The following is a 56,029-nucleotide window of genomic DNA, read 5'->3' on the forward strand; positions in this document are numbered from 1 at the left end:
CGGAGTTATAAACAATTGGCACTGGCTTATCAAGCACCCTGTTGAGTTCTCAAAGAACAACCACACACCATCCGGAACCCCGCATCAGCAGGACCCCGTCCGGGGCAACCTCTCTAACTTACCCGGTTCGTTCCTCGCTGTCAACCTCGTGTTCGAGGTGATCAACTTGGTTCGCTCCGCCCACGCCCGAACCGCACCGTCGACCGGTGCTGGCTACTGTCGTGGGAAACCGCAGACCGGCCGATGCCGCTTCGCGGCCATCCGCCCGGCTCCTGCCGGCTTCAGAACTCTACCCGGTCGGCTTCGCGATCGCAACCCCGTTACCGGAGTTCATCGCACCGCCCGATCCTCAGTCTCGCTCGGCGTTCCCGCCACGAGCCTGGCGCCCGCTCTCCGCCAGTTTATCCGGCGTCCCGCGTGCAGAGAGAAAGTTACGCGGATGGCCCGCCGAAGGCAAATCAGCGTTCGTCGCTGGGTTGTCCGAGCCTGGTCGGCCGCCCGGGCCGAGCACGGATCCGATCGGACCGGCCGCGCGGGATCCGTAACCGCGCCGCGCGTGTCAGAGTTGCTGGCATGGACGACCTGCCGCGCTCCCCGACGACGGTGCTCGCCGAAGATGCCCTGCTCGGACTGCTGCTGCCGATCTGGCAGCTGGTCATCGGGGCGCTCGTACTCGTCGCCGTCCTGGCGTCGGTACGCCGGCTGGCGCGTCGGGGGCCCTCGCGGATGACCACCGCACTCCTGGTCACCGCAGCGGCGATTGCCGGCTTCGCCGTGGTGGGTGTCCTGCTGCAGGGCTGATTCGGCCAGAACCGGACGCTCCGGCAGGCCGGGCGATCAGAGCCGGCGGTTCGCCAGGCTGGGCACCTCGGCGCGGATCGTGCGCAGGCGGTCCAGGTCGAGCTCGGCAACGGCCACGCCCGGACCGTCCGGCACCTGGGTGAGCACGGTCCCCCACGGGTCGACCACCATGCTGCGTCCGAAGCAGGTCCGCGCCGGCTCGTGGTCGCCGGTCTGGCCCGCCGCGGCGACGAAGCACTGGTTCTCGATCGCTCGGGCGCGCAGCAGAACCTCCCAGTGGTCGCGGCCCGTGTGCATCATGAACGCCGCCGGTACCACGAGGAGTTGCGCGCCGCCCTCGGTGGCGAGTCGGCGGTACAGCTCGGGGAAGCGCAGGTCGTAGCAGATCGACAACCCGACCCGGAGCCCCTCGACGTCGACCACCACCGGCTCGTCGCCGGGCGCCACCGTGGCGGACTCCAGGTAGGACACCCGACCGGGAATCTCCACGTCGTACAGGTGGATCTTGCGGTAGCTGGCAGCGAGCGCGCCGGACCGGTCGAAGACCAACGACGTGTTCCAGGTGTGCTCGGGATCCGGCCCGCGTTCGTGGAACGACCCGGCGATCACCCACATGCCCAGCCGCCGCGCGACACCGGCGAAGAACTGCCCGACCTCGCCGTCGACCGCCTCCGGCTCGGGAAGCCCGGCGGCGGGGCCGAGGTAGTCCACGTACTCGGGGAGGACCGCGAGGTCCGCGCCGCCGGCGGCCGCGCGCTCCAGCAGGCCCTCCGCGGCCTCCAGATTGACCTTGCGGTCGTCCCGCGCGTTCAGCTGACAGACGGCGACCCGCATGGACCTCAGCGTACGGGCGGCGAGCCCCCGGCGACAGGGGCGCGACCGGCGCCGGCGGGCCGCCGTCGCCGGCCCGCCGGTCGACGGGCCCGCCCCCGGCGCGTCAGGCCGACTTCTCCTCGCGGTCCCGGCGGGCCCGGCGGCCGGTGAACTCGCGCGGCACGATGGTCGGGTTGACGTTCTCGAGGACGACCTCGCGGGTGATCAGCACGCGGGCGGCGTCCGGGTTGCTCGGCACCTCGTACATCGCGGAGAGCAGCACCTCTTCGATGATCGCCCGCAGGCCGCGGGCGCCGGTGCCCCGGAGCATGGCCTGGTCGGCGATCGCCTCCAACGCCGGCTGGTCGAACTCCAACTCGACACCGTCGAGCTCGAAGAGCCGCTGGTACTGCCGGACCAGGGCATTGCGCGGCTCGGTGAGGATCCGTACCAGTGCGGAGCGGTCCAGGCTGCGCACGTTGGTGATCACCGGGAGCCGACCCACGAACTCGGGGATCAGCCCGAACTTCAGCATGTCCTCCGGCATCACCTGGCTGAAGATGTCGTCGGTCGACCGCTCGGAGACCGACCGGAGCCGGGCGCCGAACCCGGTGCCACCCTGCCCGGTGCGGGACTCGATGATCTGATCCAGGCCGGCGAAGGCGCCACCGCAGATGAACAGCACGTTCGTCGTGTCGATCTGGATGAACTCCTGGTGCGGATGCTTGCGGCCCCCCTGCGGCGGCACGTTGGCCACCGTGCCTTCCAGCATCTTCAGCAGCGCCTGCTGGACGCCCTCGCCGGAGACGTCGCGCGTGATCGACGGGTTCTCCGACTTGCGGGCGATCTTGTCGACCTCGTCGATGTAGATGATGCCGGTCTCGGCGCGCTTGATGTCGTAGTCCGCGGCCTGGATCAGCTTGAGGAGGATGTTCTCCACGTCCTCGCCCACGTAGCCCGCCTCGGTCAAGGCGGTGGCGTCGGCAATCGCGAATGGGACGTTGAGCATCCGGGCGAGGGTCTGGGCCAGGTGGGTCTTGCCACACCCGGTGGGACCCAGGAGGAGGATGTTGGACTTGGCCAACTCGACGGCGTCGCTGCCGGAACCCGGCGCGCCGGCCGCCTCGGCCTGGATCCGCTTGTAGTGGTTGTAGACCGCCACGGCGAGCGCCTTCTTGGCCTGGTCCTGACCCACCACGTAGTTGTCGAGGAACTGGCAGATCTCCATCGGCTTGGGAAGCTCTTCCCACTTCACCTCGCCGGACTCGGCCAGCTCCTCCTCGATGATCTCGTTACAGAGGTCGATGCACTCGTCGCAGATGTAGACCCCAGGGCCCGCGATGAGTTTCTTGACCTGCTTCTGCGACTTGCCACAGAAGGAGCACTTCAGTAGGTCGCCGCCGTCACCGATCCGTGCCACCTACGTTCTCCCTGCACTCATCGGCCGGAGCCCCGGCCCTGACCTGCGGACGCTGCGCTCCGTCCGTCTTCTCAACCCCGCCGACTCCGACCGGCGAAGCGGTACGGACCCGACGTTACCCGCTGGCGGGAGTTTCTCCGACCCCCAAAACGGGTGTGTCAGAGGTCGGCCGGGAACGAACCCGGCCGACCTCCGACCCGAGCAGCTCAGCTGGCGGCGTTGGCGGCCAGCAGACCCTTCTTGCGGCTGGTGAGGATCGTGTCCACCAGCCCGTACTCCTTGGACTCCTCGGCCGTCATGATCTTGTCACGGTCGATGTCCTTGCGGACCTGCTCGATGGGGCGGTTGCAGTGCCGGGAGAGCATGTCCTCCAGCTGCGTCCGCATCCGCAGGATCTCGCGGGCCTGGATCTCGATGTCCGAGCCCTGCCCGTAGCCACCCTCGGTGGCCGGCTGGTGGATGATGATCCGCGAGTTCGGCAGAGCCATCCGCTTGCCCGGGGTGCCGGCGGACAGCAGCACGGCGGCGGCGCTGGCCGCCTGGCCCAGGCAGACCGTCTGGATGTCCGGGCGGACGTACTGCATGGTGTCGTAGATCGCCGTCATGGCGGTGAACGAGCCGCCGGGCGAGTTGATGTACATGATGATGTCGCGGTCCGGGTCGGTGCCCTCGAGCGTCAGCAGCTGCGCCATCACGTCGTTGGCCGACGCGTCGTCGACCTGGACGCCGAGGAAGATGATCCGGTCCTCGAAGAGCTTGTTGTACGGGTTGGACTCCTTGACCCCGTACGACGTGCGCTCGACGAACGACGGAAGGACGTAGCGGTTGTGCACGGCCGCGAACTGGGGCGGCAGGCTCAGGTCGGTCATCGTCAGCTCCTCGCTCAGCTCAGGGTCCCGGCGCCATCCGGAACCTGCGCGGCCCCGATGATCACCTTGTCGATGAAGCCGTAGTCCATGGCCTCCTGGGCGGTGAACCAGCGGTCCCGGTCCGAGTCCGCCTCGATCTGCGCCTGGCTCTGGCCGGTGTGGTGCGCGACCCGCTCCTGGAACATCCGCTTCGTGTAGAGCATCTGCTCCGCCTGGATCGCGATGTCCGACGCGGTACCGCCCAGACCACCGGACGGCTGGTGCATCATGATCCGGGCGTGCGGCAGGGCGTAGCGCTTACCCTTGGTGCCCGCGCACAGGAGGAGCTGGCCCATCGAGGCGGCCATGCCCATCGCCACGGTCGACACGTCGTTGTCGATGAACTGCATGGTGTCGTAGATCGCCATGCCGGAGTAGACCGAGCCACCCGGCGAGTTGATCCAGAGGTTGATGTCGCGGTCCGGGTCCTCCGCGGCGAGCAGCAGGAGCTGCGCGCAGATGCGGTTGGCGACCTGGTCGGTCACCTCGCTGCCCAGGAAGATGATCCGCTCCTTGAGCAACCGGTTGTAGACCGAGTCGTCGAGGTTGCCAATGGTGTCGCCACCTCGGGCCTCGATCGCCCGGAGCGGCTTCGCTGGGATGTGCATGTCGGTCATGGCAGCCCTTCGCTCTCCGTACCGTCTTCTCCGACACTAACCGCTTGATCGGGCGGCGCACTCCCGGTCGGGACACTGTTCGCTGACAGCGCAGCCCCGTGCGGGGCGTACCCGAAAAGGGCTTCGGCCGCCGCCCCACCGCGAGGGAGGGACGGCGGCCGCGCCCGACGATCAGTGCTCGTGGTTGTGCTCGTGGTTGTGCTCGGCCTCGCCCTCGGCGCGCAGCGCGTCGAGAGTCACCTCGTTGCCGGCGGTGTCCTTGATCTTGATGCGCTCCATCACCGAGGCCAGCGCCTTGCCCCGACGCACGTCGCCGAAGACGGCGCTCGCGGCGCCGGAGCGCACCAGCTGGTCGTAGTACTGCTGCGGGGCCATCCCGGCGCGCTGGGCCCGGTGCACGATCTCGTGACCGAACTCGTCGTCGGAGACCTGGACCTCCTCGGCGTCGGCCAGCGTGTCCAGCAGGAGCTGGATCTTGACGCCCTCGGTGGCCGCCTCGGCCAGCTCGGCGTCGATCTGCTCCTCGGTCTTCTCCTCGGCCGCCAGGTACTCCTCCAGGGAGGCGCCGATCCGCTCCAGCTGGTCGATCATCGCCGCCTTGCGGCTCTCGACCTCCTCGCGGACGACACCCTCCGGCGCCGGCACCTCGGCCGCGGCGACGAGCTGCTCCAGGGCATTGTCCCGGGCGGCGTAGATCTGCTCGACCCGCTTGCCCCGGGCGACCCGCTCGCGCAGGTCGTCGCGCAGCTCGTCGATCGTGTCGAACTCGCTCGCCATCTGGGCGAACTCGTCGTTCAGCTCGGGCAGCTCCTTCTCCTTGACCGTACGCACGGTCACCGCCACCTCGGCGTCCCGGCCGGCGAAGTCGCCGCCGACGAGCTGGGTGGTGAAGGTGGTGCTCTCACCGGCGGACAGGCCGACGACCGCCTCGTCCAGGCCCGGCAGGAGCTGCTTGCTGCCCACCTCGTGGGAGATGTTGCTCGCCGAACCGCCCGGCACGTCCTCGCCGTCGACGGTGGCGTTCAGGTCGATCTGGACGAAGTCGCCCTCGGCGGCGGCGCGCTCGACGGTCTTGAGGGTGGCGAACCGATCGCGCAGGCTCTTCACCTGCTCGTCGATCTCGGTGTCGTCGATCTGGAGCTCGTCCACGGTCACCTCGACGGTGGCCGGGTCCGGCAGGGTGATCTCGGGCCGGACGTCCACCTCGGCGGTGAAGTTGAGCGTGTCACCGTCGTTGAACTCGGTGATGTCGACCTCGGGACGACCGAGGGTCTTCAGGTCGTGCTCACGGACCGCGGCGAGGATGTTCTGCGGGATCGCTTCCTGGATCGCCTCGTTGAGGACGGTGCCCCGGCCGACCCGCTGGTCGATCACGGCGGTCGGAACCTTGCCCCGGCGGAACCCGGGAACCTGCACCTGCGAACCGATCTCCCGGTACGCCTTCTTGAGGCTCGGCTCGAGCTCGACGAACGGCACCTCGATGGCGAGCCGCACGCGCGTCGGGCTCAGAGTCTCGACGGTGCTCTTCACAGGCGTACTCCTTGACGGATCTCGGTTTTGATTCTGGGCGTTCGATCAGCCCATCGAGTGTAGGCGAGCCGGTGCAGCCTCCCGGCAGCGCCCGGGGGCCGCGCGGGATCGGCGGCACCCGGGGCGACCCGGTCGCGGACGACAGTCGGGGTGGCGGGATTTGAACCCACGGCCCCTCGCTCCCAAAGCGAGTGCGCTACCAAGCTGCGCCACACCCCGTGGCGGGAAGCAGTCTATGCCGTCGCCGCACGTACGAGGGGCCGGGGCGGCAGCCAACGCGCCGAACCACCCCAAAGCGGGTGCGCGGGTGGTGTCGGGCGACGCGCCCGGGATACGGATGGGCGGGCGGCGGAGGCATTCGGTACGCTGTCGGCGCGCCTCGCACGTCGAGGCGGACGCGGGCGTAGCTCAATGGTAGAGCTTCAGTCTTCCAAACTGACGGTGCGGGTTCGATTCCCGTCGCCCGCTCCAACGGCCTCCGGCCCAGGTCAGAGGTTGCATACCTCGACCCTGGGCCGGTCGACCGCTTCCCCGCTCCGATCATGCGGGCCATCCGTGGGCCATTAGCTGCTCTCGCCGCCCATGCGTCGGGATTGCCGGACGATCCGCCGGTCCATGGCCGAGGCGATCTCGCGGTCCCGCTCGCTGGTCGCGTGCTGATGGATCAACGCGGCCTGCAAGGTCGCGTGGCCCATTCGTTGCATCAGCCCCCGAGTGCTCGCCCCGGAGGCAGCGGCGAGCGGGTTTCCGGTGTGCCGCAGATCGTGCAATGAGGCTGACGACGGGCCGAGGAGCCGGGTCAGAGGCTTATGGTGCAACTCGATGCAGCCCCGCAGCAGAAACGTGCCATCGGGGTCAGGGGCTCCCCAGTCGATCTGCTGGATCCGCCCCATAGTTGTCCCCGACCGACCGAGGCTGCGCCTTTACAACGAGGGCTAGGCGCCCGCGGCGCTGGTCCCACCACCTTCATCGCAGGCCAGGTCGCGCGCAAGTTCACCGACCAGCACCTTGGGCCGGCGCCGCAGCCACCATCGGTCAGTCACGCCGAATGGACGCAGGGCCGCACCGTCGTCATCGACGGTCACCTGGCGGAACTCCTCGTCCAGCTGATCTACGATGCCTTGCCAGTTCACCCGCACGGACTCGGTGAGCAAGGGCAGCGCCTGCTCGATCCATTCGCGGCAAGACAGGTCATTCTTGTACTCGTCCACACACCAGTCATAGCCTTTCCGGATTTCCTCGATCAGTCCCGACCACCCTTCCACCGTCTGCGGAAGGGTGCGGGCCGTTCGCCAACCCCGTTCGCGCAAGGCTTCCCCTACGCGTAAGGCAGATTGGTAATCCTCGCGGCCGAGATTCTGGCTCTCCATCGTCCCATCATGCATCCGCGGTCACCTGACCCCAGCGGCACGCGCAGCGGCCCTCCCTACCCGTTCAAGCTGACCAGTCGTCCGCAATCTTCTTTGATCCGATGCCGGCATGGGCCATCCGTGGGCCAGTAACCGTGGCGCACAGCGGGCACGAGCGTGCACGGGATTCCCGTCGCCCGCTCCACCGCTCCCGGCCCAGGTCCGCGGCGTGTCCGCGGCGAAACACCAGTCGGTGCCGCTCGCCGGCCCTGACGGGACCACCTGCCTCACCGAGGACCTGACGCTGCCGCTTCCCGTCCCTACAGCGTGATCCAGTAACGGCGCACGGCCCCGTGCCCGGTGTCCTGGACCTCGTCCAGGACACCGCCGTGCCGCTCGATGGTCTTCGCCGAGGCGGCGTTGTCCTCCTCGCAGACGACCAGCACGCGGTCCAGGCCGAGTCGCCGCGCCTCATCGAGCATCTCGCCAGAGCCCAGGTCGCCAGCCCCCGCCGACGCGCCGACGGCCGGATGCCGTAGCCGACGTGGCCGACGCGCCGCACGACGTCGTCGGGGCCGTGCCGCAGTGCGATGCGGCGACCATAGCGGTCCCGTCCCGAGGGGCACCGGGTCGAGCGGCGGTCGATGCCCGCACCTGCCTCGGCCCCGCGGAATCCGCCCGCGCCGACGGCCGATCAGTCCGTGAGGTCGGTGATGGCCTCGTCGACGGTGGAGGCCAGCAGGTCCGGCAGGAAGCCGATCAGGTCGAGGGTGAACCGGACCGGGCCACCCTCCGGAGCGACCACCCGTACCGGGGCCTGGCGGTTGACGAAGGCGGTGACCAGTCGGTCCAGACACCGCAGCCCGGCGCTGTCGAGGAAGGTCACCCCGGACAGGTCGATGACCACACCGGCGGCCGCGCGGATGGCGGTCAGCACGCCGCGCTCCACGTCATCGGCGTTCGCGTGGTCGACGTCGCCGTACAGTCGCACGACCTCGCAGCCGCGCTCGCCGACCACCGCCATCCGGTCCCGGGTCATGTCGCCCTCCTGCCGACCTGTCGTCGCATCAACACGTTCGTGCCTTCACCCCGGTCGACGACGAGGTCGTCCATCAGCCGCCCCATGAGCGCCATGCCCCGTCCCCGGTGCAGGCTGGCGCGCGGCGGCAGCCAGCGGCCGGAGTCGGAGACCCGCAGGTCGAGGAGTTCCCCGTCCAGGGTGGCGGTCACGGTGACCCGTCCGGCGGGGTCGCCGCCGCAGCCGTGCTCGATCGCGTTCGCCACCGCCTCGGAGGTGGCGAGGACGATGCCGTACCGCTCGGACTCCGGTAGATCGAAACCGGCCAGCCACTCGTCCAGCGCTGCCCGCAGCGGAGCCAGCTCGGCCATCCCCGCCGGCACGACCCGCCGGAACAGGGGAGCGCCGTCGAACGCGAGCGCGAGCAGGCACGTGTCGTCGTGGCCGTCCTCGCCCTCCAGCATCGCGTCGCTGACCTCCTCGGCGAGCGCCGCCAGTGGGGCGTCGCGCCGCTTCCCCAACACGTCCACCAGCCGTTCGAGCCCCTGGTCGATCCGCTCACCGCGCCGCTCCACCAGACCGTCGGTGTAGAGCAGCAGCCGCGAGCCCCGGGTCAGGGTCAGCTCCGCCTCCCCGCGTGTCCGGCTCGCCGCACGTGTGCCGAGCGGGCCGGACCGGCCGTCCCACAGGTAGCGCGGCTCGGTCCCCGGCGGCAGCAGCAGGGGCGGTGGGTGGCCGGCGCACGCGTACCGCAGGACGCCGGTGTCCAGCGACAGCTCGGCGTACGCCAGGGTCGTCATCTGCCCGGCCTCCAGGGTGGCGACGAAGTCGTCCATGTGCCGCAGGACGGCGGCAGGGCTGCACCGGGCCTTGCCCAGGGCCCGTACCGCGCTGCGGAGCTGGCCCATCGCGCTGGCCGCCCGGATCCCCCGGCCGACCACGTCGCCGACGACCACCCCGATGCTGCCGCTGGAGGTGGTGAAGGCGTCGTACCAGTCGCCGCCGACCTCCAGGGTCTCCCCCGCCGGCCGGTAGACGGTGACCACGTGGAAGCGGCTGTCGGTGGGGCGTTCACCGGCGAGCAGGCTGCGCTGGAGCGTGCGCGCCACCTCGCGGTCCTGCTCGGCGAGGCGGGCGTTGTCGAGCGCCAGACCCGCCCGGTCGGCCAGGTCGAGCAGGAAGTCGGGGTCGGCCCGACCGGCGGCGTCGGGTGCCTGCACGAGCAGGAGCGTGCCGATCACCACGGTCCGGGCCCGCAGTGGCAGCACCACACCCCGGCGGCCGTCGGGTGCCGTCAGCGGAAGGGCGCGACCGGACCGGGCGGCCTCCCGCACCGCACGGCGGACGTCGTCGCCGAGCGGCCACGGCCCCGAGGTCCCGCCGGCGATCAGCTGGCCGTCGGGACGGTTCGGCGGAGCGGGCCACCCGGCCTGGTCGGTGGTCGTCAGGTCCACCTGCGCGTACTCGGCCAGGTCCGCAACCAGCAGGTCGACCAGCCGGCGGGCCCGGTCGGCCGAACCGACCGGCTCGTCGAGGTCCCGGCCCAGCCGGGCCAGGAAGGCCGACTGCCAGGCGCGGCGGGCCGTCTCCTCGTAGAGCCGGACCCGCTCCAGCGCCTGCCCGGCCTGCTGGCCGAGTGTCCGCATCAGGTCCACCTCTTCGGCGGCCAGCGCCCGCGCCTCGGGGAGGTCGACGGACACCGCTCCGAGCACCCGGTCGTCGGCGACCAACGGGGTCACCACCCGCCGGTCGGAGACCACGACGTCACCGGTGCGGACGGCCCGCGCCTCCCACTCGGGGCCGTCCAGGGCGATCGGTCCGGCGCGGACGGCCGCCGAGCCGTCGGTGCCGCCGGCGACGGTCAGCACCGCCTCCTCCGGATCGACCAGCCAGACCGTGGTGGCGGTCGCCTCGAACGCCTCGGTGGCCGCGACCACGACCGGAGCGACGATCTCCCCGGCCCGCTCGACCGCGGCGCAGCGGGCCACCATCTCCTGCAGCACACGCAGCCGGGCGGCGACCAGCTCGGCGCGGCGGCGCTCGTCGAGCAGTTCCCGCTCGTACGCGCGGCGGTCGGTCGCGTCGAACACCGTCAGCCGCAGGACGGTCGACCCGCTGCCCGGGTTCCGCCGCAGGACGGCGTTGACCAGGGTGTCCAGCCGGCTGCCGTCGGCGCGGCGGAACTCCATCGCGACCTCGCGCACCTCGCCCTGCATGTGCAGCAGCGGACGCAGGTGCGTCTCGTGGAAGATCCGGCTGCCGACGGTGAGCAGCGCCTGGACCCGGCTTCCCACCAGGTCCTCCCGCCGGCGCCCGGTCCAGTCCAGGAAGGTCTGGTTGACCCGGGCGATCGTGCCGTCGGGCAGCACCGAGAGGTAGCCGCAGGTGGCGCGCTCGTACAGGTCCTCCGCGCTCTCCTCGAGCAGCGGGGCGAACCAGTCGGATGACGGGACCGGGTCGGCCACGTCAATCGGTCCGCATGTACGCGCTGATGGCCGCCGCCGTCTCCTCGGGAGCGCTCAGGTTGGGGCAGTGCCCCGACGCCGCGAGCGTCACCAGGGTGCTGCCGGGGAGGTGCCGGTGGACGTACTCGCCGACCTCCGACGGGGCGATCACGTCGTTGGTGCACTGGAGGATCAGGGCGGGCACGGTGACCTTCGGCAGGTCGGTCCGATTGTCGGACAGGAAGGTGACGCGGGCGAACTGCCGGGCGATGGCCGGGTCGGTGCGGCAGAAGCTGTTGGCCAGCTCGGCACCGAGCTGGGGCCGGTCCGGGTTACCCATGATCGCCGGTGCCATCGCCATGGACCAGCCGAGGTAGTTGCTGTCCAGCGAGTCCAGCAGCTCGTCGATGTCGGCCCGGCTGAAGCCACCGTGGTAGCCCTCGTCGTCGACGTAGCGCGGAGACGGGCCGACCAGCACCAGACGGGAGAAGCGGTCGGGCTCGGCGATCGCCGCGAGCACACCGATCATCGCGCTGACCGAGTGGCCGACGAAGACGACGTCCCGCAGATCCAGCTCGGCGAGGATCTCGAGTACGTCCTCGGCGTAGCCGCGCAGATCCTTGTACCGCTGCGGACGGTAGGCGGACAGGTCCGAACCGCCGGCGCCGACGTGGTCGAAGAGCACGACCCGGTGGTCGTCGACGAAGTGGGGGACCACGGAACGCCACATGTGCTGGTCGCAGCCGAACCCGTGGGCGAAGAGCAGTGTCCTGCCGCCGTCCTGACCCGTCACCGTCACGTTGTTGCGAGTCAGAGCGCTCACGGGCGGTGACACTACCTGCGAACACCCCACCTCGCCAGCGGAGCGACGTGGCACCGGGGCGCCACCCCTGCACGGCTCCCGATCGACGACCGTCACGGTGATTCGTCCCACACGCGCGCCACCTCGGGGGCGAGCGTCGCGGCCTGCGCGGCGCCGGCGGCGAGCGCCGGGCCACGTCGCCCCGGGTCCAGGACGTTCGACCCGATCGCGGCACGGGCGGCGTCGTCGGGGGCGAGGAGCACCGTCCGGGCGGCACCCAGCCTCGCCAGTTCCTGCCGGGGCGAGGCGCGGAAGACCCCGACGGTCGGCGCCAGCACCACGACGGCATCCGCCCCGGCGGCGAGATCGGCGTTGGTCACCGACCGGACCCCGCCGTCCATGAAATGTCCGGTGCCACCCACCGGCACCGGTGGGAAGACACCCGGCACCGCGCAGCTCGCAGCGACCGCCTCCGCCAGCGGCACGGCCGCTGTGGCGTCCCAGGCCACCAGCTTTCCGTCGGACGTGTCGACGGCGGTGACGACGAGCCGTGGACGGGTCGGCCACTCCCGCACCGGCAGATTCTGCGTGAACCGTCCGACGTGCTCACCGGGGTCGCCCACGGGTGCGCGGCGGGCCAGGGCGCCGAGCCGCGCGCGGGCCTGCTCCGGCGACAGGGAGCGGTCGGTGAGGACCGCGAACCCCTGCGCAAGCAGGGTCACGTCGATTCTCGGTGACAGCTCCACCTCGATCCGTGCGGCGTCGGCGACGGCGGTGGGCAGGTCCACGCCGGTCGCGACGAGGGCCCCGACGTACGCCCCCGCGGACGTGCCCACGATCAGATCGGCGGTGGTCAGGTCGACGCCGTGGTCGCGCAGGCCGGCGAGGACACCCAACTCCCACGCGATGCCGGTGACGCCACCGCCGCCCAGTACCAGTGCCCGCATGAGGTCCTCCGCATCCCCGTACCCCCGGTCAGCCACTACCCGAGGAACCGCACACGACACACGTACCGGCACAGGTCGCCCGGGCCTGCCCGTTTTGCGCCGACAGTGTCCGGGTAGGGCATCGGTCATGGACACGAACACGAAGGCACACCTGGTGGGCGGCCCCCGCGACGGCAGCACCGTCGATGCGGGTAACGCGCTGGTGGAGGTCGAGATCGAGGGCATGATGCACCGCTACATCCGGACCACGAAGCAGAGTGGCGAGGGTGCGACGGTCTACAACTACGACGGGATGGTGGACCCGGACGGTGGCGAGCCGGGCGTCGAGGATCCGGCGGCCCGGGTCGCCTCGCCGAAGGCGGACGCCGAGGGGCACGGCGGGAAGCACTGACCTACGGCCGGGTGCGGATGATCCGGCTGCGGCCGGGTATGAAGCGCCGACCTGGTGGAGGACGACGGGGTCGCGGCACACCGCGACCGACCGTCCGGGCGGGCCGCGGGACGCCGGCCCGCCCGGGCGTACCGTCAGTTGTTGGTGATCCAGTTCCAGGCCGAGACGACCCACTCGGTCTGCTGGAGCCACGCGACACCGAGGCCGGTGAGGAACACCGCCGTCACCAGGTGCGCGCCCCGGGCGCTGTGTCGTACCCGGCCCATCTGCCGTTCCAGCACCAGCCGACCCACCAACCGGGCCAGTCCGAACAGACCGCCGGCCACCAGCAGGCTCAACACGAAGATCAGCAGGGGCGCGGCCAGGTCGCCGCCGCCGGAGATCGCCCAGATGCCCCAGCAGACGAACGCGAAGAGGGCTCCCGCGGCGCTCCACTCCCCACCCCGCTTGAGCTGCGCGACATGCCAGCTCAGCGGCCGGCGCGGCGCGTCCGACCAGCCGGTGCCGTGCGACTCCTCCTCGACGACGGGGAACGGCTCGGTGCGCGGCGTCCGGCGCTGGCCCACCGACGCGACACCCCGCCGGTACGGATCCCGCTGCTGCGGCACCCCGGCCTGCGGCGGCACCGCGGCCTGCGGCGGCACCTCGACGGTCCGCTCCGCCCACGGCTGCGTCTGGTCTGCCATCTCGTCCCTCCCCTGGACCGACGGCGGCCCCCGGCCACCGTCCGCCTCCGAGGGTATCCAGCCCGCAAATCGCTCGCCGACGACGCACCGGTCGGCTAGACAAGGCGACGTGACCAATCCCCCACCGGACTTCACCACGGCCAGCCCCGCCGACCTCGACGACCTGCACGATCTGCTCAACGGACTCTTCCTCGGCGGCTTCGACGCCGAGTCGTGGGCGATCGAGCGCACCCTCCTCGAACCCGAGCGCACCCTGCTTGCCCGTGACGGCGGGGACCTGGTGGCGAGCGCCACCGCGTACACCCGGGAGCTGACCGTGCCGGGTGCCCGCGTGCCCGCCGCGCACGTCAGCATGGTCGGGGTCGCGCCGACCCACCGCCGGCAGGGCCTCCTCACCCGGATGATGGGCCGGCAGCTGCGGGACGTCCGCGACGCGGCCCGGGAGCCGGTGGCGGTGCTGTGGGCCAGCGAGGGACGGATCTACCCCCGCTTCGGCTACGGCCTCGCCGCCCAGCGGCTGACCGTCGACTGCGAGACCACCGAGCTGCGCCTGCCGGATCCGACGCCCGCCGAGGGCCGGCTGCGCGTGACCCGCCCGGCCGCCTGCCGCGCCGACCTGGAGCGGGTGTACGACCAGGTACGCCCCGAGCGGCCCGGCTGGTCCGGCCGTGACGAGCGGTGGTGGGGGTACGTGCTGGGTGACCCGGCGTCCCAGCGGGGTGGGGCGACGGAACTGCGGGCCGTGCTGCACCACGGTCCCGACGGGGTCGACGGGTACGCCCTCTTCCGCACCCGCAGCGACTGGAGCGAGGCCGGACCGCAGGGCCAGGTCACCGTCAACGAGGTGGTCGCCGCGACGCCGGCCGGGTACCGGGCGCTGTGGCGGATGCTGCTCTCCGTCGACCTGACCCGGCGGCTCGCCTGGCGCGGGGCGGCGCTGGACGAGCCGCTGCTGCGACTGGTCAACGAGCCGCGACGACTCGGCACCCGCCTGGTCGACGGGCTGTGGCTGCGGGTGGTGGACGTGCCGGCCGCGCTGGCCGCCCGTCGGTACGCGACCACGGTCGACGTGGTCCTCGACATCGCCGACGACCTGCTGCCGGAGAACACCGGCCGGTGGCGCCTCACCGGCGGGCCCGACGACGCCCGCTGCGTACCGACCGACGCTCCCGCCGACCTGGCCTGCGACGTGCGCAGCCTCGGGGAGCTCTACCTGGGCGGGACGGGGCTCGTCGCGCTCGCCGCGACCGGGCGGGTCGAGGAGCGGCGCCCGGGCGCCCTGGCCGCAGCCGGGCCGGCCTTCGGCTGGCACCGGGCCCCGGCCGGCATGGAGATCTTCTGACCCGCGACGACGTCCCGTCGGGTCGGCGAGCGGCCGGTGGAGGCGGTACGGTCGGCTGATGGGCGACGTGGAGCGGCGGCGACGCCGGCACCGCCATCACGGCGAAGCCGGTCCGGCGGAGGAGCCGAGCGCGGCCACGGCCGGCGTGCACGACGGGCCCGAGCCACCACGGCACCGGCGGGGTGGCTCGGGCGACGAGGGTGAGCGGGGGCTGCGCGGCCTCGTCGGCTCCGGCTCCTCGCAGGTCAGCGTGACGGCCGCGATGCGGGCGCGCGACGCGGCCCGGCCCGGCGACGAGGACCTGGCCGAGGCCGAGGCCCGCGTGCAGATCGTCCGCCGCAACTGGACCCCCCGCGAGGACCTCCCCCGCCGCTGACCGCCCGCGGCCCGCTGACCGTCCGATGATCGGCGGTCCGACACGCCGGACCGCCGACCGCTCACCGGCGAACGATCACTGCGAGGGCAGGGTGGGAAGTTCCCGGGTGCGCTCGAAGTCGGCCACCTGGGCGATACGGCGCGCGTGCCGCTCGTTGCCGGAGAACGGCGTGCCGAGGAACGCCTCCACGATGGCGGTCGCCTCGTCCAGGGTGTGCTGCCGGGCGCCGACCGCCACGATGTTGGCGTCGTTGTGCTCACGGGACAGTTGGGCGGTGTCCGTGTTCCAGGCCAGCGCCGCCCGCACTCCGGCGATCTTGTTCGCGGCGATCTGCTCGCCGTTGCCCGAGCCGCCGATGACGACACCGAGGCTGCCCGCGTCGGTCACCACCCGGTGACCGGTGTGCAGGCAGAAGGCCGGGTAGTCGTCGTCCGGGTCGTAGGCGTGCGGACCGACGTCGACCACGTCGTATCCCTGCTTGGCCAGGTGGTTGGCCAGGTGCACCTTCAACTCGAAACCGGCGTGGTCGGATCCCAGGTAGACGCGCATGACCGCAGTCTGTCAGGCCGTGCTCCGGGACGCCGCGCGGGCGGCGCCCCGGAGTGGATTCGTCACAACCGCTCAGCGGGACAGCTCGGCGAGCACGAGACCGCCGCGTGCCTTCGGGGTGAACCAGGTGCTCTTGCGGGGCATCTTCTCCCGGGCGAGGTTCACCGCGACGAAGTCGTCCACGGTCACCGGGGCGATGAGGACCGCCAGCTCCGCACGGCCGGCGTCCACCTCACCGGCCAGCCAGGCCGCCGGGTAGTCGCCGCCCACGTACGTGATCCGCTTGTCGCCCGGGTCCAGGCCGAGAGCGTCGCGCAGCAGCAGCCGCTCGACCAGCGCGTGGTCCAGGTTCTCCAGGCGGGACCCGCCGGCGTGCGGCAGGCGTACCGCGTACGCCCCGGTGGCGAGCCGGAGCACGACGGTGCCGCCGGCCGCCGGAACCTCGACCGGGCCGTCGATCGGGATGATCTCCGCGCCGGCGGCCCGGAGGCGGTCGAGCAGGTCCTCCGGTGTGGTGGTCAGCTCGCTGACCAGCCGGTTGTACGGCTGGATGGCCACCGACGCCGGCGTGGTGACCACGGACAGGAAGCGCGGCAGGCCGCCGGTCTGGGCGGCCAGGCTGCGGTGGTTGCCGTCGGCGACGACCAGCTCGCCGCCGCCGGCCAGGGCGGTCAGCGCGTCCTGCTCGGGGCCCGGACCGAGCAGCCAGATGGCGTGCGTCCGCCCGGCCTGGTCGGTGTCGGTCGCGGCCGGCGCGCCCGCCGACTCGGTCGCCGCCGCGAGTGCGGCGTGCAGCTCGTCACCGCGACCGGTCTGGAGCAGGAGTACGGGCGAGAGCAGGTGTCCCAGCGCCTCGGCCAGCGCCACCCGCTCCCGCACCTTGGCGATGAAGACGTCCTCGTTGCGGATGACCAGCCCCGGCTCGTCGGCCCGGGTGGAGATCTGGCCGGTGTCGACCATGGCGAAGAGCCCGTACGCGGAGTCCTCACCCGGCGCGCTGATCCGGTACAGCACGACCACCTGCTCGGCGGGGGTGTAGCTGCCGTCGGCCTTCGCCTCGGCGAGGCGGGACACCGCGTCGGGCAGCGCGTCGAGGAAGGACTTCCCGAGACTGTCCGGCGCCCGGTGCGGCATCTCGATGCCGAGGGCACTGTGCGGGTTCGCCTCGATGATCGCGGTAATCTCCGCGTCGTCGGCGAACTCGTCGTAGTTCTGCGCGCCGGTGCCGCCAGTGGTGATCCAGGCCCGGGCGATCGGATGCACGACCGTCATGACGACGACGCTACCGGTGCCGGCCGCCGCGTCCGGCGCGGACCCGGTCCCCGCCCACCAGGTGAAAGCCGAGGTGTAAGGAAGGGCCCCCTCTTAACGCATTCTGCATAGGAGGGGGCCTCTGTTAACTCTGGCGGTCGAGTGCCCGGCGATGCCGGCCGGCGGTCGGGGTCGGCGCCACCGGGCGGCTCGGGGAGGCGTTCGGCCGCTCCGGCCCCTTCTTCGCGCCGGGCGGAGTGAGCCGGAACGCGGCCGGTACGCGGGCCACGCCGACCACGATCGGCGGGGCGAGCAGGTCCGCCATGTCCGCGGGAAGGTCGGGGCGTACGGCGGGCCAGCGGGAGTCGTCGACCGACCAGTACGCGGCGTCCGGGCTGTCCGTCACCTCCTCCTCGCGGATCGGGTCGTCACCGGACACACGGTGCTTGGCCATCGGGAATGCCTCCACGAAGCTGCGGGGTACGGCCCTGCGGGGTCGCTGCGGCGGACATGGAGGCCAACGAATCCTCCCGCCACCCGGTGACGGGGGCGGCGCGCGGTGGGGCGGTTGTTAAAAAGGGCCCCCTCTACAACGCGAGGCGTTAAGAGGGGGCCCTTCCTTTCACGTCAGTCGAAGATGGGGCCGAGCTCTCGGGAGCGCTTCAGCTCGTAGAAGCCCGGCGTGCCGGCCACGAGCAGGACGCCGTCCCACAGCCGACCCGCCGCCTCGCCCTTGGGGGCGGGGGTGATGACCGGGCCGAAGAACGCCACCGGAGTGCCGTCCGGGCCCGGGGCGTGGATGACCGGCGTGCCGACGTCGGTGCCGACCGGACGCATCCCGGTCTCGTGGCTGGTGCGCAGCGCCTCGTCGTAACCGGCGCTGCCGGCCGCGTCGGCCAGCGTCGGGTCCAGCCCCACCTCGGTCAGCGCGGCGGCGAACAACTCCGGCGACAGCTTCTCCTGCCCGAGGTGGATGCGGGTGCCGAGGGCGGTGTAGAGCTTCCGGACCGCGTCCGAGCCGTACCGCTGCTCGACGGCGATGCAGACGCGCACCGGGCCCCACCCGGTACGCATCAGTTCCTGGTACTGCTCGGGGAGGTCCCGGCCTTCGTTGAGCACCGACAGGCTCATCACGTGGAAACGGATCTCCACGTCCCGGACCTGTTCGACCTCCAGCAGCCAGCGAGAGGTGATCCACGCCCAGGGGCAGATCGGGTCGAACCACATGTCGACGGCGACACGCTCGCTCACGGTGAGGTCCCTTCACGACGGGTGGCGCCGGCTCTCCGGCACCTGCACCGATCTTCACCCCCACGACTGTCGAGGGGTACCGGAACGAGAGCGTGACCTCCCCCACCGCGGGGCCCCGGTGCATGGAAGACTCGGATCACACCGGTCGTCACGAGCGGTCGGGGACGGCGCCGCGGCGGCGTACGGCGAGAATGGGATGGAGACGAACAGTGCCGGGAGTGCGCAACCTGACACAGGTCGAGGCGACCGAACGGGCCCGCCTCCTCGATGTGACCGGATACGACATCAGTCTGGACCTGTCCAGCGCCGTCCAGGCGGCGGGTCGTACCTTCCGGTCGACCACCGAGGTCCGCTTCCGGTGCAGCGAGCCCGGAGCCACCACCTTCATCGAGGTGGCGGCCGACTCGGTACGGTCGGCCACGCTCAACGGCACCGCACTGGACCTCGACGACTGGTCGGCGGAGAAGGGCCTCATCCTCCCCGGTCTGGCCGGCGAGAACACGTTGGTGGTGGACGCGGACTTCGCGTACTCGAACAGCGGGCAGGGCCTGCACCGCACGGTGGACCCGGTCGACGGCGAGACGTACCTGTACAGCCAGTTCGAGACGGCCGACGCCCAGCGGGTGTTCGCCGCCTTCGACCAGCCCGACCTCAAGAGCGTCTACACCTGGCACGCCACCGTCCCGGCGCACTGGACGGTCGTCTCCAACATGCCGGTGGAGCGTGAGGAGGCGGCGGGCGAGGACCTGAAGACCGTCCACTTCGCCGAGTCCGCCCGGATGAGCACCTACATCACCGCGCTCTGCGCGGGGCCGTACCACCAGGTGCGGGACAGCCACGACGGCATCGACCTCGGCGTGTTCTGCCGGGCCTCGATGGCGCAGCACCTGGACTCCGACGACCTGTTCCTGATCACCAAGCAGGGCTTCGACTTCTTCCACGAGAAGTTCAACGTGCGCTACCCGCTGCCGAAGTACGACCAGCTCTGGGTACCGGACTTCAACGCCGGCGCGATGGAGAACTTCGGCTGCGTCACGCACGCCGAGTCGCACTACATCTTCCGCTCCCAGGTCACCGACTTCGAGTACGAGCAGCGGGCCAACACGATCCTGCACGAGATGGCGCACATGTGGTTCGGTGACCTGGTCACCATGCGCTGGTGGAACGACCTCTGGCTGAACGAGTCGTTCGCCGAGTGGGCCAGCCACTGGTGCAACACCAACGCCACCCGGTTCGCCGACGCGTGGACGACCTTCCTGTCGATCCGGAAGAACTGGGGCTACCGGCAGGACCAGCTCTCCTCCACCCACCCGGTGTACTGCGAGATGCCGGACCTGGAGGCGGTCGAGGTCAACTTCGACGGCATCACGTACGCCAAGGGCGCGAGCGTGCTCAAGCAGCTCGTCGCGTACGTGGGCGAGGAGCCGTTCCTGGCCGGGCTGCGCGCGTACTTCGGCAAACACGCCTGGGGCAACGCCACCTTCGACGACCTGCTGTCCGAGCTGGAGGCCGCCTCCGGTCGGGAGCTGCGCAAGTTCGCCGCCCAGTGGCTGGAGACCGCGCAGGTCAACACGCTGCGCCCGGAGGTGACGATCAGCGCCGACGGCACCTACGAGCGGGTCGTGGTCCGGCAGGACGCGCCGGCCGGGCACCCGACGCTGCGCACGCACCGCATCGGCGTGGGCCTGTACGACCTGACCGACGGCCGGCTGGTCCGTCGCGAGCGGCACGAGGTCGACGTGGCCGGCGAGCGGACCGAGCTGGCCGAGCTGGCCGGGGTCCGGGCGGCCGACGTGCTCCTGCTCAACGACGACGACCTCACGTACGCCAAGCTGCGCCTGGACGAGCGGTCGATGGCCACCGTGGTGCAGCACATCGCCGGTTTCGAGTCGTCGCTCGCGCGGGCGCTGTGCTGGACCGCGGCCTGGGACATGATCCGCGACGCCGAGCTGGCCGCGCGGGACTACGTGGCGCTGGTGCTGGCCGGGCTGCCCGCCGAGACCGACATCAACCTGGTCACCGCCACCCTGCGGCAGGCGACCAGCACGCTCGTCTTCTACGCCGACCCGGCCTGGGCGCCGACCGGTTGGGCGGAGCTGGCCCGCACCGCGAGGACCGCGCTGGCCGCCGCCGAGCCGGGCAGCGGCTTCCAGATCGCGTGGGCCCGCGCGTACGCCTCGGCGGCCCGCGCGCCGGAGGACCTGGCGGTCCTGCGCGGGTGGCTGAACGGTGGCGAGGTGCCGGCGGGGCTGACCGTCGACACCGAGCTGCGCTGGACGGTCCTCCAGTCGCTGGTCGCCAACGGCGCGGCCGGCACGGCCGACATCGAGGCGGAGCTGGCGACCGACCGTACGGCCAGCGGCGAGCGGGAGGCGGCGTACGCCCACGCCCTGGTGCCGACGCCGGAGAACAAGGCTGCGGTCTGGGCCCAGCTGACCGGGCCGGACGCGCTCCCGAACTGGCGGCACCGGGCGCTGCTCCAGGGCTTCGCCCACCCGGCACAGGTCGCGCTGGTCGGCCCCTACCGGGACCGGTACTTCGCCACCGTCGCCCAGGTATGGGCCAGCCGGGACAGCGAGCCGGCGCAGGAGTTCACCCAGCTGGCGTACCCGGCGTACCTGGTGGACGACGAGACGGTGGCGGCGACCGACGCGTGGCTGGCCGGCGAGGGCCACCCGGCGCCGCTGCGTCGGCTGGTCGCCGAGGGCCGCGACGGCGTCGTCCGCGCCCTCGCCGCCCGCGCGAGGGACACGCAGAGCGCCTGAGCGTCAGGACGCGGCCCGGGGCCGGTGTGGGCACGTCCCACGCCGGCCCCGCGTCGTTATGGTGGGGGCGGGAGGTGGACGTGATGGCACAGCCGACTGACGAGTGGCCTCAGCCGGGGAGGCGCTGGCGGGAGCAGGACCTCGCCGACCTGCCCGAGAACGGGAACCGGTACGAGCTCGTCGACGGGAGCCTGCACGTGACCCCACCTGCCGGGCCGGATCACCATGAGCTGGCGGACGACATCCGGATGACGCTGCGGCTGACGGCACCGCCGGGATGGCGGGTGATCCGTGAGATCGGCGTGCGGATACCCGACGGAAATCTGATCCCGGACATCACCGTCCTGAGGCCGGGGGCCCCGCGCGACCGGATGTGGTCGGAACCGGCCGACATCGCCCTCGTCGTCGAGGTCGAGTCCCCGAACAGCCGCCGGCACGACCGGTTCACCAAGCCCGCCCTCTACGCGGAGGCCGGCATCGCCGCCTACTGGCGGGTGGAACGCGGCGACTTCGGACCGGTGGTGTACCGCTACGAGCTGGCCAAGGGAGTTCACTACGACCTGATGGGCACGGCGGGACCCGATGATCCGGTGGAGATGACCGAACCATGGCCGATGCGGCTGGACCCGAGCGCCTGGCCCCGCTGAGACCCGCAGACATGCCGAAGCCCGGTCCGCGATCGCGGACCGGGCTTCGTCGTACGGGTCGGGTCAGCCCTTACCGGCGTGACTGGCGAGCTGGTCGAGGCCGTTGATGATGCCGCCGGCCAGGTCGCCGCCGCCGAAGGCCGCCACCATGGAGAGCGCGGCGAGCCGGGCGTACGTGTCGGGGATGCGCTTGCGTGCGTGCCGACCGGTGACGATCTCCAGCTGGCGCTGGTTGGGCGACACGGCGATCAGGACGGACCGGTCGGGCTCGGCGAGCTGCCGGTGCAGCCGCTCGGCGTGCTCGCGGATCGGCTCGTCGAGGCCGCCGACGAAGACCGAGAAGACGAGCCCGGTGCCCTGGTCGGCCTGACGCAGGGCCTCGTCGATGCGCAGCAGCTGACGGGTCGAGAACGGCCCGTCCAGCACGTCCGGCGGGGTGTCCGTCCCCGACTGGGGCCGCATCTCACCAACGGTCACTTGCGCCTCCGGTTCCACCGGCCGGCGCCTCGACGCTGGCCTGCTCCTGCTTGCGGCTGGTCAGCGCCGGCGCCTGCGCGCCCGCGGCCAGGGCGGTGCCGGCCGAGTCGGCCAGTTGCTCCGGCCGGCCCAGGAACCAGACCGGAGTGAAGTCGAAGGGCCGGCCCGGGCGGTAGCGCTTGGCGCCACCACCACCGCCACGGCTACCGGCGTACGCCAGGCCGGCGATCACCAGCACCGCGGCCGCCGGGATGCCGACGAAGACCAGCAACGTCTCGGTTACAGACAATCCCAACGCCCCCAGGCGGAAGAAGAGATTTTCGGCGAGCGGGCCGGGTGGACGCTCATCGCTCCGACCGCCCGATTCCGCTGCCATTCACGTTAGCGGAGCCGACGGCCCGCCAGATTGCGGGGTGGCGATCCCATCCGCCACTGGAGTGCTCCAGCTGCGCAGCGGTGGCGATCAACCTCGCGTCGTCGCCGTACCGGCCGCTCAGCAACACCCCCACGGGCAGCCCTTCAGCGGTGACACCGACCGGCAGCGACACCGACGGATCGCCCGTCACGTTGAAGATGGCACAGTACGGCGAGAAGCGCCGTTGCCGGTCGAAATCCTCCGCCGGGTCGCCACCGGAGGCGAACCAGCCGACGGGCGCCTGCGGCGCGGCCAGGGTGGGGCAGAGCAGCAGGTCGGAGTCGGCGGTACGGCGGACGCCGAGGCGTACCTGCGCCTGGAGCTCGCCCAGGGTGGCGGTGAGGGTGCCGGCGGAGATCTCCGCGCCCCGGGCCCGCAGGTACCGGGTCAGCGGCAGCAGCTCGCCCTCCCGCTCCAGCGGCACGGGAGCGAGCGCCAGCACGTACCAGACGAGCTCGAACAGCGGCCACGACGTCGGCCCGAGCGGCGACGCCACCTCGACCACCTCGTGACCGGCGGCGGTGAGCAGCGCCGCGGCCCGGTCCACGGCGGCGACGCAGTCGGGGTGCACCGGCTCGTCGGCGAGCATCGGCGTGGTGAAGCGGCCGACGCGCAGCCGGCCCGGTTCGGCGGCCCGGGCGACACCGCGCCAGCCCCCGGCGGGCTGGGCCGGCGGCAGGTACGGCTCCCCCGCCACCGGTCGGGACAGCACGTCGAGCAGCGCCGCCACGTCGGCGACGGTCCGCCCGATCGGCCCGTTGGTCGGCAGCCCGTACGCGCCGAAGCCGAGCGGCCCGCCGGAGACCAGCCCGCGGCTGGGCTTGTAGCCGACCAGCCCGCACATCGAGGCGGGGATGCGCAGCGAGCCACCGCCGTCGGAGCCCTGGGCGACGGGGACCAGCCCGGCCGCCACGGCCGCCGCCGCGCCGCCGCTGGAGCCCCCGGCGGTGTACGCGAGGTTCCACGGGTTGCGGGCCGGCGGCGCGACCAGCCCCTCCGAGTAGAGCGAGCAGCCCAGCTCGGAGGTGGTGGTCTTGCCGAGGCTGACCAGCCCGGCGTCCTTCATGAAGCGGACCACGTCGGCGTCGACCGGCGGCACGAAGTCGGCGAAGGCGGCGGAGCCGAAGGTGGTGCGTACCCCGGCGGTGAGGGTGAGGTCCTTGACCGCCGTCGGTACGCCGTGCAGCGGGCCACGGTCCTCGGGCGGCACGGTGTCGGCGGCGTCGGCCGCGGCGAGGGCCTCCGCACCGGTGACGGTGACGAACGCTCCCACCGTGTCGCCGAGCGCGGCGACCCGCTCCAGGTGGTGCGCGACCAGCTCACGGCTGGACAGCTCGCCGCGGGCGATCGCGGCGGCCTGCTCCAGCGCGGTCAGGTCGTGCGGCTCGGCCATTGCCTCATCCTGCCCGGTGCGCCGCCGCCGGCGGCGGCGACACGACCGACTACCCGGGCGGCGACGACGCCGGTTGCCGCATATCGCGATGACATGGGCCGCGCAGGATTGGCGCCGGGAGACACCGCGACGGACCATTCATAGACCGATGTAGATACTTCGGTCGGGCCCGGTCCGCCGACCATCCACCGGCACCGGAACCGCAGGCTCCGCACCCCACCGGGAGCGATCCATGTCACCCACCGCCACCGCCGTCCCCCGTCCCGGACCGGCCCGCCGCCGGACCACCACCACCGTCCGCGTGCTGCTGACCTTGATCCTGGTCGGCGCCGGCCTGATCGCCGCTCCGCCCGCCCAGGCCGCCGCCAGCCCCTACCAGCGCGGCCCCGATCCCACCGTGGCGAGCATCGAGGCGAGCCGCGGCCCGTTCGCCATCGCCCAGACCACCATCGCCGCATCCAGCGTCAGCGGCTTCCGCGGCGGCACCGTCTACTACCCCACCACCACCGCCGAGGGCACCTTCGGCGCGGTGGCGATCTCCCCCGGCTACACCGCGACCCAGTCCAGCGTGGCCTGGCTCGGCCCCCGGCTGGCCTCGCAGGGCTTCGTCGTCGTCACCATCGACACCCTCTCCCGCTACGACCAGCCGGCCAGTCGCGGCACCCAACTGCTCGCCGCCCTGGACCACCTCACCAACGCCAGTACGGTGCGGACCCGGATCGACCGGAACCGGCTCGCGGTGATGGGCCACTCGATGGGCGGCGGCGGCAGCCTCTCCGCGGCGAACACCCGGCCGACGTTGCAGGCCGCGATCCCGCTGACCGGCTGGCACACCGTCAAGAACTGGTCCGGGGTACGCGTCCCGACGCTGGTCGTGGGTGCGGAGAACGACTCCATCGCCCCGGTGACCTCGCACTCGGAGCCCTTCTACACCAGCCTGCCGTCCACCCTGGACAAGGCGTACCTCGAACTCAACGCGGCCGGCCACTCGGCGCCCACGTCGTCGAACGTGACCGTCGCCAAGTACAGCATCTCCTGGCTGAAGCGGTTCGTGGACGACGACACCCGCTACGAGCAGTTCCTCTGCCCGGCGCCACGCGGCACGGCGATCCAGGAGTACCGGGACACCTGCCCCCACTCCTGACCCCTGCGGCCAGCGGCGGACGGGCCGCACGTCCCGTGCGCCCGTCCGCCCCGGCGCGCCGGGGCCCGGTCGATCAGGACGACGTCCGGTCCTGGTCGGCCGGGTCCGTCGCGTCCCGGTCGATGCCGAGGAAGCGCAGGGCGTTCCCGCCGAGGATCCCGGCGCGCTGCGCGTCGGTGAGGAAGTCGGACCGGTGCACCACCGCGCCGACCGGGCGCTCGCCCAGCGGGTACGGGTAGTCGCTGCCGAGCAGCACCCGTTCGGCGCCCAGCGTGTCGACCAGCAGTCGCAGGGCGGCCGGCTCGAAGACCACGGAGTCCACGCAGAACCGGTCGACGTACGCGCTGGGCGGCGCGGTGGACGCGCCGCGTACCAGGTCACCCCGACGGTGCCAGGCGTTGTCGGCGCGCCCCAGCCAGAACGGGAAGCTCCCGCCGCCGTGGGCGAAGCAGATCCGCAGGTCCTCGGAGACCCGGTCGAAGACGCCGCCGAGGATGAGCGCCAGCACCGACAGGTGCGTCTCGGCCGGCATGCCGGTGAGCCAGCGGGCCATCCAGCGGTCCAGGCGGGGGCCACCGGCCATGTCCCACGGGTGCACGAAGACCGGTGCGCCGACCTGCGCGCAGTGCTGGAGGAAGGTGACCACACCCGCGTCGTCCAGGTCGCGGTCGCCGACGTGGTTGCCGATCTCCACACCCACGTGGCCCGACGCCAGGCAGCGGTCCAGCTCGGCGCAGGCGGCGTCCGGGTCCTGCAACGGCACCTGGCAGAACGGCACGAGCCGGTCGCCTCCGGCGGCGGTGACCTCCAGGGTCAGGTCGTTGAAGATCCGGGCGACCTTGACGGCCTGGTCCGCCGGTCGGTCGTAGGAGAAGAAGACCGGGGTCGGCGAGACGACCTGCACGTCCACGCCGTCGACGGTCATGTCGGCCAGCCGGGTCGGCGCGTCCCAGCACGCCGCGCCGACCGGCCGGAACTCCGTCTCCCCCACCATGATCATGGCCGCGCGCTCGGAGTCGATCCGCAGCCAGGGCCAGCCGGACCCGCCGCACGCCGCGGCGAGGTCCGGCCATCCCTTCGGTACGAGGTGCGTGTGGACGTCGACGACAGGTGGCCGCATCAGCCCTTGCCCGGGTGCAGCGCGCCACAGTTGTCGCAGGTACGGGCCTTCTCGTCGGTGTAGAACGCCTGGAACACCGGGGGCAGGTCGGCGGCGATGTCGCGGACCTGCAACTCCACCTCGTGCACCTTGTGCCCGCACTCGGGGCAGTACCACTGGAACCTCTCCAGCGTGCCCTCCTCGCGGACCCGCTCGACGACCACGCCGATCGAGCCGGCCTCCGGCCGCTGCGGCGAGTGCGGGGTGTTCCGCGGCAGCATCCACATCTGCCCCTCGCGCACGTGCACCGTACGCGGCCCCTCCGGGAGCATCAGGTTGATGTGCATGTTGCCCTTGACCTGGTAGAAGAACTCCTCGTACGGGTCGACGTGGAAGTCGGTCCGCTGGTTGGGGCCGCCCACCACCATGACGATGAAGTCGTCCCCGCCCGGGAACATCTCCTTGTTGCCCACCGGCGGCTTCAGCAGGTGCTGGTTCTCGGCGATCCAACCGGGGAAGCTGAACGGCTCCGCGATCTCACTCACGACTGACCTCCTTGAGGGGGGAGCAGGGCGACGGCCTGCATCTCGATCAGCAGGTGCGGATGGGGTAGCTGGTGCACCGCGACGGTCGTCCGGGTGGGGCCGGTCGCGTCGAAGAACTCCGCCCACACCTCGTTGTAGCCGCCGAAGTCGTTCATGTTCACCAGGTAGGTGGTGACCTGGACGAGGTCGGCGAGGTCGGCGCCGACCGACCGCAGCAGGTCGCGGACGTTCCCGATCACCGCCCGGGTCTGTTCCCGGATGTCCAGGTTCGTCGTGCCGAACTCGTCGACCTCGACACCGGCGAAGGTGTTGTCCGGCCGCCGGGACGACGTACCGGAGACGAAGACGAAACCGCCCGCGACCTTGACGTGCGGAAAGGCACCGCGCGGGACGGCCTTGCCGGCCACCACCCGGGCGGTCACCGGCCCGCCGCCTTCAACGACGCCGTGCCGAGCTTCTCCACCACGGCCCGGACGTGGGCGCCGGGGCGCAGGGGCACGGCGGCCGTGGCGGCACCGGCCAGGAAGACCCAACCCTCCGCCAGGCGTACGCCGTGCCGCCCGGCCAACCGGATCCCCTCGTCGAGGGCCCGGCGCGGGTCACCGAGGATCGCCGCCGTCGAGCCGACCTGGGCGACCCGCCCGTCGATCTCCAGCAGCACGCCGAGGTTGTCCAGCCCGTCCGGCACCGGTCGCCACGGCCCCACCACGAACGCGGCGGCCGACGTGTTGTCCGCGACGACGTCGGGCAGCGAGAAGGTGAAGTTGGCGTACCGGGAGTCGATCAGCTCGATCGCCGGCGCCACCGCGCGCACCGCGTCGGTGAAGGAGCCCAGCGGCTCGCCCGGCTCGGGGAGGCGGTCCAGCAGGAACGCGACCTCCGGCTCGACCCGGGGATGGATGAAGGCGGCGACGTCGACCGTGCCGCCGTCGGGCACCCGCATCGCGTCGGTGAGCCGCCCCCAGATGACCTCGTCGACGCCGACCTGGGCCATCTTGGCCCTGCTGGTCAGGCCCATCTTCAGCCCGACGATCCGCTCACCCCGGGCCAGGCGGCGCTGCACCAGGGCGGTCTGCACCGCGTACGCGGCGTCGACGTCCAGGCCCGTCTCGGCGGCCAGCTGCGGAATGGCGGTGGCGGTGTCGGCGGCCGCGCCCAGCCGCTCGGCGATGCCGGTGGTGTCCAGGCCGGTCACGCTGCCTCCTCCTGCTCGGTGCGACGACCCGCGAGGTCCAGCGCCACGTCCACGATCATGTCCTCCTGGCCGCCGACCATCCGGCGCCGGCCCAGCTCGACGAGGATCGAGCGGACGTCCACGCCGTACTTCGCGGAGGCACGCTCGGCGTGCCGCAGGAAGCTGGAGTAGACGCCCGCGTACCCGAGGGAGAGCGTCTCCCGGTCGACCTGGACCGGCCGGTCCTGCAACGGGCGGACCACGTCGTCGGCGGCGTCCATCAGCGCGAACACGTCGCAGCCGTGCTTCCAGCCGTGCAGCTCGGCGACCGCGACGAACACCTCCAGCGGCGCGTTGCCGGCGCCCGCGCCCATCCCGGCCAGCGACGCGTCCACCCGCACGGTCCGGCCGTGCGCGGCGTCCGCACCGGCCGGGGCGGAGCCGAGGATCCGCCCGTGCTCGACCGCGACCACGCTGTTGGCCACGCCCAGGGACAGGTTGTGGTGCGCGTGGATGCCGATCTGCGTCTCCGGCTCCAGCACCTGCCGGTACGCGTCGACCCGCTGGGCGACGTCGGACATCAGCAGCCGGCCGCCGGAGTCGGTGACGTAGACGCAGTGCGCGCCGTACGACTCCATCAGCTTCGCCTGTGCGGCCAGCGCGGCCGGGTCGGCCATGTGCGACATCATCAGGAACCCCGAGACGTCCATGCCGTTCTCGCGGGCCCACGAGATGTGCTGGGCGGAGATGTCCGCCTCGGTGCAGTGGGTGGCGATCCGGACGCTGGCCACCCCGAGCGCCTTCGCCGCTTTCAGGTCGGCGATGGTGCCGATGCCGGGCAGCAGCAGGGTGGTCAGCTTCGCGGTGGTGAGCACCTCGGCGGCGGCGGAGATCCAGTCCGCGTCGCTCGCCGCGCCGTGGCCGTAGTTGACGCTGGAACCGGCGAGCCCGTCGCCGTGCGCCACCTCGATCGCGGCCACCCCGGCCGCGTCCAGCGCCGCCGCGATCGTCCGCACCTGGTCCACCGTGTAGCGGTGGGCGATGGCGTGCATGCCGTCGCGCAGGGTCACGTCCTGGATGTACAGGTCCGTCATGCAGTCACCGTCCGGCGAAGGGCGACCAGGCGCTCCGCGGTGCGCAGCGCGGCCGAGGTCATGATGTCCAGGTTCCCGGCGTACGCGGGCAGGTAGTGGCCCGCGCCGGAGACCTCCAGGAAGACCGACACCTGGAGCCCGGTGAGGTGCCGCCCGAGCGACGGCACGTAGCTGTCGACGCGGTCGAACTGCACGTCCTGCTTGAGCCGGTAGCCCGGGACGTACTCCTGCACGGTCGCCACCATGTCGGCCACCGACGCGGAGACGGCGGCGCGGTCGGCGTCGGCGTCCGGGCAGAGGCAGTAGACGGTGTCCCGCATGAGCAGCGGCGGCTCGGCCGGGTTCAGCACGATGATCGCCTTGCCGCGCTCGGCCCCGCCGACCACCTCGATCGCCCGCGCGGTGGTCTCGGTGAACTCGTCGATGTTGGCCCGGGTGCCCGGCCCCGCCGACCGCGAGGCGATCGAGGCGACGATCTCCCCGTACGCGACCGGGGTGACCCGGCCGACGGCGGCGACGATCGGCACGGTCGCCTGGCCACCGCAGGTCACCATGTTGACGTTCGTCTCGTGCAGGTGCTCGTCGAGGTTGACCGGCGGCACCACGTACGGGCCGATGGCCGCCGGGGTCAGGTCGACGACCGTACGGCCGTGCGCGCGCAGCACCGCGTCGTTGTGCCGGTGCGCCCCGGCCGAGGTGGCGTCGAAGACCAGGTCGACGTCGGCGAACTCGCGCAGCGCGACGAGCCCGTCCACGCCCTCGGCGGTGGTGGCCACGCCCAGCCGCCGGGCCCGTGCCAGCCCGTCGGAGTCCGGGTCGATGCCGGCCATCGCCACCATGCGCAGGCTGCCACTGAGCCGCAACACCTTGATCATGAGGTCGGTCCCGATGTTGCCGGACCCGATCACCGCCACACCCGTGCTCACTGGTCCCCACCCTTCGAGAAACACGTCCGGACCGAGCCGAGGCCGGAGATCCGGGCCTCGTACGCCGCGCCCGGGGTCACCGGCACCATCGGGCCGAGCGCCCCGGAGAGCACCACGTCGCCGGCCCGCAGCGGGTCGCCGGAGCGGGCCATCGTGCCGGCCAGCCACTCCAGCGCGTGCAGCGGGTTGCCGAGGCACGCCGCGCCGGCACCGACCGAGACCGGCTCCCCGGCGTGCTCCAGGACCATCCCGCACAGGCGCAGGTCCACGTCGGCGAGCCGGCGCGGGGTGGTGCCGAGGACGAACAGGCCGCTGGAGGCGTTGTCGGCGACGGTGTCCACGATGGAGATGTCCCAGCCGGCGATGCGCGAGTCGACGATCTCGATGGCCGGCAGCACGTGGTCGACGGCCCGCAGCAGGTCGGCGGTGGTGATCCGCCCGTCGGGCAGGTCGGTGCCGAGGACGAAGGCCACCTCCGCCTCGACACGGGGCTGGAGCAGGCCGTCCATCGCCACCTCGGCACCGTCCGGCACGGCCATGGCGTCGGTCAGTACGCCGAAGTCGGGCTGGTGGACGCCGAGGCTCTCCTGCACGACGGGATTGGTCAACCCGATCTTCGCGCCGACCCGCCGGTGGCCGTGCCGCAGCCACTCGCGGGCCTGCGCCTGCTGCACGAGGTACGCCGAGGCGACGTCCCCCTCGGTCAGCAGCCGGCCGCGCAGGGGCGGGCAGGGCTTGCCGCCCTCCCGGGCCTCGGTCAGCTCCCGGGCGGCGGCTTCCAGATCAGGGGTCATGTCAGGTCCACGCAGACGTTGGTGAGTTCGGAGTAGAAGCCCAGCGAGTGCACGCCGCCCTCGCGGCCGATGCCGGAGGCCTTCACGCCGCCGAACGGGGTGCGCAGGTCACGCAGGTACCAGGTGTTCACCCAGACGATGCCGGCGTCCAGCCGGGCGCCGGCCCGGTGCGCCCGGCCCACGTCCCGCGTCCAGACCGTGGCCGCCAGGCCGTACTCGGTGCCGTTGGCCAGGGCGTACGCCTCCTCCTCGTCGTCGAAGGGCGCGACGTGCACGACCGGGCCGAAGATCTCCTCGGTGTTGGTCCGGGCGTCCGGGCCGAGCCCGGTGAGCACCGTCGGCTGCACGTACGCCCCGCCGTCGCGGGCGTCGCCGAAGCGCGGCGTCCCGCCCCCGGTCAGCACGTCGGCGCCCTCGGCGCGGGCCAGGTCGTAGTGGCCGAGCACCTTCTCCCGATGCTGGTGCGAGATCAGCGGCATGTTCGCGGTCGCCTCGTCGGCCGGCCACCCGTACGCCAGCTCGGCGGCCCGCTTCGCCAGGCGTGCGGTGAACTCCTCGTAGACCGGACGCTGCACGTAGATCCGCTCGGTGCACAGGCAGACCTGCCCACCGTTGGTGAAGCTGGACCGCACCGACCCGGCGACCGCCGCGTCCAGGTCGGCGTCGGCGAAGACCAGCCCGGCGTTCTTGCCGCCCAGCTCGAAGCTCACCGCCTTCACCCCGTCGGCCGCCGCGCGCATGATCGCCCCGCCGGTGGCCGACTCGCCGGTGAACGTGATCGCGTCGACGCCCGGGTGCCGGGTGAGGAACTCCCCGGCCGAGTCCGGCCCGAAGCCGTGCACCAGGTTGAACACACCGGCCGGCACGCCGGCCGCCGCCATCACCTCGGCGAGCAGCGTCGCCGAGGCGGGCGTCTCCTCGCTCGGCTTCACCACGACCGCGTTGCCGCAGGCCAGCGCCGGGGCGACCTTCCAGGTGAGCAGGAGCAGCGGCAGGTTCCACGGCACGATGACGGCGACCACGCCGACCGGCTTGCGGACGGCGTAGTTGAGGGCCCGGCCACCGGTCGGGGTGACCGTGGTGAACGACTCGGTGGGCGCGGTCGCCACGATCTCGGCGAAGGCCCGGAAGTTCGCCGCGCCGCGCGGAACGTCGAGCGTCCGGGCCTGCGAGATGGCCTTGCCGGTGTCGGCGACCTCGGCGGTGACCAGGTCGTCGAAGCGGCGTTCCAGCTCGTCGGCGACCCGGCGCAGCACCTCCGCCCGCTCCCGCTCCCCCATCCGGCCCCACGGGCCGCGCAGCGCCGCGCGGGCCGCCGCGACCGCGTCGTCCACCGTGGAGCTGGCGGCCTCGGCGACCTCGAAGACCGGCTCGCCGGTCACCGGGCTGCGCTTGGTGAACCGGCGTCCCGCCTCGACGAACTCGCCGCCCACGAAGTTGCGCAGCAGACCCGGCCCGTCGGGTGCCCGCCCGGCCATCAACCGGGGATCCCAGGCGGTCATCGGCGCCTCCCTCGTTGCACGCCGGCGGCCGAACCGCCGGACGTCCGACTCGTCAGGGCCCCGATCGCACCGGCCACCAGCAGCGCCGCGCCGGCGGCGACGGCACCGAGCACGCGGTGCTGCCGGCGGACCCGGCGGCGCACCTCGGCGTACGGGGTGGTGGAGAAGGACACCAGCTCGTATTGGGAAACGTACCGGCCGGGAAGGGCCCGTTCCAGCGCGTGTTCCACCCGGCGGCCCAGCTGGAACAGCGGCGAGGCGACCTTGTCCCGCATCTCCACGAAGTTGGTCAGCGCCATCCGCGCGATGGCCTCGGCGTTGACCTGCCGGCGGTGCTGGAACAGCGGCAGCGCCGCCGCCCAGTCGTCGGCGCATTCGTCCAGGCACCGGTCCAGCTCGACCACGTCCTCGAACGCGGCGTTCGCACCCTGGCCGTAGAACGGCACGATGGCGTGGGCGGCGTCGCCGAGCAGGCCGATCCTCCCGTTCACCTGCCAAGGGTCGCAGTGGACGGTGCCGAGCAGGCCCACCGGGTTGTGCTGGTAGTCGTCCACGAGGTTCGGGGCCAGCGGCGGCAGGTCCGGGTAGTGCGTGGCGAAGTGCCGCTCGATCGCCGCCGGGCTGCCGAGCGAGGCGAAACTCGCGGTGCCGTGGGTGGGCCAGAACAGCGTGCAGGTGAACGAGCGGTCCGGGTTGGGCAGGGCGATCATCATCGAGGTGCCACGCGGCCAGATGTGCAGGGCCTCCGGGTCCAGGGCGAAGTCCCCGTCCACCGGCGGGATCGTCAGCTCCTTGTAGCCGTAGTCGAGGAAGTCCAGGCTCTCGGTCAGCAGCCCGTGCCGCAGCAGTTGTCCCCGCACCGCCGAGCCGGCACCGTCGGTGCCCAGGACGACCGATGCGGTGGCGGCGACGCTGCCGTGCGGGGTCTCGAAGGTCATGTCGCCGCTGGCGGGGTCGAGCCCGACCAGCCGGTGGTCGAAGGCGACTCGCACGCCGGGCAGGGCGGTGGCGGCGTCCAGCAGCGCGTTGTTGAGCGCGCCCCGGCTGATCGAGTTGATCGCCCGGTCCCCGGAGACGCTGTACGACTGGAAGTGCGACCCTCCGGAGACCGGGTGGATCATCCGGCCGCGCATCGGCAGCGCGTCCGCCATCACCTGCTTGTCCAGCTCGATCCGGCGCAGCGCGTCGAGCCCCCGCTCGGACAGCGCCAGGTTGATCGAACGCCCCCGCTCGACGGTGCCGGTGCGGGGATCGGGCCGCCGCTCGTAGATCGCCACCGGGTAGCCCCGCCGGGCCAGGAAGCAGGCCAGCAGGCAGCCCGCCAGCCCGGCACCGACCACCGCGATCTCGTCCCGCTGCCCGGTCACCGGGCTGTCTTTCGTTCGCGACTGCGGGGCTCGCAGGCCCGGCTCACTCCTCGCGCTCACCGGGTCACCGCCGGAACCGTCGCGGCCAGCGCCTCGGCGACGCGCCAGCAGTCGTGGTACGTCGAGTAGAGCGGCACCGGGGCGAACCGGATGATGTCCGGCTCCCGGGCGTCGGCGATCACACCGTGCTCGTACCGCAGTCGTTTGGCCAGCTCGGCGGCGCTGCCGGCGCCGATCCGCACGGACAGTTGGCACCCCCGTCGCGCGGGGTCGCGCGGGGTGACCACGGTCAGCGGCCGGTCGGCGGTCACCTCGTCGAGCAGCCGCCCCAGCCAGTCGGTGAGCCGCAGGCTGCGCTCCCGCAGCGCCGGCATGCCGACGGAGTCGAAGATTTCCAGCGAGGTGCGGACCGGACCCATCGCCAGGATCGGCGGGTTGGAGATCTGCCAGGCCTCCACGGTGGCCGGCGGCCGGGACACCGGGGTCATCTCGAAGCGGGTGGTCGCCTCGGTGCTCCACCAGCCCTCGAAGCGGGGCAGGTCCGTCCTGCCGAGGTGGCGCTCGTGGACGAAGACGCCGGCCAGCGCGCCGGGCCCGGAGTTCAGGTACTTGTACGAGCACCAGGCGGCGAAGTCGACGTCCCAGTCGTGCAGGGCCAGCGGGACGTTCCCGGCCGCGTGCGCCAGGTCCCAGCCGACGACCGCACCGGCGGCGCGGCCGGCCGCGGTGATCGCCGGGATGTCGAGCAGCTCGCCGGTCAGGTAGTTGACCCCGCCCAGCAGCACCAGCGCGACCGTGTCGCCCTCGGCGGCGAGGAGGTCGCAGACGTCGGAGGTGCGTAGGTTGTCCTCACCGGCCCGCGGGGTCAGCCGGACCACCGTGGTGTCCGGGTCCAGGCCGTGGAACCGGGCCTGGCTGCGGACGGCGTAGCTGTCCGAGGGGAAGGCGGTGTCCTCGATGACGATCCGCGTGCGCCGGCCCGCCGGCCGGTAGAAGCTGACCATCAGCAGGTGCAGGTCGACGGTGAGGGAGTTCATCACCACGACCTCCGCCGGGCGGGCGCCGACCAGTCGCGCGGCCGGCCCGGTGAGCAGCTCGTGGTACGGCAGCCACGGCCGCTTCGCCTCCAGGTGCCCCTCGACGCCCAGCCGCGCCCAGGCGTCCAGGTCGGCGAGGAGGTCGTCCCGGGTCGCCCGGGGTTGCAGGCCGAGCGAGTTGCCGGCCAGGTACGCGGCCTCGGGGTGCCGACCGCCGTCGGCCGGCGGCACGTGGAACAGGTGCCGGTGGCCGGGGTCGCCCGCGTCGCGCTGGTGAGCTTCTTGTTCCAGGGTGTGCATGTCGCGTTCTCCGGTCACATCGCGGTACGGGCCGACCACAGCTCCGGGAAGACCACCCGGGCCATGCTGCGCTGCAACCACGCCAGGCCGGCCGAACCACCGCTGCCGACCTTGGCGCCCATCGTGCGTTGCACCGCCTTGAGGTGGTTCCACCGCCAGTCGCCGAACTGCTCGGCCACCTCGGCCAAGGCCTCGCCGAGCAGGCGCAGGTGGTTGTCCGCCGCCTCGTCGTCGTAGATCCGCACCCAGGCCGCCTCGACGGCCGCGTGCGGCTCGTGCTCCCCGGCGACGTCCCGCTCCAGCAGGTCGGCCGGGAGGTCGTGGCCGTGCCGGGCGAGCAGGGCGACGACCTCGTCCCACACGCTGGGGGCGGCGAGGGTGGCGGTCAGGTCCGCGTACACGTCGGTCTGGCGGCGGAACGGGCGGATCAGCGTGGTGTCCCGGAGACCGAGCAGGAACTCCAGGTGGCGGTACATCGCGGACTGGAAGCCGGATCCCTCGCCGAGCAGGTTGCGGAACCGGTTGAAGTCGGCCGGGGTCATCCAGCGCAGCCCCTTCCAGGCCGCGTTGAGCCCCTCCAGGTGCAGGGCGGCGCGACGCAGCGGGGCCAGGGCGTCCCAGATCCGGTCCTCCCGCAGCAGGCGGGACGTCTCGCGCAGCTCGTGGCAGGTCAGCCCGAAGTACAGCTCCATGATCTGGCTGACCATCAGGAACGACATCTCACCCGGGTCGTCGCTCAACGGGGTCTGCAGCCGGTGCAGCGTGCTGGCCTGCACGTACGCGTCGTACGGCACGCGCTCGGCGAACTCCAGGGTGGGCTCGCCGCCGTTGCGGGCCGCCCGCGCGGCACGTTGACGCGGGGTGACCGGCCGTACCGCCGCCCGGTTGGCCGCTCTCGGGTCCGTCCGTTCCACGTTCCGCTCCTCCGCTCGCACCGCTCCCACCGGCGACACGCCGGTGGACGTTATGATCTCGCGGCGGGAACCGCCGACGGAATGCCGAAGCAACGGCACTGACCAGGGATTACTTCTCGCCCGAAAGGCGATAGGAGGGATCGGGTTGGAGAACGTAAGGTCGGTGCGTGGACGAGATGGACTGGGCGCTGCTGCGCGAGCTTCAGGCCGACGCACGGCTGTCCTTCAGTGAGCTGTCCCGCCGGGTACACCTCTCCCCGCCGGCCGTCGCCGAGCGGGTACGCCGGCTGGAGGAGTCGGGCGTGATCACCGGCTACCACGCGCACGTCGACCTGGCCCGGGCCGGTCGCACCGTGGTCGCGCTGATCCGGATGTCCTGCTACGGGTCGCGGTGCATCCTCAACGACCCCGCGGTGGCGGGATGGCCGGAGATCATGGAGATCCACCGGATCACCGGCGACGCGTGCAGCGTGCTCAAGGTGGCCGCCGGCTCGATCGGCGAGTTCGAGGGGGTCATCGACCGGCTCGCCCCGTACGGCCAGCCGTCCAGCACCATGGTCCTCTCCACCCCCCTGGAGTGGCACCCCGTCGCTCCGCTGGGAAAGGAAGGGCCCCCCGTTAACGCCTCCGGTAGAGGAAGGGCCCCCGCTTAACACGCCCTCCCTCGTGTGCCCGCCCGACCAGCGGGAAAGCACCGCGCGTCGCCCCAGCAGAACCGGTGCATCGGTGCCGGGAGGGAGGGATCATGCGGGGTCTGCGACCGTACCCGGGCGTGTTCGACGCCTCGGGAGCCATCGTCCGACTGCTCGGGGTGCTCGTCCTGATCGGGGCCTTCGTCCTGGTCGGAGCCGCGCCGGCCCGGGCGGAGGAGAACACCTTCGTCGAGGTGACGCCCAACCCCGCCCAGGCGGGCACACGGGTGAGCATCCGGGCCAGCTGCGACAACGCCAACAACGAGGCGGCCTCCGTGCACTCGGACGCGTTCGGCCGGGTCATGCTGCGAGCGGACAACGGCTTCCTCACCGGACAGGTCAGCGTGCCGGGCAGCAAGGAGCCCGGCGACTATCCGGTCGAGCTGCGCTGCGACAAGGGCAGGACCGCGACGTCCACCTTCACCGTCCTGGACATGGCGCAGCCCACCAAGGGACCGGCGACCGGAGGCGGCGGCACGGCCGGCGACGCCGGACCGGGCTCCCTGCTGCTGATCGGGGGCTTCGCCGCGGTGGCGCTCGCGGTCGGGTTCGGCTTCTTCGGCCGCCGCCGTACCACCGGAGCCGGTTCCTGACCCGCCGTCGCCATGGCCGGCCGACACAGGCGTAGCAGAGAAGCGGGGCGCGTCCGCGCCACGACCCGGCGGGCGCTGCGGGCGTCCGGCCGGGTGGCCGCCACGACCGCCCGACGGCTGCGTCGGGTGGCCGGCGAGGCGGGCGTGGCGAGCGTCCCCACCACGGACCCGGCAGCCGGACCGCTGCCCACGCGTCACCGGCAGCGCCGGGTGGCCGCCGGTCGGCGGAGGCTGGCACCCGCCCGGCATCCGGGGTTCCCGATCCTCGTGATCGGCACGCTGATGGTGCTGATCGTCGCGATGCTCGGGGTGGAACGGGTCACCGGTTTCCGCATCCTGCCGGACACGTTCATCGCCGGACTGCGGCCACCGCCGAAGAAGTACCCGGTCCTGTCGGCGAGTCCGCCGGCCACCATCGAGATCGACACGCTCGACCTCGAGGCGCCCGTGCACAGCGTCGGGCTCGCCTCCGACGGTGCCATCGCCGCTCCGGACGCGGCCCGCGCGCAGGAGGCCGGCTGGTACGACCAGGGCCCCACCCCGGGTCAGTACGGGCCGGCGGTGATCGTCGGGCACGTCGACACCAACTCCGGACCGGCCGTCTTCCACGAGTTGCGGGAGCTGGGCGAGGGGGATCGGGTCGAGGTGACCCGCACCGACCGTACGGTGGCGGTCTTCGAGGTGGACGGCGTGGAGCGGTTCGACAAGGAGAGCTTCCCCGCCGACGAGGTCTTCGGCGACTTCAGCCGCCCCAATCTGCGCCTGGTCACCTGCGGCGGCCGGTGGGTGGGCGGCGACGTCGGCTACGCCGACAACGTGGTGGTGTTCGCGTCCCTCGTCGAGGCCCGCGGGACGTGACGGACCGGCCGGTCAGGCGGCCTCGGGCTCGCGGAGGTCCAGCCAGTCCGCCCAGCGCGGATCCGGAGCCCGGTGCCCCAGCACCCGCCAGGCGGTGCCCTTCGGTGCCGCCGGCAACGCGTGCAGACGCCATCCCAGCTCGGCCGGGGTCTTGTCGCCCTTGGTGTGGTTGCAGCGGGCGCAGGCCGCGACCACGTTCTCCCAGGCGTGCCGGCCGCCCCGGCTGCGGGGGAAGACGTGGTCGATGGTTTCGGCCGGCCCGCGGCAGTACGCGCAGCGCCAGCCGTCCCGGGCGAAGATCGCCCGGCGGGAGAGCCCGACGTGGGTGCGGTAGGGCACCCGGACGAAGCGGGTCAGGCGGACGACCGAGGGCACCGGGAGCGCGTTGCGGGCGCTGTGCAGCACCCCTTCGCCGTCGGCGACGCAGACCGCCTTGGCGGACAGCACGAGAATGGCGGCACGACGCACGGACACGACACACAGCGGCTCGTAGGTGGCGTTGAGAACCAGCGCGCCGGAGCCCACCGTGGGTCGTATGTCAGGCATCGCGCTCACCCTCCCGGTTCAGCGGCCCCATGAGTGCCATTGCCGACCGGGGATTGGGCGCAGCGACCCGCCACGGCCGACGCCAGCCGGATCACCGACGTCCGTGCGCCAATAGTCCCTGATAAGACCCGGGATTGCACGTACTAATCCGGGGTCCCCCACCGAAGCATTCCCGACGCCCGCCGCCGGTGACCGGTTCGCCCCCGTACGACCGTCCGTCACCATCCGGAGGGTCGGTGCGGCGGGGTGCCGGGGGGTGCGGTACGAAAACACGGTGACCTCTGTCAGCCTGCCGCCGCCCGCCCTGCCCGCCGTCGAGGTGCCGGCACCCGACCCCTCGCCCACCTGCCTGAACGACACCCTCTGCAAGAGCGTCTACGACCTGACCGGCTCGGTCTGGTTCGCCGAGGGCAGCTACTGGATCCTGCTCAAGCCGGTCCGCATCGGCCTGATCCTGCTGCTGGCGGTGGTCGCGCGCTGGTTGGTGCACCGCATGATCAGCCGGCTGGTGCGGACCACCACCGACGCGGGTGTGCCGACCATGCTGCGGCCGCTGCGCGAGCGGATCCCCAGCGCGGCGACCGAGCCGGGCGAGTTCGTGCCGGAGCGGAGGCGCCAGCGGGCCGAGGCGATCGGGTCGGTGCTGCGCAGCCTCACCACCGCCTTCGTCATGGGCATCGCCCTGCTGATGGTGCTCAAGGAGTTCAGCTTCGACCTGGCGCCACTGCTGGCCAGCGCCGGGATCGCCGGCGTGGCCCTCGGCTTCGGCGCGCAGAGCCTGGTGAAGGACCTGATCGCGGGCCTGTTCATGCTGATCGAGGATCAGTACGGCGTCGGGGACACCGTGGACCTCGGTGAGGCCACCGGCGTGGTGGAGTCGGTGGGCCTGCGGGTGACCACCGTCCGGGACGGCCGGGGCGTGCTCTGGTACATCCGCAACGGCGAGATCGTCCGGGTGGGCAACAAGAGCCAGGGCTGGGCGCTGGTCGTGGTGGACCTGCCGATCGGCTTCGCCGGCACCGAGGAGGCCAACGCGGTGCTGCGTACCGCCGCGGCCTCCGTCGCCCTGGACCCCGAGCTGGCGCCGGAGATCGTGGAGCCGCCCGAGGTGCTGGGCGTGGAGCAGATGACCGTCGACGGGGCGGTGATCCGTACGGTCGTGAAGACGACCGCCGACGGGCAGTTCGCGGTCGGCCGGGAGCTGCGCCGGCGACTGGCCGAGGCGCTGGAGAACTCGGGCATCACCGCGAAGATCGCGGCGGCCCGGCTCTACCCGGGCATGCCGGGAGCGGCGTCCGGCGCGGCGGGATTCCCGGGTTCGGCCACCGCACCGGGGGCCACCGCACCGGGCGGATCGCCGGCGCCGGGGACCACCACCCCGGGTGGAACGGTGTGACCGTACGGGGACGGTGACGCCCGGACAGCGGGGGTCGCGAGCCGGGCAGCCCCTCGGGTATCGTCCGTTCGTTCAGTCGGCGATGCGACGTTCAACCCGTTCACCCTAGCCAGTTGTCGGACGATCGGGCAGAATCCGGGACACGCGCTTCCCGCCGGAGCGTGATCACGTCCTCGCTGATCCGTACATCTGACGACGGTTCCCGGGCCCCCCACCACGAGTGACCGGCCCATCGGAACGATGGAGGCGACGGTGTCCGACGAGCCACCTTCCCCGGAGGGCCCGGCCACCTTCCGCGAGGTCTTCGCCCAACGCGAGTACCGGTTCGTCCTCGCGGCGAGCACCCTGTCGTGGGTCGGTGACTACATCGCCAAGGCGGCCGTGACGCTGCTCGTCTACCAGGAGACAAAGTCGGTGGCGCTCTCCGCCGCCGCGTTCGCGGTCAGCTACCTGCCCTGGCTGGTCGGCGGCCCGTTGCTCGCCACGCTCGCCGAGCGGTACCGCTACCGGAACGTCATGGTCGCCTGCGACCTCATCCGGATGGCCCTGATGGTGCTCATCGCCATCCCCGAGGCACCGGTCGGGGTCACCCTGGCCCTGCTCTTCGCCACCACGCTGGCCAACCCGCCGAGCCAGGCCGCCCGGTCCGCGCTGATGCCGCTGATGCTGACCGGCGACCGCCTGGTGCTGGGGCTGTCCATCAACGGCAGCGTCGGGCAGGCCGCGCAGGTCAGCGGCTACCTGGCGGGTGCGGCCATCGCCGCGTTCAGCCCGACGGTCGCGCTGCTGGTCAACGCGGTGACCTTCGCGCTCTCCGCCGCGCTGGTGCGCTTCGGGGTCGGCGACCGACCGTCGGCGATGACCGCCGCGCACCGCAGCCACCTCCTGCGGGAGACCGGTGACGGCTTCCGGATCGTCTTCGGCACACCGGTCCTGCGGGCGATCGCCGTGCTGGTGTTCAGCGCCATGCTCTTCTCGATCGTGCCGGAGGGGCTGGCGGCGGCCTGGGCCTCCGAGCACTCCGGCGGCATGAACGCCGGCGCCGCGCAGGCCGTCATCATGGCTGCGAACCCGATCGGCTTCATCCTCGGCGGCCTGCTCATCGGGCGAGCGGTCGCGCCGGCCCGGCGCGTGGCCCTGATGCGCCCCCTGGCGGTGCTCGCCCCGCTGGTGCTCGTACCGTCCCTGCTCGACCCGCCGCCGGTCGTGGTGGCGCTGCTCGCGGCGGCGTGCGGGTTCGCCGTCGCCGGCCTGCTGCCGGTGGCCAACGGCCTGTTCGTCCAAGCCCTGCCGAACGGGTTCCGGGCCCGCGCGTTCGGCGTGATGGCCACCGGGGTCCAGGTGATCCAGGGGCTGGCGGTGCTGGTCACCGGTCTGCTGGCCGAGCGGTTCTCGATCCCGCTGGTGGTCGGGCTGTGGAGCCTGGCGGGCGTGGTGCTCATGTCGGTCACCGCGCTGTCCTGGCCGAGCCGGGCGACGATCGACGCCGCCGTCGCCTCGGCGCGGTTCGCGCGCCGGAACGACGCGCCGGACGCGGCCGGGACGGCCCCGGCGGCCACCTCGACCGCGCGTGCGGGCAGCGGGTGCCTCCTCCCCGTCGACGACCCGGTCGCGCGGCCGGGCGAGCCGGGACGACACCGGCACGCGGTGACCTGACGCACAACGGGCACCCCGGACGCTCCCGGAGCCACCTGGCAGGATGGAACGGTGACTGCCGCAGGTGAATCGGACCGTCCGGGTACGTCGACGACCCTCTTCGAGGCGATCGGCGGCGAACCCACCTTCCGCAAGCTGGTCGACGAGTTCTACGCCGGCGTCGCCACCGATCCGCTGCTCCGCCCGATGTACCCCGAGGAGGACCTGGGCCCGGCGGCCGACCGGCTGACCCTCTTCCTCATCCAGTACTGGGGCGGCCCGAACACCTACTCCTCCCAGCGCGGCCATCCCCGCCTCCGGATGCGGCACGCCCCCTACCGGATCGGGGCCGCCGAGCGGGACGCGTGGCTGCTGCACATGCGCCGCGCCGTCGACCGTCTCGACCTGCCGCCGGAGTTGGCCACCGCCCTCTGGGACTACCTGGAGCGGGCCGCGTACTTCATGGTCAACGTGATGGAGGACCCGGCCGGACCGGCCTGACGGCCGCACTCCCGGCGGAGGCCGCAGTGGACCGGCCGCCGCGGGGCGGACCGGACGGCGGTCAGAGGAGCGCACCCTCGTCGTGCAGCCAGTCGACGAAGCTGGTGGCCACCGCCGCGCCGCAGTCGAGCATCTCGACCAGGAGCGCGTCGTGCGCCCCCGCGCCGAACGGCACCTGGAGCTCCGCGTAGATGGGCAGTTGCCCGCGCTCGGTCGGGTCGCCGATGTAGGCCTTGCAGAAGCGGCGGGTGTGGTTCCACTCGTTGACCACGCGGTACGCGCGGTCCTCCCAGTCCGGCGGCACCGTCGCGTGGGGGCGGGCCCGCATCACCAGGATCTCGTCCTCCGGACCTTCGAGGGTCACCAGGACCGCGTGCCGTTCCCACATGGCCAGCAGGTTGCCGTCTCCGTCGGCCAGGTAACGCACGTCCAGCAGGTCGAGCGCGTCGCACACGCGGCTCAGCGTCACCGGCTCGACGGTGGCCGGCATCGAGGCGATCGCCGGCCGGTCGACAGCCGTGCAGTTGTCTGCCGGCTGCCGGGGGGCCGGTGGTCCGACCCGGACGGCGCCTTCCACTGTGATCCCGCTCCGACCTTCCGGCTCACCGCCGCCGTTGGCGGGACCGGGGCGCCATGACCACCACGGCATCGCTCGCGCACCTCACTCCCCAGCGGATCCAGCCGCCTACGGTGCGTTGGATCCGAGGATGGACGGTACCCGGACAGCCGGGTTGAAGCATCCCCCCAACGGCAGCCCCAGGCCAGAAGAATGAACCGGGGTCATCCGAAGGTATGAGGTGTGACGACTCGGACGGCAAGATCCGTCGCCTTTTGCGACCACGCCGCTCCGTACGGCCCCACCAGACCGACCCATCGGCCAGCCACCCGCACCTGAACGTCGCCGCCGTCCGGCGCCGTCCCGGCGGCTCCGAGGAAGCCCATCCGGACCAGGCCCTGCACCAGCCGCTGCGGCACCTCCACCGGATCGTCCGGCGCGTCGTCCGGGGTGACCACCACCGGCACGTGGTCGAGCAGGGCGTCGCGTACCGCCCGCTGCCCCACCGCCCGGCCGGCCACCCCGTGCGCCGTGGCATCGCGCAGCGCACCCGCCGCGGCGACCGCGATCCGTCGCAGCTGCGCCACCGGCAGGCTCTCCACCGGACGGCTCGCGGCGGGCGGCAGTGGCCACCGCCACTGCGCGTCGCGGCGCGGAGGCAACCCGGGACCACCGGCGGCCAGCTCGGCGAGCAGGTCCCCCGCCGCCACCGTCACGTCGCCGGGCGCATCCCCGGCCACCGTACGGACCACCAGCACGCCCCACGGCAGTCGGGCCCAGAGGGCCGTACGCCCCGCCGTGGCGCCCGGCCGGAGCCGCACCACGGCAGCCGGTTCCAGCCGGACCAGACGGGCCAGGAACGCGCCGGCGTCGGCGACGCCGGCGAGCCCGTGGACCGACGGCGCCGCCACCGGTCCGGCCGCTTCCGACCCGGTCACGCCCCCGCTCCGCCCGGCCCGTACGAGAGGAGGAACTGCCGCTCCTCCGCCGAGATCCGCCGGGGCGCCTGCCGGGTCAGGTCGAACGGCACCAGCACCGACCGGGCCCGACTCGCCAGCACGTCGCCGTCGAACAGCTCGTAGGCGACGGTGAAGGAGGCGGCCCGGATCTCCTCCACCCACAGTTCGATCCGCACCGTCGGGGCGGCCTCGGCCGTGGCCCGGCCGAGCGCGTAGTCGACCGGGCGCAGGTAGTCGACCTCGTGCCGGCGGATGACCACCCCGTCGGCGAACGAGCCCACCCCCCACGCCCGGCCACCGGCGAACATCAACGCCACCCGCGCCTCCTCGTACAGGGTGAGGAAGCGCGAGTTGTTGACGTGGCCGTACGCGTCCAGGTCGGACCAGCGCAGCGTGCAGTGGTAGACGAACCGGTCAGACAAGGGTCAGCACCGGTCAGTCACGGGTGAGCTTGCGGTAGGTCACCCGGTGCGGTCGGGCCGCCTCGGCGCCCAGCCGTTCGATCTTGTTCTTCTCGTACGCCTCGAAGTTGCCCTCGAACCAGAACCACTTCGCCGGGTCCTGGTCGTCGCCCTCCCAGGCCAGGATGTGTGTGGCGACCCGGTCGAGGAACATCCGGTCGTGGGAGATGACCACGGCGCAGCCGGGGAACTCCAGCAGCGCGTTCTCCAGGCTGGAGAGCGTCTCCACGTCCAGGTCGTTCGTCGGCTCGTCGAGCAGGATCACGTTGCCGCCGATCTTCAGCGTCAGCGCGAGGTTGAGCCGGTTGCGCTCGCCGCCGGAGAGGACCTTGGTCGGCTTCTGCTGGTCCGGTCCCTTGAAGCCGAACGCGGCGATGTACGCCCGGGACGGCATCTCGACCTTGCCCACCATCAGGTAGTCGAGGCCGTCGGACACGACCTCCCAGACCGTCTTGTCGCCGTCCAGGCCCTGCCGGTTCTGGTCGACGTACGACAGGGAGACCGTCTCGCCGACCCGGACCTGGCCGGCGGTCGGCTGCTCCAGCCCGACGATGGTCTTGAACAGCGTGGTCTTGCCGACGCCGTTGGGGCCGATGATGCCGACGATGCCGTTGCGCGGCAGCGAGAACGACAGGTTGTCGATCAGGAGCCGGTCGCCGAAGCCCTTGCTGAGGTCCTGCGCCTCGATCACCGTGCTGCCCAGGCGCGGGCCCGGCGGGATCTGGATCTCCTCGAAGTCCAGCTTCCGGGTCTTCTCCGCCTCGGTGGCCATCTCGTCGTACCGGTCGAGCCGGGCCTTGGACTTGGTCTGGCGGGCCTTGGCGTTGGAGCGGACCCACTCCAGTTCCTCGGTGAGCCGCTTCTTCATCTTGGCGTCGCGGCGGCCCTCGACGGCGAGGCGGGCGGCCTTCTTCTCCAGGTAGGTGGAGTAGTTGCCCTCGTACGGGTACGTCCGGCCGCGGTCCAGCTCGAGGATCCAGTTGGCCACGTTGTCCAGGAAGTACCGGTCGTGGGTGATGGCCATGACGGTGCCGGCGTACTTGGCCAGGTGCTGCTCCAGCCACTGCACGCTCTCCGCGTCCAGGTGGTTGGTGGGCTCGTCGAGCAGCAGCAGGTCGGGCGCCTCCAGCAGCAGCTTGCACAGCGCGACCCGGCGGCGCTCACCACCGGAGAGCTGGGTCACGTCGGCGTCCGGCGGCGGGCAGCGCAACGCGTCCATCGCCAGTTCGAGCTTGGAGTCGACGTCCCACGCGTCGAGGTGGTCGAGCTCCTCCTGGAGCTTGCCCATCTCCTCCATCAGCTCGTCGGAGTAGTCGGTGGCCATCTGCTCGGCGATCTTGTTGAACCGCTCCAGCTTGGCCTTGGTCTCGGCCACCGCCTCCTCGACGTTGCCGAGCACGGTCTTGGCGTCGTTGAGCGCGGGCTCCTGGGCGAGCATGCCGACGGTGTAGCCGGGCATGAGCCGGGCCTCGCCGTTGCTCGGTCGGTCCCAGCCTGCCATGATCTTGAGGAGGCTGGACTTACCGGCGCCGTTCGGACCGACCACACCGATCTTGGCCCCCGGCAGGAAGTTCAGCGTCACGTTGTCGAGCACGACCTTGTCGCCGTGCGCCTTGCGCGCCTTTTCCAGGACGTAGATGAACTGGGCCACGGTGCGGGCTACCTCCGTAGATTGCGACTGGGGCCGGCGGGCACGGGCGCGGGCTGCGAGATCCGCCCGCCGCCGCCGGCCGGTAGCCGGCCACGCGCACGCCGTCGTCAATCCTGACAGGTACGCGGCGCCGCGCCCACATCACCCCGCCGCAGCAGTACGCGGACGACGACCACGGCGCCCTACGGCCCGCGGAGCGGCCGGTCAACGTACCGGTGGCCGAGTCGTTGTCGACAAGATCACGTCTCTGGTTGGACGGGCGCGTGGAGGGTAGGTAACTCCGTCACGGGGCCCCAGACGCCGCAGCTAGGCTCAGTACGCTCAATCGCGGTTGACCCGTCAGCACCCGGAGGTGGCCGAACGTGACCGTCCGCAGCTCCTTTGTCGTAGTGGCGAACCGACTGCCTGTCGACGAGGTGAGCGCACCCGAGGGACGGCAGTGGCGACGCAGCCCCGGCGGGCTGGTCACCGCGCTGCACCCCGTCCTCGCCGAGCACCAGGGCACCTGGGTCGGCTGGGCCGGCGGCACGGGCGCCGCTCCCGAGCCGTTCGACCTGGAAGGCATCCGGCTGCATCCGGTGCCGTTGAGCGCCGAGGAGTTGGAGCGCTACTACGAGGGCCAGTCCAACGCGACGATCTGGCCGCTCTACCACGACGCGGTGGAGACCCCGGCCTACAAGCGCCGCTGGCGTGAGGCGTACCGACTGGTGAACGCCCGCTTCGCGGAGGCCGCGGCGGAGGTCGCGGCCGAGGGCGCGACGGTCTGGGTCCAGGACTACCAGCTCCAGCTCGTGCCGGCGATGCTGCGTGAGCTGCGGCCGGACCTGCGGATCGGCTTCTTCCTGCACATCCCGTTCCCGCCGATCGAGCTGTTCATGCAGATGCCGTTCCGCACCGAGATCCTGCGTGGCCTGCTCGGCGCGGACCTAGTCGGGTTCCAGCAGCGGCTGGCCGCGCAGAACTTCGTCCGGCTGGCCCGGCACCTGCTCGGCCTCCGCTACGAGGGGCAGATGATCCAGGTCGACGGGCGGCAGGTGAAGGCGGGGGCCTTCCCGATCTCCATCGACACGCAGGAGATGGAGCGGCTGGCCGCGGATCCCGGAATCCAGGCCCGCGCAAAGGAGATCCGCGAGGAGCTGGGCAACCCGAAGACGATCATCCTGGGCGTCGACCGGCTCGACTACACCAAGGGCATCGAGTTGCGGCTCAAGGCCTTCCGCGAACTGCTGGCTGACGGAAAGTTGACAGTCCCGGACGCGGTTATGGTGCAGGTGGCGACCCCCAGCCGGGAGCGCGTGGAGCACTACCAGGCACTTCGCGTCAAGGTGGAGCGCGAGGTTGGTCGGATTAATGGCGAATTCGGCAGGGTCGGCGTGCCGGCGGTGCATTATCTGCATCAGTCGTACAGTCGCACTGAGCTGGCCGCGATGTACGCCGCCGCCGACGTGATGATGGTGACCCCGCTCCGGGACGGAATGAATCTGGTGGCCAAGGAGTACGTCGCATCACGCGCCGACCAGGGCGGCGCACTCGTACTCAGCGAGTTCGCCGGCGCCGCAACCGAGCTGCGCCAGGCGTTCCTATGCAACCCGCACGACCCCGACGCGGTGAAGGACGCCCTGCTACGGGCCGTGCACGTGGAGAAGCCGGAGGCCCGCCGCCGCATGCGGACAATGCAACGCCATCTACGCACCCACGATGTGGGGCACTGGGCGAAGTCCTTCCTCACCGAACTCGGTGTGCGTGACTCGGAGGACGCGTGAACTCGCCCGCCAACGACATCGTCGTCCCCACCGTCGGCTCGATGGACCGGGAGCTGCGCTCCGCCATCGGCCGCATCGCCCGGGTGCCACAGCTCCTGATCGCGTGTGACTACGACGGCACCCTGGCGCCGATCGTCGAGGACCCGAGCAAGGCCGTACCGCTGCCGGAGTCGGTGGCGGCGGTCCGCGCCCTGGCCGCGCTGCCGCAGACCACCGTGGCGGTGGTCTCCGGCCGGGCGCTGCGCGACCTGGCCGCGCTCTCCCGGCTGCCCAGCGAGGTCCACCTGGTCGGCAGCCACGGCTCCGAGTTCGACATCGGCTTCGTCGAACGGCTCACCCCCGAGCTGATCGCCGTGCGGACCCGGCTGCGCGACGCACTGCGTGAGATCGCCGCCGCGCATCCGGGCGTCCGGCTGGAGCGCAAGCCCGCCAGCGTGGCGGTGCACACCCGTGGAGTCGATCCGCAGGTCGCCGCCGCCGCCATCGACGCGGTCCGCAGCGGTCCCGCCACCTGGGAGGACGTCACCGTCACCCAGGGCAAGGAGGTCATCGAGCTGTCCGTGGTGGCCACCCACAAGGGCACCGCGGTCGACCAGCTCCGCACCCAGCTGTCCGCGAGCGCGGTGCTGTTCATCGGCGACGACGTCACCGACGAGAACGCCTTCGGCAACCTGCACGGGCCGGACGTCGGCATCAAGATCGGGCCGGGCGACACCAAGGCCGGCTACCGGGTGGCCGAGCCGATCGAGGCCGCCCGGGCCCTCGGCCTGCTGCTGGAGACACGTCGGCACTGGCTCTTCGGCGAGCGCGCGGTCCCGATCGAGCGGCACTCGATGCTGTCCAACGGCCGCACCATGGCGCTGCTCACGCCCGAGGCCAAGGTGACCTGGCTCTGCCACCCCAAGCCGGACTCGGCGGCGATCTTCGCCGACCTCGTCGGCGGCAGCCCCGCCGGCCACTTCAGCGTCTCCCCCGAGCGGGGCGGCATCCCGCTCGGCCAGCGCTACCGCTCCGGCACGATGACCGTGGAGACCCGCTGGTCCGGCCTCACGGTGACCGACTGGCTGGACAAGCCGGCCAAGGAGACCACGCCGGACGGCCCGGCCGTCATCACCGGCGACTCGACCCTGATCCGGGTGCTCACCGGCTCCGTCCGGGCCCGTCTGGAGTTCGCGCCCCGGCCGGAGTTCGGTCAGGTGGCGGTGCAGCTCCAGCCGCTCGGTGACGGTCTGCTGGTGCTCGGCTCGAACGAGCCCGTCGCGCTCTACTCCCCCGGCGTCACGTGGGAGGTCGTCAGCGACGGTGTGAACGAGACCGCGAAGGCCGTCGTGGACCTCGCCGCCGCCGGCGGCCAGATCCTGCTGGAGCTGCGTTTCGGTACGCACAGCCTGGAGCACCACCGGCTGCCGATCCACGAACGGCAGGCCGCCGCCGAGCAGCCGTGGAAGGACTGGGTCGCCTCGCTCCGGCTGCCCACCACCGCCCGGGACCTGGTCGCCCGCAGCGCGCTGACCCTGCGCGGGCTCTGCCACGAGGCCACCGGCTCGATCCTGGCCGCCGCCACCACCTCGCTGCCGGAGGAGCTGGGCGGTGTCCGCAACTGGGACTACCGCTACTGCTGGCTGCGCGACGCGGCGATGACTGCCCGGGCGCTGGTCGACCTCGGCTCGACCGAGGAGGCCGAGGGGCTGCTGCGCTGGATCGACGGCGTCGTGGAGCGCACCGGCGGGCACCCGGAGCGCCTGCACCCGCTCTACACGGTGGACGGCTACGAGCTGGGCGCCGAGGCGGTCATCGACACCCTCCCCGGCTACGCCGGCTCCCGTCCGGTCCGGGTCGGCAACCTCGCCAACCACCAGCTCCAGCTCGACGTCTTCGGCCCGGTCGCAGACCTGATCGCCGCCGTGGCAGACGCACGCGGCTCGGTCCGTGACGACGAGTGGCGCGTGCTGGACAACATGGTCGAGGCGGTCCGCCGCCGCTGGCACGAGCCCGACCACGGCATCTGGGAGGCACGTCTCCCACCCCGGCACCACGTCTTCTCCAAGGTCATGCTGTGGATGACCGTGGACCGTGCGCTGCACGTCGTACGCCAGCACGGCGGCGAGGACCGGCCCGACTGGGTGGAGCTGCGCGACCGGATCGCCGCCAACGTGCTGGAGTACGGCTGGCACGAGCACGCCGAGGCGTACAGCGTGGCGTACGGGCACGAGGACATGGACGCCTCGTCGCTGTGGATCGGCCTGTCTGGGCTGCTCCCGGGTGACGACCCGCGCTTCCTCTCCACCGTGCTCAAGATCGAGGCGGATCTGCGCAGCGGCCCGGTCGTCTACCGCTACCACTGGGACGACGGCCTGCCGGGGCGCGAGGGCGGCTTCCACATCTGCACGGCGTGGCTGATCGAGGCGTACCTGCGCACCGGCCGCCGCACCGACGCCGAGGAGCTGTTCGCGCAGATGATCCTCACCGCGGGGCCGACCGGCCTGCTCCCCGAGCAGTACGACCCGCTCGCCGAGCGTGGGCTGGGCAACCACCCGCAGGCCTACAGCCACCTCGGCCTGATCCGTTGTGCCCTGCTGCTGGACAACATGCTCAAGCAGTGACCTGACCAGCACCGACGGCGGCCCCGGGACTCACGGTCCCGGGGCCGCCGTCGTCGGTGCCCGGGACGCCGATCGTCCGGGCGTCCGGGCCGTGGGCAGCGGGCGGCGGGGAGCGGGCGGCGGGGAGCGGGCGGCGCGGACCCGGTGTTCGGCCGCTGTCGAGCTGATGTCGCGGATGAATCACGACCCCACCGGCCGGAGGTCAGGTGGCGAGGGCGTCGACCACGTCACCGACGACCACGACGGCCGGGGGACGCAGCTGCGCGTGGACCACGTCGGCGGCCACCGCTCCGAGCGTCGACCGGAGCACCCGCTGCGCGCCGGTCGTGGCCTCCTGCACCACCGCGGCGGGTGTGTCCGCCGGCCGGCCGTGCGCGACAAGCGTCGCCGTGATGGCGGCGAGGTTCTTCAGACCCATCAGGATCACCAGGGTGCCGCGCAGCCCCGCCAGCGCGTCCCAGCGCACCAGCGAGGCCGGCGAGTCCGGCGCGACGTGCCCGGACACCACCGTGAACTCGTGCGCCACCGCCCGGTGGGTGACCGGGATGCCGGCCACCGCCGGAGCCGCGATCGAGCTGGTCACGCCCGGAACCACGGTCACCGGTACGCCGGCCTCCGCGCAGGCGAGCAGTTCCTCGCCGCCCCGACCGAAGACGTACGGGTCGCCGCCCTTGAGCCGGACCACCACCTTCCCGGCCAGCGCCCGGTCGACGAGGATCCGGTTGATCTCCTCCTGCGTCTTCGACGGCCCGTACGGGATCTTCGAGGCGTCGACCAGCTCCACGTCGGGGCGCAACTCGTCCAGGAGCAGCCCGGGCACCAGCCGGTCGGCGACCACCACGTCCGCCTCGGTGAGCAGCCGCCACCCCTTGACGGTGATCAGCTCCGGGTCGCCCGGCCCGGCGCCGACCAGGGCGACGCGGCCTCCCGAGCCGTTAAGAGGGGACCCTTTCTCTACCGCAGGCGTTAATAGGGGGCCCTTCCTTGCACCCAGGAGGTCGCGGATCGCGTCGCGGACGGTCATCGCGCGGCGGGGGTCGCCACCGCCGAGCACCGCCACCGTGACCGGGCCGTGGCGGGTCACCGCGGGGGTCCACGCGGTCGCGGCGGCGCGGTCGTCGGCGCGTACGCAGAAGACGCGGCGCTCGGCGGCGGCGGCGCTGACCGAGGCCGCGGCCACCGGGTCGTCGACGGCGACGTGGACCAGCCAGGCGCCGTCCAGGTCGTCGGGGGCGAACCGGCGCGGCGCCCAGTGCAGGCGACCGGCGTCGACGTGCGCCTGGAGCGCCGGCGTCAGCTCCGGCGCGACCAGGAAGACGTCCGCGCGGGCGTCGAGCAGGGCCGGTACCCGCCGGCTGGCGACCGCTCCCCCGCCCACCACGACCACGCGTCGACCGGCGAGGCGCAGACCGAGAGGGTACGGGTTGCCGTTCACTTCTCGGCCACTCCGGCCGAGTCGAAGGTGGCGACCTCGTGCAGCACGCGGACGGCCCCGGTGACGACCGGCAGGGCGAGCAGCGCGCCGGTGCCCTCACCGAGGCGCAGACCGAGGTCGACCAGCGGCTCCAGACCGAGGTGACGCAGCGCCACCGTCGCACCGGGCTCGGCCGAGCGGTGGCCGGCGACCATCGCACCGGTGGCGTCCGGCGCGAACGCGGCGGCGGCCAGCGCGGCGGAGACCGCGATCACCCCGTCCAGCAGCACCGGCACGCGGCGGGCGGCGGCTCCCAGGATCAGCCCGGCCAGGGCGGCGTGCTCCAGCCCGCCGACGGCGGCCAGCACACCCAGCGGATCGGCCGGGTCGGGCTGGTGCCGGCGCAGGGCGTCGCGCACCACGGCCACCTTGCGGGCGTACGTGGGGTCGTCCACCCCGGTGCCGCGTCCGGTCGTCTCCGCCGGGTCGATCCCGGTGAACGCGGCCACGAGAGCGGCGGCCGGCGTGGTGTTGCCGATGCCCATGTCCCCGGTGAGCAGGATGCCCGCGCCGCCGTCGATCAGGTCGTACGCGATCCGGATGCCGCTCTCCACCGCCGTACGGGCCTCGTCGCGGGTCAGCGCGGCGGTGACCGCGAGGTCCCGGGTGCCGGCGCGGACGTTCGCGGCGACCAGCCGGGGGGCACCCGCGGTCGCCGCGTCCGGCACCGGCGGCAGGGGCGTGGCGACGCCGACGTCGACCACGGTGACCGAGGCGCCGGCCTGCCGGGCGAACGCGTTGACGACCGCACCGCCGGCCAGGAAGTTGGCGATCATCTGGGCGGTGACCTCCTGCGGCCAGGGCGTCACGCCCTGGGCGTGCACACCGTGGTCACCGGCGAAGATCGCCACCGCGGCCGGCTCGGGCAGCGGTGGCGGGCAGGACCCCGCCAGGCCGGCGAGGCGTACGGAGAGGTCCTCCAGGGCGCCCAGCGATCCGGCGGGCTTGGTCAGCCGGCCCTGGAGGTCCCGGGCGGCGGCCATCGCCGAGAAGTCGAGCGGCCCGATCGCCGCGATGGTGGGCTCCAGCATCATGCCTCCAGGATCTTCGCCAGTACCTCGATGAACGCGTCGGTGGTGGCCGGGTCGCGGACGGCGATCCGGAGCCAGTCCGGCCCGAGCCCGGGGAACGTGTCACCCCGGCGCACCGCCCAGCCGCGCTCCCGCAGGGACTCGCGTACGCCGGCCGCGCCGGGCAGGTGGATCAGGACGAAGGCGCTCGCGGGGGCGCCGGCGACGCGTACGCCCGGCAGGGCCGCGAGGCGCGCGACCAGGTGGTCGCGGTCGGCGGCGAGGCGGGCGGCGATGGCGCGCTCGGCCTCGACCGCCTCGGGGCCGGCGCAGGCCGCGGCGGCCGCCAGGGCCGGGGTGGACACCGCCCAGAGGGGCTGTACGGCGGCCAGCCGCTCCAGCAGCGCGGGCTCGCCGAGGAGGTAGCCGACGCGCAGGCCGGCCAGTCCCCAGGTCTTGGTGAGGCTACGGACGACCAGCAGGCCGGGCAGGTCCCGCCGGGCGGCGAGGGACTCCGGCTCGCCGGGCACCCCGGGGGCGGTGGTGGTGTCGGCGAACGCCTCGTCGACCACCAGCACCCGGCCCGGCCGGGCCAGCGCGGCCAGGGTGTCGGCGGGGTGCAGCACCGACGTGGGGTTGGTGGGGTTGCCGACCATCACCAGGTCCGCGTCGTCGGGCACCCGGGCCGGGTCGAGCCGGAACCCGTCGGCCGGGTCGAGCAGCACCCGCTCGACGGTGTGGCCGGCGGCACGCAGCGCCGCCTCCGGCTCGGTGAACTGCGGGTGCACGACGACGGGACGGCGTGCGCCGCGCAGCGCCTGGGCGATGAGGACGAAGCCCTCGGCCGCGCCCGCGGTCAGCAGCACCTCGGCCGGCGGGCGGCCGTGCCGGCCGGCGACGGCGGCGCGGGCCGGGCGGGGGTCGGGGTACGCGGCGAGGTCGCCGAGCGCGGCGGTCAGCGGGTCGGCCAACCAGTCCGGCATCGGGGCACGCCGGACGTTCACCGCGAGGTCGACCAGCCCGTCACCCACCTCGGCGTCACCGTGATGGGTGAGGTCCGGCTCGGCTGGGTCGCCGGCGCCCGTGGGCGCCGCGATCGTCTGACCACGCATGTCCGCGATCCTGCCGGGAAGGCGGCGTACGGGACAGCGGATCCCGGCGTGGGCCACGTCACCACTCTCGGTGTTCATGAATCTTTCTCAAGTACGAATCGGAAATGTCATAACTTGGGCATGTGAGTAATCGACCCCTTGCCTCCGCCGGTCGTCTCGTTCCTCTCCTCCGCGCCGGCCTGATCGCCGGCATCGTGGTCGCCGCCCTGGCGTACCCCGTCGCCGCCGCCACCGGCATCGGCGCCAAGGTCACCGCCCACGCCCTGGAGCACAAGACCAAGATCCTGACCACCGCCCTTCCCGCCGAGACGTCGTACCTGTACGCGCCGGACGGGAAGACGGTGCTGACGATGTTCTACGAGGAGTACCGGCAGTACACGAAGATCGCGGACATCTCGCCGAACATGCAGCAGGCGATCGTGGCGGCCGAGGACAACCGCTTCTACCAGCACCGGGGCGTCGACCCGAAGGGCGTCGCCCGTGCCTTCGTCGCCAACGCGCAGGCCAGCGGCGTCTCGCAGGGAGCGTCCACCCTGACCATGCAGTACGTGCGGATGGCCCTGCGGGACAGCGCCACGACGCCGAAGGAGGTGCAGGAGGCCACCCAGCAGACCAGCCTGCGCAAGGTCCGGGAGATGCGGATGGCGCTCGACCTGGAGAAGGAGCTGAGCAAGGAGCAGATCCTGGAGCGCTACCTCAACTCGGCGTACTTCGGGCACCGCGCGTACGGCATCTACGCGGCCAGCGAGATCTTCTTCTCCAAGACGCCCAAGGACCTCACCCCGATCGAGGCGGCCACCCTCGCCGGCCTGGTCAAGTCCCCGTCGGAGTACGACCCGGCCACCTCCGACCAGAAGGACGCCACCGGCCGGCGCAACTACGTCCTGGACCGGATGGCCCAGCTCGGCTACCTCTCCCCCGACGCGGTCGCAAAGGCCAAGACCGAACGGATCAAACTCACCCTCAGCTACCCGTCCAACGACTGCGCCGCCGTGCCCGACAAGTGGAACAGCTGGGGCTTCGCCTGCGACTACGTGAAGAACTGGTGGAGCGCCCAGCCCGCCTTCGGCGAGAACCGGCTGGAACGGATGGACAAGCTGCGCCGGGGCGGCTACCGGATCGTGCTGAGCCTGGACCCGAAGGTCCAGGAGGCGGCCGAGAAGAACGTGGGCAGCAAGGAGAGCACCGGCAGCCCGTTCGCCAACGGCATCGTGGTCTCCGAGCCGGGCACCGGCCGGGTGAAGGCGATGGCGGTGAACCGCACGTACTCCCTGGACCTCAGCCAGAACGGACAGAGCTCCAACCCCGAGGCCGGACCGAACGTGAAGGCCAACTACCCGAACACGGTGGCACCCCTGCTCGGCGGCGGCACCCTCCCCGGCTACCAGGCCGGGTCGACGTTCAAGATGTTCCCGATGCTCGCCGCGCTCGACGCCGGCATGCCACTGTCCACCGAGTTCGACGCCCCCTACCGGTACCGCTCCGAGGTCTTCGACGGTTGGGCGCCGTCCAACGCCAGCGGGGCGATGACCGGCCGGCAGACCATGTGGTCCGCCTTCGGCAAGTCGGTCAACACGTACTGGGTGTGGCTGGAGGAGCGGATCGGCGCGGACCGGGGCGTCCGGCTCGCCGAACAGCTCGGCCTGCGCTGGCGCACCGACGTGGACCGGGAACAGGCGTCACCGGCCAAGGCGAAGAAGTGGGGATCGTTCACCCTGGGCGTCTCCGACGCCACCCCGCTGGAGATGGCCAACGCGTACGCCGCCATCGCCGCCGACGGCCGGTACTGCGAGGCGATCCCGGTGCAGGCGATCTACAACCGGGACGGCACGCCGACCATGTACCGGACTGCCTCCGGCATCGAACGGGAGGTCGCCAAGCCGCGCTGCCGGCAGGTCGTCAACGCCGACGCCGCCCGGGCGGCCACCGACGCCGCCCGCTGCCCGACCGGCGACACCCCGGCCCGGGGAAGCTGCGGTGGCTGGTCGACGGCGGACAGCGTCCGCGGCACGGTGGGTCGTCCGGTCGCCGGCAAGACCGGTACCACGGACAGCACCCGGTCGGCCTGGTTCGTCGGCTACACCCCCGAACTGGCGGCGGCCAGCTTCATCTCCGACCCGGACAACCCGTT

Annotated in this window: 55 protein-coding genes and 2 tRNA genes (1 of these 57 cut by a window edge); 17 read left to right on the forward strand and 40 right to left on the reverse strand. The window is 72.4% G+C overall.

Annotated features, from left to right (window positions below):
• The first annotated feature begins 573 nt into the window (after positions 1-573).
• Positions 574-801 (forward strand): hypothetical protein, encoded by a 228-nt coding sequence (locus ACTMSW_RS25000; RefSeq protein WP_357031401.1) that lies wholly within the window; start codon positions 574-576, stop codon positions 799-801.
• Positions 802-837: 36 nt separating this feature from the next.
• Here the strand turns inward: ACTMSW_RS25000 and ACTMSW_RS25005 are convergent, their stop codons facing one another.
• From ACTMSW_RS25005 to ACTMSW_RS25030, 6 genes are all read right to left on the reverse strand, one after another.
• On the reverse strand, positions 838-1,635 hold the full coding sequence (locus ACTMSW_RS25005) for a carbon-nitrogen hydrolase family protein (protein ID WP_441183127.1): 798 nt from the start codon (positions 1,633-1,635) through the stop codon (positions 838-840).
• Between the two features lie 103 nt (positions 1,636-1,738).
• Positions 1,739-3,034 (reverse strand): ATP-dependent Clp protease ATP-binding subunit ClpX, encoded by a 1,296-nt coding sequence (clpX, locus tag ACTMSW_RS25010; RefSeq protein ID WP_377514156.1) that lies wholly within the window; start codon positions 3,032-3,034, stop codon positions 1,739-1,741.
• Positions 3,035-3,240: 206 nt separating this feature from the next.
• Positions 3,241-3,903: an ATP-dependent Clp protease proteolytic subunit gene (locus ACTMSW_RS25015; RefSeq protein WP_130339200.1), complete on the reverse strand. Its 663-nt coding sequence runs from the start codon at positions 3,901-3,903 to the stop codon at positions 3,241-3,243.
• 14 nt (positions 3,904-3,917) lie between these two features.
• Positions 3,918-4,559 carry an ATP-dependent Clp protease proteolytic subunit gene (locus ACTMSW_RS25020; protein WP_200214946.1) on the reverse strand — a complete coding sequence of 214 codons (642 nt, stop codon included), beginning with the start codon at positions 4,557-4,559 and terminating at the stop codon, positions 3,918-3,920.
• 171 nt (positions 4,560-4,730) lie between these two features.
• On the reverse strand, positions 4,731-6,089 hold the full coding sequence (gene tig, locus ACTMSW_RS25025) for a trigger factor (RefSeq protein ID WP_441183128.1): 1,359 nt from the start codon (positions 6,087-6,089) through the stop codon (positions 4,731-4,733).
• Positions 6,090-6,234: 145 nt separating this feature from the next.
• A tRNA-Pro gene (locus tag ACTMSW_RS25030) sits at positions 6,235-6,308 on the reverse strand.
• A gap of 178 nt (positions 6,309-6,486) precedes the next feature.
• Here ACTMSW_RS25030 and ACTMSW_RS25035 point away from each other — a divergent pair.
• Positions 6,487-6,560 (forward strand) — tRNA-Gly (locus tag ACTMSW_RS25035).
• Positions 6,561-6,652: 92 nt separating this feature from the next.
• On the opposite strand, the gene ACTMSW_RS25040 is transcribed toward ACTMSW_RS25035, so the two are convergent.
• From ACTMSW_RS25040 to ACTMSW_RS25070, 7 genes are all read right to left on the reverse strand, one after another.
• A complete protein-coding gene (locus ACTMSW_RS25040) occupies positions 6,653-6,982 on the reverse strand; it encodes a hypothetical protein (RefSeq protein WP_441183129.1) in 330 nt (109 codons plus the stop codon).
• A 42-nt stretch (positions 6,983-7,024) separates the two neighbouring features.
• Entirely contained in the window at positions 7,025-7,459 is a 435-nt protein-coding gene (locus tag ACTMSW_RS25045) for a hypothetical protein (protein ID WP_441183130.1), read from the reverse strand.
• 299 nt (positions 7,460-7,758) lie between these two features.
• Positions 7,759-7,920, reverse strand: a complete 162-nt coding sequence (locus ACTMSW_RS25050; RefSeq protein WP_441183131.1) for a GNAT family N-acetyltransferase — start codon at positions 7,918-7,920, stop codon at positions 7,759-7,761.
• Between the two features lie 212 nt (positions 7,921-8,132).
• The gene (locus ACTMSW_RS25055; RefSeq protein ID WP_441183132.1) at positions 8,133-8,477 is read right to left on the reverse strand and encodes an STAS domain-containing protein; all 345 of its coding nucleotides are present in this window, start codon (positions 8,475-8,477) and stop codon (positions 8,133-8,135) included.
• A complete protein-coding gene (locus ACTMSW_RS25060; RefSeq protein WP_441183133.1) occupies positions 8,474-10,921 on the reverse strand; it encodes a SpoIIE family protein phosphatase in 2,448 nt (815 codons plus the stop codon). Before ACTMSW_RS25060 ends, ACTMSW_RS25055 begins: the two co-directional genes overlap by 4 nt.
• Before the next feature lies 1 nt (position 10,922).
• A complete protein-coding gene (locus tag ACTMSW_RS25065) occupies positions 10,923-11,723 on the reverse strand; it encodes an alpha/beta fold hydrolase (protein WP_441183134.1) in 801 nt (266 codons plus the stop codon).
• A 92-nt stretch (positions 11,724-11,815) separates the two neighbouring features.
• Positions 11,816-12,649, reverse strand: coding sequence for a patatin-like phospholipase family protein (locus tag ACTMSW_RS25070; RefSeq protein ID WP_441183135.1), 834 nt, complete (start codon positions 12,647-12,649; stop codon positions 11,816-11,818).
• A 127-nt stretch (positions 12,650-12,776) separates the two neighbouring features.
• Here ACTMSW_RS25070 and ACTMSW_RS25075 point away from each other — a divergent pair, with 127 nt between their 5' ends.
• Positions 12,777-13,040: a hypothetical protein gene (locus ACTMSW_RS25075; RefSeq protein WP_441183136.1), complete on the forward strand. Its 264-nt coding sequence runs from the start codon at positions 12,777-12,779 to the stop codon at positions 13,038-13,040.
• A 134-nt stretch (positions 13,041-13,174) separates the two neighbouring features.
• Here the strand turns inward: ACTMSW_RS25075 and ACTMSW_RS25080 are convergent, their stop codons facing one another.
• Positions 13,175-13,726, reverse strand: coding sequence for a hypothetical protein (locus ACTMSW_RS25080; protein ID WP_441183137.1), 552 nt, complete (start codon positions 13,724-13,726; stop codon positions 13,175-13,177).
• A 109-nt stretch (positions 13,727-13,835) separates the two neighbouring features.
• Here ACTMSW_RS25080 and ACTMSW_RS25085 point away from each other — a divergent pair, with 109 nt between their 5' ends.
• Complete coding sequence (locus tag ACTMSW_RS25085; protein ID WP_441183138.1) at positions 13,836-15,068, forward strand: GNAT family N-acetyltransferase; 1,233 nt, start codon at positions 13,836-13,838, stop codon at positions 15,066-15,068.
• A 58-nt stretch (positions 15,069-15,126) separates the two neighbouring features.
• Positions 15,127-15,444 carry a hypothetical protein gene (locus ACTMSW_RS25090; protein ID WP_441183139.1) on the forward strand — a complete coding sequence of 106 codons (318 nt, stop codon included), beginning with the start codon at positions 15,127-15,129 and terminating at the stop codon, positions 15,442-15,444.
• 75 nt (positions 15,445-15,519) lie between these two features.
• On the opposite strand, the gene ACTMSW_RS25095 is transcribed toward ACTMSW_RS25090, so the two are convergent.
• The 4 genes from ACTMSW_RS25095 to ACTMSW_RS25110 form a co-directional block, all read right to left on the reverse strand.
• Entirely contained in the window at positions 15,520-15,993 is a 474-nt protein-coding gene (locus ACTMSW_RS25095) for a ribose-5-phosphate isomerase (protein ID WP_441183140.1), read from the reverse strand.
• Positions 15,994-16,065: 72 nt separating this feature from the next.
• The gene (locus tag ACTMSW_RS25100; RefSeq protein WP_441183141.1) at positions 16,066-17,265 is read right to left on the reverse strand and encodes a DUF1015 family protein; all 1,200 of its coding nucleotides are present in this window, start codon (positions 17,263-17,265) and stop codon (positions 16,066-16,068) included.
• A gap of 124 nt (positions 17,266-17,389) precedes the next feature.
• Positions 17,390-17,698, reverse strand: a complete 309-nt coding sequence (locus ACTMSW_RS25105; RefSeq protein ID WP_441183142.1) for a hypothetical protein — start codon at positions 17,696-17,698, stop codon at positions 17,390-17,392.
• A 173-nt stretch (positions 17,699-17,871) separates the two neighbouring features.
• Positions 17,872-18,495, reverse strand: coding sequence for a mycothiol-dependent nitroreductase Rv2466c family protein (locus ACTMSW_RS25110; RefSeq protein WP_441183143.1), 624 nt, complete (start codon positions 18,493-18,495; stop codon positions 17,872-17,874).
• Positions 18,496-18,713: 218 nt separating this feature from the next.
• Between ACTMSW_RS25110 and pepN the strand changes: the two genes are divergently transcribed.
• On the forward strand, positions 18,714-21,260 hold the full coding sequence (pepN, locus tag ACTMSW_RS25115; protein WP_441183144.1) for an aminopeptidase N: 2,547 nt from the start codon (positions 18,714-18,716) through the stop codon (positions 21,258-21,260).
• Between the two features lie 83 nt (positions 21,261-21,343).
• A complete protein-coding gene (locus ACTMSW_RS25120; protein WP_441183145.1) occupies positions 21,344-21,907 on the forward strand; it encodes a Uma2 family endonuclease in 564 nt (187 codons plus the stop codon).
• A 63-nt stretch (positions 21,908-21,970) separates the two neighbouring features.
• On the opposite strand, the gene ACTMSW_RS25125 is transcribed toward ACTMSW_RS25120, so the two are convergent.
• From ACTMSW_RS25125 to ACTMSW_RS25135, 3 genes are read right to left on the reverse strand one after another with little or no spacing between them, the layout of a single operon-like run.
• Positions 21,971-22,384 carry a DUF5130 family protein gene (locus ACTMSW_RS25125; RefSeq protein WP_441183146.1) on the reverse strand — a complete coding sequence of 138 codons (414 nt, stop codon included), beginning with the start codon at positions 22,382-22,384 and terminating at the stop codon, positions 21,971-21,973.
• Positions 22,371-22,673, reverse strand: coding sequence for an aa3-type cytochrome oxidase subunit CtaJ (gene ctaJ / locus ACTMSW_RS25130; protein WP_441183147.1), 303 nt, complete (start codon positions 22,671-22,673; stop codon positions 22,371-22,373). The genes ACTMSW_RS25125 and ctaJ overlap by 14 nt, the downstream gene beginning before the upstream one ends.
• A 55-nt stretch (positions 22,674-22,728) precedes the next feature.
• Positions 22,729-24,192, reverse strand: coding sequence for an amidase (locus ACTMSW_RS25135; RefSeq protein WP_441183148.1), 1,464 nt, complete (start codon positions 24,190-24,192; stop codon positions 22,729-22,731).
• 232 nt (positions 24,193-24,424) lie between these two features.
• On the opposite strand from ACTMSW_RS25135, the gene bdeA reads away from it, so the two are divergent.
• Positions 24,425-25,336 carry a bis(hydroxyethyl) terephthalate hydrolase gene (gene bdeA / locus ACTMSW_RS25140; RefSeq protein ID WP_441183149.1) on the forward strand — a complete coding sequence of 304 codons (912 nt, stop codon included), beginning with the start codon at positions 24,425-24,427 and terminating at the stop codon, positions 25,334-25,336.
• Between the two features lie 73 nt (positions 25,337-25,409).
• On the opposite strand, the gene ACTMSW_RS25145 is transcribed toward bdeA, so the two are convergent.
• The 11 genes from ACTMSW_RS25145 to ACTMSW_RS25195 are packed head-to-tail and all read right to left on the reverse strand — an operon-like array spanning position 25,410 to position 36,088.
• Entirely contained in the window at positions 25,410-26,456 is a 1,047-nt protein-coding gene (locus ACTMSW_RS25145) for an amidohydrolase family protein (RefSeq protein WP_441183150.1), read from the reverse strand.
• Positions 26,456-26,980: a 3-hydroxyanthranilate 3,4-dioxygenase gene (locus tag ACTMSW_RS25150; RefSeq protein WP_441183151.1), complete on the reverse strand. Its 525-nt coding sequence runs from the start codon at positions 26,978-26,980 to the stop codon at positions 26,456-26,458. The genes ACTMSW_RS25145 and ACTMSW_RS25150 overlap by 1 nt, the downstream gene beginning before the upstream one ends.
• Positions 26,977-27,402 (reverse strand): RidA family protein, encoded by a 426-nt coding sequence (locus ACTMSW_RS25155; RefSeq protein WP_441183152.1) that lies wholly within the window; start codon positions 27,400-27,402, stop codon positions 26,977-26,979. The genes ACTMSW_RS25150 and ACTMSW_RS25155 overlap by 4 nt, the downstream gene beginning before the upstream one ends.
• Positions 27,399-28,175 carry a 2-keto-4-pentenoate hydratase gene (locus ACTMSW_RS25160; protein ID WP_441183153.1) on the reverse strand — a complete coding sequence of 259 codons (777 nt, stop codon included), beginning with the start codon at positions 28,173-28,175 and terminating at the stop codon, positions 27,399-27,401. Before ACTMSW_RS25160 ends, ACTMSW_RS25155 begins: the two co-directional genes overlap by 4 nt.
• On the reverse strand, positions 28,172-29,248 hold the full coding sequence (gene dmpG, locus ACTMSW_RS25165; protein WP_441183154.1) for a 4-hydroxy-2-oxovalerate aldolase: 1,077 nt from the start codon (positions 29,246-29,248) through the stop codon (positions 28,172-28,174). The genes ACTMSW_RS25160 and dmpG overlap by 4 nt, the downstream gene beginning before the upstream one ends.
• Positions 29,245-30,174, reverse strand: a complete 930-nt coding sequence (locus ACTMSW_RS25170; RefSeq protein WP_441183155.1) for an acetaldehyde dehydrogenase (acetylating) — start codon at positions 30,172-30,174, stop codon at positions 29,245-29,247. Before ACTMSW_RS25170 ends, dmpG begins: the two co-directional genes overlap by 4 nt.
• Positions 30,171-30,968, reverse strand: a complete 798-nt coding sequence (locus ACTMSW_RS25175) for a 2-keto-4-pentenoate hydratase (RefSeq protein WP_441183156.1) — start codon at positions 30,966-30,968, stop codon at positions 30,171-30,173. Before ACTMSW_RS25175 ends, ACTMSW_RS25170 begins: the two co-directional genes overlap by 4 nt.
• Entirely contained in the window at positions 30,965-32,446 is a 1,482-nt protein-coding gene (locus ACTMSW_RS25180; protein ID WP_441183280.1) for a 2-hydroxymuconic semialdehyde dehydrogenase, read from the reverse strand. Before ACTMSW_RS25180 ends, ACTMSW_RS25175 begins: the two co-directional genes overlap by 4 nt.
• A gap of 20 nt (positions 32,447-32,466) precedes the next feature.
• Positions 32,467-33,837: an FAD-dependent oxidoreductase gene (locus ACTMSW_RS25185; protein WP_441183157.1), complete on the reverse strand. Its 1,371-nt coding sequence runs from the start codon at positions 33,835-33,837 to the stop codon at positions 32,467-32,469.
• A gap of 56 nt (positions 33,838-33,893) precedes the next feature.
• Entirely contained in the window at positions 33,894-35,174 is a 1,281-nt protein-coding gene (gene kynU / locus ACTMSW_RS25190; protein ID WP_441183158.1) for a kynureninase, read from the reverse strand.
• Positions 35,175-35,188: 14 nt separating this feature from the next.
• The gene (locus ACTMSW_RS25195) at positions 35,189-36,088 is read right to left on the reverse strand and encodes a tryptophan 2,3-dioxygenase (RefSeq protein WP_441183159.1); all 900 of its coding nucleotides are present in this window, start codon (positions 36,086-36,088) and stop codon (positions 35,189-35,191) included.
• 167 nt (positions 36,089-36,255) lie between these two features.
• Here ACTMSW_RS25195 and ACTMSW_RS25200 point away from each other — a divergent pair, with 167 nt between their 5' ends.
• From ACTMSW_RS25200 to ACTMSW_RS25210, 3 genes are all read left to right on the forward strand, one after another.
• A complete protein-coding gene (locus ACTMSW_RS25200) occupies positions 36,256-36,741 on the forward strand; it encodes an Lrp/AsnC family transcriptional regulator (protein ID WP_441183160.1) in 486 nt (161 codons plus the stop codon).
• A 158-nt stretch (positions 36,742-36,899) separates the two neighbouring features.
• Positions 36,900-37,373 carry a hypothetical protein gene (locus tag ACTMSW_RS25205; protein ID WP_441183281.1) on the forward strand — a complete coding sequence of 158 codons (474 nt, stop codon included), beginning with the start codon at positions 36,900-36,902 and terminating at the stop codon, positions 37,371-37,373.
• Positions 37,374-37,385: 12 nt separating this feature from the next.
• A complete protein-coding gene (locus tag ACTMSW_RS25210) occupies positions 37,386-38,231 on the forward strand; it encodes a class F sortase (RefSeq protein ID WP_441183161.1) in 846 nt (281 codons plus the stop codon).
• Positions 38,232-38,243: 12 nt separating this feature from the next.
• Here the strand turns inward: ACTMSW_RS25210 and ACTMSW_RS25215 are convergent, their stop codons facing one another.
• Positions 38,244-38,777 (reverse strand): HNH endonuclease, encoded by a 534-nt coding sequence (locus tag ACTMSW_RS25215; protein ID WP_357037730.1) that lies wholly within the window; start codon positions 38,775-38,777, stop codon positions 38,244-38,246.
• 304 nt (positions 38,778-39,081) lie between these two features.
• Between ACTMSW_RS25215 and ACTMSW_RS25220 the strand changes: the two genes are divergently transcribed.
• The 3 genes from ACTMSW_RS25220 (at position 39,082) to ACTMSW_RS25230 (ending at position 42,309) form a co-directional block, all read left to right on the forward strand.
• Positions 39,082-40,173 carry a mechanosensitive ion channel family protein gene (locus ACTMSW_RS25220; protein ID WP_441183282.1) on the forward strand — a complete coding sequence of 364 codons (1,092 nt, stop codon included), beginning with the start codon at positions 39,082-39,084 and terminating at the stop codon, positions 40,171-40,173.
• Positions 40,174-40,413: 240 nt separating this feature from the next.
• Positions 40,414-41,829 carry an MFS transporter gene (locus ACTMSW_RS25225; protein ID WP_441183162.1) on the forward strand — a complete coding sequence of 472 codons (1,416 nt, stop codon included), beginning with the start codon at positions 40,414-40,416 and terminating at the stop codon, positions 41,827-41,829.
• Between the two features lie 51 nt (positions 41,830-41,880).
• The gene (locus ACTMSW_RS25230; protein ID WP_441183163.1) at positions 41,881-42,309 is read left to right on the forward strand and encodes a globin; all 429 of its coding nucleotides are present in this window, start codon (positions 41,881-41,883) and stop codon (positions 42,307-42,309) included.
• Between the two features lie 61 nt (positions 42,310-42,370).
• Here ACTMSW_RS25230 and ACTMSW_RS25235 read toward each other — a convergent pair whose 3' ends face one another.
• The 4 genes from ACTMSW_RS25235 to ettA form a co-directional block, all read right to left on the reverse strand.
• Positions 42,371-42,958, reverse strand: a complete 588-nt coding sequence (locus ACTMSW_RS25235; protein WP_441183164.1) for a YbjN domain-containing protein — start codon at positions 42,956-42,958, stop codon at positions 42,371-42,373.
• 131 nt (positions 42,959-43,089) lie between these two features.
• Complete coding sequence (locus tag ACTMSW_RS25240; RefSeq protein WP_441183165.1) at positions 43,090-43,803, reverse strand: hypothetical protein; 714 nt, start codon at positions 43,801-43,803, stop codon at positions 43,090-43,092.
• A complete protein-coding gene (locus tag ACTMSW_RS25245; protein ID WP_441183166.1) occupies positions 43,800-44,246 on the reverse strand; it encodes an acyl-CoA thioesterase in 447 nt (148 codons plus the stop codon). The genes ACTMSW_RS25240 and ACTMSW_RS25245 overlap by 4 nt, the downstream gene beginning before the upstream one ends.
• 13 nt (positions 44,247-44,259) lie before the next feature.
• A complete protein-coding gene (ettA, locus tag ACTMSW_RS25250) occupies positions 44,260-45,936 on the reverse strand; it encodes an energy-dependent translational throttle protein EttA (protein WP_441183167.1) in 1,677 nt (558 codons plus the stop codon).
• A gap of 362 nt (positions 45,937-46,298) precedes the next feature.
• On the opposite strand from ettA, the gene ACTMSW_RS25255 reads away from it, so the two are divergent.
• The gene (locus tag ACTMSW_RS25255; protein WP_357036913.1) at positions 46,299-47,699 is read left to right on the forward strand and encodes an alpha,alpha-trehalose-phosphate synthase (UDP-forming); all 1,401 of its coding nucleotides are present in this window, start codon (positions 46,299-46,301) and stop codon (positions 47,697-47,699) included.
• 41 nt (positions 47,700-47,740) lie between these two features.
• A complete protein-coding gene (gene otsB / locus ACTMSW_RS25260; RefSeq protein ID WP_441183283.1) occupies positions 47,741-50,302 on the forward strand; it encodes a trehalose-phosphatase in 2,562 nt (853 codons plus the stop codon).
• Positions 50,303-50,504: 202 nt separating this feature from the next.
• Here otsB and cobA read toward each other — a convergent pair whose 3' ends face one another.
• Genes cobA through cobC form a run of 3 tightly spaced genes read right to left on the reverse strand, consistent with a single transcriptional unit; the run spans position 50,505 to position 53,898 of the window.
• On the reverse strand, positions 50,505-51,737 hold the full coding sequence (gene cobA / locus ACTMSW_RS25265) for a uroporphyrinogen-III C-methyltransferase (RefSeq protein WP_441183168.1): 1,233 nt from the start codon (positions 51,735-51,737) through the stop codon (positions 50,505-50,507).
• Positions 51,734-52,807 (reverse strand): nicotinate-nucleotide--dimethylbenzimidazole phosphoribosyltransferase, encoded by a 1,074-nt coding sequence (cobT, locus tag ACTMSW_RS25270; RefSeq protein ID WP_441183284.1) that lies wholly within the window; start codon positions 52,805-52,807, stop codon positions 51,734-51,736. The genes cobA and cobT overlap by 4 nt, the downstream gene beginning before the upstream one ends.
• Positions 52,807-53,898: an Rv2231c family pyridoxal phosphate-dependent protein CobC gene (cobC, locus tag ACTMSW_RS25275; protein ID WP_441183285.1), complete on the reverse strand. Its 1,092-nt coding sequence runs from the start codon at positions 53,896-53,898 to the stop codon at positions 52,807-52,809. The genes cobT and cobC overlap by 1 nt, the downstream gene beginning before the upstream one ends.
• Before the next feature lie 122 nt (positions 53,899-54,020).
• Between cobC and ACTMSW_RS25280 the strand changes: the two genes are divergently transcribed.
• Positions 54,021-56,029, forward strand: the 5' portion of a protein-coding gene (locus ACTMSW_RS25280; protein WP_441183169.1) for a transglycosylase domain-containing protein. It continues 124 nt past the right edge of the window; only the first 2,009 of its 2,133 coding nucleotides appear in the window; it begins with the start codon at positions 54,021-54,023; the stop codon falls past the right edge of the window.

This window comes from Micromonospora sp. BQ11 (assembly GCF_052068135.1).
GTDB lineage: Bacteria > Actinomycetota > Actinomycetes > Mycobacteriales > Micromonosporaceae > Micromonospora.

Coding starts and splice junctions, on each gene's coding strand:
- ACTMSW_RS25005 (WP_441183127.1), bottom strand. CDS start 1,635: ATGCGGGTCGCCGTCTGTCAGCTGAACGCGCGGGACGACCGCAAGGTC.
- ACTMSW_RS25135 (WP_441183148.1), bottom strand. CDS start 24,192: ATGGCCGAGCCGCACGACCTGACCGCGCTGGAGCAGGCCGCCGCGATC.
- ACTMSW_RS25120 (WP_441183145.1), top strand. CDS start 21,344: ATGGCACAGCCGACTGACGAGTGGCCTCAGCCGGGGAGGCGCTGGCGG.
- cobC (WP_441183285.1), bottom strand. CDS start 53,898: ATGCGTGGTCAGACGATCGCGGCGCCCACGGGCGCCGGCGACCCAGCC.
- ACTMSW_RS25210 (WP_441183161.1), top strand. CDS start 37,386: ATGGCCGGCCGACACAGGCGTAGCAGAGAAGCGGGGCGCGTCCGCGCC.
- ACTMSW_RS25095 (WP_441183140.1), bottom strand. CDS start 15,993: ATGCGCGTCTACCTGGGATCCGACCACGCCGGTTTCGAGTTGAAGGTG.
- ACTMSW_RS25055 (WP_441183132.1), bottom strand. CDS start 8,477: ATGACCCGGGACCGGATGGCGGTGGTCGGCGAGCGCGGCTGCGAGGTC.
- ACTMSW_RS25090 (WP_441183139.1), top strand. CDS start 15,127: ATGGGCGACGTGGAGCGGCGGCGACGCCGGCACCGCCATCACGGCGAA.
- ACTMSW_RS25105 (WP_441183142.1), bottom strand. CDS start 17,698: ATGGCCAAGCACCGTGTGTCCGGTGACGACCCGATCCGCGAGGAGGAG.
- ACTMSW_RS25020 (WP_200214946.1), bottom strand. CDS start 4,559: ATGACCGACATGCACATCCCAGCGAAGCCGCTCCGGGCGATCGAGGCC.
- ACTMSW_RS25070 (WP_441183135.1), bottom strand. CDS start 12,649: ATGCGGGCACTGGTACTGGGCGGCGGTGGCGTCACCGGCATCGCGTGG.
- ACTMSW_RS25180 (WP_441183280.1), bottom strand. CDS start 32,446: ATGGCCGGGCGGGCACCCGACGGGCCGGGTCTGCTGCGCAACTTCGTG.
- ACTMSW_RS25080 (WP_441183137.1), bottom strand. CDS start 13,726: ATGGCAGACCAGACGCAGCCGTGGGCGGAGCGGACCGTCGAGGTGCCG.
- ACTMSW_RS25100 (WP_441183141.1), bottom strand. CDS start 17,265: ATGACGGTCGTGCATCCGATCGCCCGGGCCTGGATCACCACTGGCGGC.
- ACTMSW_RS25145 (WP_441183150.1), bottom strand. CDS start 26,456: ATGCGGCCACCTGTCGTCGACGTCCACACGCACCTCGTACCGAAGGGA.
- ACTMSW_RS25215 (WP_357037730.1), bottom strand. CDS start 38,777: ATGCCTGACATACGACCCACGGTGGGCTCCGGCGCGCTGGTTCTCAAC.
- ACTMSW_RS25225 (WP_441183162.1), top strand. CDS start 40,414: ATGGAGGCGACGGTGTCCGACGAGCCACCTTCCCCGGAGGGCCCGGCC.
- dmpG (WP_441183154.1), bottom strand. CDS start 29,248: ATGACGGACCTGTACATCCAGGACGTGACCCTGCGCGACGGCATGCAC.
- ACTMSW_RS25045 (WP_441183130.1), bottom strand. CDS start 7,459: ATGGAGAGCCAGAATCTCGGCCGCGAGGATTACCAATCTGCCTTACGC.
- otsB (WP_441183283.1), top strand. CDS start 47,741: ATGGACCGGGAGCTGCGCTCCGCCATCGGCCGCATCGCCCGGGTGCCA.
- ACTMSW_RS25015 (WP_130339200.1), bottom strand. CDS start 3,903: ATGACCGACCTGAGCCTGCCGCCCCAGTTCGCGGCCGTGCACAACCGC.
- ACTMSW_RS25000 (WP_357031401.1), top strand. CDS start 574: ATGGACGACCTGCCGCGCTCCCCGACGACGGTGCTCGCCGAAGATGCC.
- ACTMSW_RS25040 (WP_441183129.1), bottom strand. CDS start 6,982: ATGGGGCGGATCCAGCAGATCGACTGGGGAGCCCCTGACCCCGATGGC.
- ACTMSW_RS25050 (WP_441183131.1), bottom strand. CDS start 7,920: ATGCTCGATGAGGCGCGGCGACTCGGCCTGGACCGCGTGCTGGTCGTC.
- ACTMSW_RS25175 (WP_441183156.1), bottom strand. CDS start 30,968: ATGACCCCTGATCTGGAAGCCGCCGCCCGGGAGCTGACCGAGGCCCGG.
- kynU (WP_441183158.1), bottom strand. CDS start 35,174: ATGCACACCCTGGAACAAGAAGCTCACCAGCGCGACGCGGGCGACCCC.
- cobT (WP_441183284.1), bottom strand. CDS start 52,807: ATGCTGGAGCCCACCATCGCGGCGATCGGGCCGCTCGACTTCTCGGCG.
- ACTMSW_RS25235 (WP_441183164.1), bottom strand. CDS start 42,958: ATGCCGTGGTGGTCATGGCGCCCCGGTCCCGCCAACGGCGGCGGTGAG.
- bdeA (WP_441183149.1), top strand. CDS start 24,425: ATGTCACCCACCGCCACCGCCGTCCCCCGTCCCGGACCGGCCCGCCGC.
- ACTMSW_RS25075 (WP_441183136.1), top strand. CDS start 12,777: ATGGACACGAACACGAAGGCACACCTGGTGGGCGGCCCCCGCGACGGC.